Raw genomic sequence first — 55,844 nt, forward strand, 5'->3', positions numbered from 1 at the left:
GGCCCGCGTCGCCGTCGAGACGATGGTGACCACCGGCCTGGTCCACGTGGCGGGCGAGGTGACGACGGAGGCCTACGTCGAGATCCCGGCCGTGGTCCGCGAGGTCGTCAACTCCATCGGGTACACCTCGTCGGACATCGGCTTCGACGGCGACTCCTGCGGGGTCTCCGTGTCGATCGGGCAGCAGTCGCCCGACATCGCGCAGGGCGTCGACAAGGCGATCGAGATCCGCCAGGATGCCGGCGACCTCGACCCCCTGGACCACCAGGGCGCCGGCGACCAGGGCCTGATGTTCGGCTACGCCTGCGACGACACGCCGACGCTGATGCCGCTGCCGATCTGGGTGGCGCACCGGCTGGCCGAGCGGCTGGCGCAGGTGCGCAAGGAGGGGATCGTCGCGGGCCTGCGCCCGGACGGGAAGACCCAGGTGACGATCCGCTACGAGGGGGACCGGGCGGTCGGCCTCGAGACCGTCGTCGTCTCCACGCAGCACGAGCCGTGGTTGCAGCTGGAGACCCAGCTGGCGCCGGAGATCGCGGAGCACGTCGTCGCACCCGTGCTGGCGCAGCTCGAGCTCGACACCGAGGGGCACCAGCTCCTCGTCAACCCCACCGGCCAGTTCGTCGTCGGCGGCCCCAAGGGCGATGCCGGGCTGACCGGCCGCAAGATCATCGTCGACACCTACGGCGGGTTCGCCCGCCACGGCGGTGGCGCCTTCTCCGGCAAGGACCCGTCGAAGGTCGACCGCTCCGCCGCGTACGCGATGCGGTGGGTGGCGAAGAACGTCGTCGCCGCGGGGCTGGCGTCGCGCTGCGAGGTGCAGGTCGCCTACGCGATCGGCCGCGCGCACCCCGTCGGCCTGTACGTCGAGACGTTCGGCACCGGCACGGTGCCGGTGGACCGCCTGACAGCCGCGATCCGGGACGTGTTCGACCTGCGCCCCGCGGCGCTGATCCGCGACCTCGACCTGCTGCGGCCCGTGTACCGCAAGACCGCCGCCTACGGGCACTTCGGCCGCGAGCTGCCGCAGTTCACGTGGGAGCGCACCGACCGCGTCGGCGACCTGCAGGCCGCGCTGTCCTGAGGACGACGCCCGCGCCGCATGGGCGCGGGATGGTGGGATGGGGCCCGTGGAGGTCACCCAGCCGACGCTCGCCGGCATGCCGCGCGTTCGCGCGCCGCGCCCGGTGAAGGAGCGCGCGGTCGCCGCGACGCTCCCGGTGGCCCGGGTGTGCGTCGACGTCCAGCCCGCGCACCTCGACCGGCTCTTCGACTACCTGGTGCCCGCGGACCTCGACGACGCGGCACGGCCCGGCGTGCGCGTCAAGGTGCGCTTCGGCGGCCAGGACGCGGACGGCTACCTGCTCTCGCGGCACGAGTCGACCGAGCACGACGGCCGGCTGGCGCCGCTGCGCCGCGTCGTCACCGGGGAACCGGTGCTGACGCCCGAGGTGGCACGCCTGGCCAGGGTGGTCGCCGACCGCTACGCGGGGACGCTGGCGGACGTGCTGCGGCTGGCGGTGCCGCCGCGGCACGCGCGCGTCGAGGCCGAGCCGCACGACGAGGCGGTGGCACCCCCTCCCGCCTCCGTCGCGACGGCGTGGGCGCCGTACCGGGGTGGCCCCGCCCTCCTGCAGCACCTCCTGGCGGGCGGCCGCCCACGGGCCGTCTGGACGGCCCTGCCGGGGCCGGCGGGGGAGCGCTGGCCGGACGCGATCGCCCAGGCCGTCGCCGCGTGCGTGCTGGGCGGGCGGGGCGCGCTCGTCGTCGCGCCCGACGCCCGCGACGTCGACCGCGTCCTGCGGGCGCTCACCCGTGTCGGCCTGGGCGCCGGATCGCCCGGCGGAGCGGTGCGGCTGACGGCCGACGAGGGGCCTGCGGCGCGCTACCGGGCTTTCCTCGCCGCACGACGAGGCGCCGCACGGGTCGTCGTGGGCACCCGCGCCTCGGTGTTCGCGCCGGTGGCCGATCTCGGGCTCGTCGTGCTCTGGGAGGACGGCGACCCGCTGCACGCCGAACCGCGCTCGCCCTACCCGCACGCGCGGGAGGTGCTGGCGCTGCGCGCCGACCTGGCGGGGTGCGCCGCGCTCATCGGCGGGTTCGGGCGCACCGTCGAGGCGCAGCGGCTCCTCGAGACGGGGTGGGCACGCGAGGTGGCGGCCGACCGCGCGGTGGTGCGCGAGCGCACCGCCCGCGTGCGCGCCCTGACGTCGACCGAGCTCGCCAAGGAGGGCCCCGCGGCCGCGGCGCGGCTGCCGGCGCCGGTCTTCGCGGCGATGCGGTCCGCCCTCGAGTCCGGGCCGGTGCTGGTGCAGGTGCCGCGCGCCGGGTACGTCCCCGTGACGGCCTGCGCCCGCTGCCACGCGCCCGCCCGGTGCGCCGTGTGCACGGGGCCGCTCGGCGTCGATGCGGCCGGCGCGGTGCCGTCGTGCCGGTGGTGCGGCCGGCTGGCGACCGACTGGGCGTGCCGGGAGTGCGGCGGCCGCGCGATGCGGTCGGTGCGCGTCGGGTCGGGGCGCACCGCCGAGGAGGTCGGGCGGGCGTTCCCGGGTGTCCCCGTCCGCACCAGCGGCGCACGCACCAGCGGTGGCGTGCTCGACACGGTGCCCGACCGGCCGGCGGTCGTGGTGGCGACGCCGGGGGCGGAGCCGGTCACCGACGGCGGCTATGCCGCGGCGGTGCTCCTCGACGCCGCCGTCGCCACGGCCGGTGAGGGGCTGGCGGTCGAGCCCGACGCGCTGCGGCGCTGGCTGGCCGCCGCGGCCCTGGTGCGCCCCGCGGCGGCCGGGGGCCAGGTGCTGCTCGTCGGCGACGGCGCCGCGCGACCCACCCAGGCGCTCGTCCGCTGGGACCCCGCCGGGCTGGCCGAGCGCGAGCTCGCCGAGCGCGCGACCCTTCGGCTGCCGCCGGCCGTCGCCATGGCGGCGGTCACCGGGCCCCGGCAGGCGGTGGACCTCGTGGTCGGCCGCGTGGCCGCGCCCGGCCTGGTCGTGCTCGGCCCGGTCCCGGCGCCGGGCGCCGCCGCGGCCCTCGATCCCGACGTCCGGACGCTGCTCCGCGTCGCGCCGGACGCCGCGTCCGCGCTGGCGCGGTCCCTGGCCCAGTCGCTCGCGGTCCGCAGCGCCCGGCGCGAGGGCGGTGCCCTGCGCGCACAGGTCGACCCACCGGAGGTGCTGTGAGGCTCGACGCCCTGCTGCTGGACCTGGGCAACGTGCTGGTGCGGTGGGAGTGGCGGGCCGCCTTTGCCGGCCTGCTCACCGACGAGGAGGCCGCCCGGTTCCACGCCGAGGCGGACTTCGGCGAGCTCAACCGGCGCCTCGACGCCGGCCTGGGGTGGGACGACGCGGTCGCGGAGCTGTCCGCCCGGGACCCCTGGCTCGGCCGGATGCTGGCCGTCTACCGGGAGCGCTACCCGTTGACGCTGCCGGGCCCGGTGCCGGGGATGGCCGACCTGGTCGCGGAGCTGCGTGGGCTCGGCCTGCGCCTGGTCGGGCTGACGAACTGGTCGGCCGAGATGTGGCCGCTCGCGATCCCGACGGCCCCCGTCATCGGCACGCTCGACGGCGTCGTCGTCTCCGGGGTGGAGGGCGTGGGCAAGCCGGACCCACGGATCTTCCGGCTGGCGTCGCAGCGGTACGCGCTCCGGCCGGACCGGACGCTGTTCGTCGACGACAGCCCTCCCAACGTCGAGGCCGCCGCGGCCCTCGGCTTCCAGGCGGTGACGTTCACGGGGGCCGACGACCTGCGCCGCGACCTGCTCGCCCGCGGCGTGCCCGTCGTCGCGCCCTAGGATCGCCGACGTGCGTGTGCTGTTCGCCGGGACCCCTGCCGCCGCCGTGCCGTCGCTGCGAGCCCTGGCGGCCTCGGCGCACGAGGTGGTCGCCGTCCTCACGCGGCCCGACGCGCCGGCGGGCCGCGGTCGCGCCCTGCTGCCCAGCGCCGTCCGCACCGTGGCCGACGAGCTCGGCATCGAGGTGCTGACGCCTCCCCGGCTGCGCGACGAGGCGTTCCGGGAGCGCCTCGCGGCGCTCGACGTCGAGGCGGCGGCGGTCGTCGCCTACGGTGCCCTCGTGCCGCCCGACCTGCTGGCCGCCGTGCCGCACGGCTGGGTGAACCTGCACTTCTCGCTGCTGCCCGCGTGGCGCGGCGCCGCGCCGGTGCAGCACGCCGTCATCGCCGGCGACGAGGTGACGGGCGCGACGACCTTCCTACTGGAGCAGGGCCTCGACACCGGTCCGGTGTACGGGCTGCTGACCGAGACGATCCGGCCGCGGGACACCGCGGGCGACCTGCTGGGCCGGCTCGCCGAGGCCGGCGCCGGGCTGCTCGTGCGCACCTTGGACGGCATCGAGGACGGCACGCTCGTCGCGGTGCCGCAGGAGCGGCACGGCGTCAGCCTCGCGCCGAAGCTGACGCCCGACGACGCCCGGGTGCGCTGGACCCACCCGGCCGTGGCCGTCGACCGGCGCATCCGCGGCTGCACGCCGGAGCCGGGGGCGTGGACCACGCTGCCGGACGGCGCGCGCCTGGGCCTGGGACCGGTGACGCTCACCGACCAGGTGCTCGCGCCGGGTCTGGTCGTCGCCGGCAAGCACGACGTCGTCGTCGGGACCGCGACGCAGGCGGTGCGCCTCGGCGAGGTGACGCCGACCGGGAAGCGGACCATGCCCGCGGCCGACTGGGCCCGCGGGGCCCGGCTCGCGGCGGGCACCGTGCTGGGGCAGGCGTCATGACCGACGAACGGCGCGACGAGCGGGGCCGCCAGCGCGGCGCGGCCCGCGCCGAGGGTCAGGGTCACCGCTCGGCCGCCGCGCCGTCGCAGCGCGCCCGCCGAGGCGATCCTGCCCGCACCGCGGCGTTCGACGTGCTGTGCCAGGTCGCGGACTCCGACGCCTACGCGAACCTCGTCCTGCCGCCGCTGCTGCGGGACCGACGCATCGCCGGCCGCGACGCGGCCTTCGCCACCGAGCTCGCCTACGGCACGCTGCGGATGCGCGGGCGGTACGACGCGGTGCTCGCGCTCGTCGTCGACCGCGGGCTGGAGAACGTCGACCCGCCGGTGCTGGACCTGCTGCGCCTCGGCGCCCATCAGCTTCTCGGCATGCGCGTGCCGCCGCACGCCGCCGTGTCGGAGACGGTCGCGCTCGCGCGGGCGCGCACCGGCGCCGGCTCCGCGCAGTTCGTCAACGCGATCCTCCGGCAGGTCGCCGAGCAGCCGGTCGAGGCGTGGCTGGGCAGACTCGCTGACGGGGCGCCCGACGAGGACGGCCGCCTGGCGGCCGTGTGGAGCCACCCCGGCTGGATCGTGCGCGCCCTGCGCGAGGCGCTCGTTGGGAACGGCCGGGCGGCCGGCGAGATCGACGCGCTGCTCGCCGCGGACGACCAGGCGCCGCACGTGACGCTCGTCGCGCGGCCCGGCCTGGCCACGCTCGACGAGCTGGCGTCGCAGGCGCGCGACGCGACGCCCGGGACCCTGGCGCCGACGGCGCTCAGCCTGGCCGGCGGCGACCCGGCGGCGCTGGCCGCCGTGCGCGAGGGACGGGCCGGCGTGCAGGACGAGGGCAGCCAGCTCGTCGCCCTCGCCCTGGCGCACGCGCCGCTCGACGGCCCCGACGAGCGTTGGCTCGACCTGGCCGCCGGCCCCGGTGGCAAGGCCGCGCTCCTGGCGGCCGAGGCCGGCCGGCGTGGCGCACGCCTCGTCGCCAACGAGCTCCAGCCCCACCGCGCGCGGCTCGTGCGGGACTCCCTGCGGGCAGCGCCGCCCGGGTCGGTCGAGGAGGTCCGGACCGGCGACGGCCGCCTCGTCGGCACCGCCGAGCCCGGCTCGTACGACCGGGTGCTGCTCGACGCACCCTGCACCGGGCTCGGCGCCCTGCGCCGCCGTCCCGAGGCACGCTGGCGCCGGACGCCGGCGGACTTGGCGCCGCTGACGCAGCTGCAGCGCGAGCTGCTGGCCTCCGCGCTGGCCGCCGTGCGGCCCGGCGGCCTGGTCGCCTACGTCACGTGCTCGCCCCATCTGGCCGAGACCCGGCTCGTGGTGACCGACGCCCTGCGGGCGGCCGCCCGGGCGGGGACGCCGGCGACGCTCGTCGACGCCCGCCCGGCCGTGGCGGGCCTGGCCCCGGGCGACGCGCCGGACCTCGGGGACGGCCCCCACGTGCAGCTCTGGCCGCACGTGCACGGCACCGACGCGATGCACCTGTCGCTGCTGCGCCGCGACGCCTCCTAGGCTGGCCGCGTGGCGGTCCGCATCAACCCCAGCATCCTCTCGGCCGACTTCGCGAACCTCGAGCGTGACCTGGCGGCGATCGCGACGGCCGACTACGCCCACGTCGACGTCATGGACCAGCACTTCGTGCCGAACCTGACGATCGGCCTGCCGGTCGTGGCCCGGCTCGCGCAGGTGTCGCCGGTGCCCCTCGACGTGCACCTCATGGTCGACGACGCGGACCGGTGGGCGCCGGAGTACGCCGCCGCGGGCGCCGCGTCCGTCACCTTCCACGCCGAGGCGACGCAGGCGCCCGTGCGGCTGGCGCGCGAGCTGCGGTCGCACGGCGTGCGTGCCGGCGTCGCGGTGCGCCCGGCCACGCCCGTCGAGCCGCTCCTCGACCTGCTCGACGAGTTCGACATGATCCTCGTCATGACGGTGGAGCCCGGGTTCGGCGGGCAGCCGTTCATCGACGGCACCCTGCCGAAGCTGCGCCGCGCCCGGCAGGCGATCCGCGCGGCGAACGCCGCCACGTGGATCCAGGTCGACGGCGGCGTGAGCCGCGAGACGATCGGCCGCATCGCGGCCGCGGGAGCGGACACGTTCGTCGCCGGCTCCGCGGTCTACGCCGCGCCCGACGTCGCGGCCGAGATCGCCGCGCTGCGCGCCCTCGCCCTGCCGACGGTCTCGGCCTGAGCGCGCGCCGGGCGCGTCGTTCGCCGCCGGGCGCATCGTTCGGCGCCGACCTCCATGGTTCCGGCGCCCGCAACCCCTGCGCTCGCTCACGAACCATGCGCTGGGCGGGGTGACGAACCGACCGTGGCGGTGTGGTAGAACAGACGGCGCAAGCACACGTGCTCCGGGGTCGGTGAAAGTCCGAGCCGGCGGTGACAGTCCGCGACCCGCGAGGTTCCGCAAGGGACCGGACGGTGGACCTGGTGGAACTCCGGGACCGACGGTGAAAGTCCGGATGGGAGGAGTCGTGGCGGTGCGCGGACGTCCGCGCACCGCGACTGCAGGGCACCGTCCCTGCCGTCCCACCCCGGTGCCGATCGACGGCGCGGAGGTGGGGACATGGCGACCAGCACGCAGCACCGCGGGTCCGTTCTGCCCGCCGGCGCCAGCGGCGCCGAGCTGACCACGCTGCGCCGGGCCTTCGAGCTGGCGCGCCGTGGCCCGGCGCACGGGCCGAACCCGCGCGTCGGGGCGGTCCTGCTCGGACGGGACGGCGCGACGATCGGGGAGGGCTGGCACCGCGGCGCCGGCACGCCGCACGCCGAGGTCGCCGCCCTGGCCGACGCCGCCGCCCACGGCCACGACACGCGCGGCGCCACCGCGGTGGTCACCCTGGAGCCGTGCGACCACACCGGCCGGACCGGACCGTGCAGCGTCGCGCTCCTGGAGGCGGGAGTCTCCCGGGTCGTCGCCTCGGTGCAGGACCCGAACCCGGTCGCCGCCGGCGGGGCCGACCGCCTGCGCAGGGGCGGCGTCGAGGTCGTCATGGGCGTCCTCGAGGAGGAGGGCCGCACCGTGCTCGGGCCGTGGTTCCACGCCGTGCGGCACGGGCGACCGTTCGTCACGCTCAAGCTGGCGGTCAGCCTCGACGGTCGCGTCGCCGCGGCCGACGGCACCAGCCGCTGGATCACCTCCGACGTCGCCCGCCGCCACGGCCACGAGCTGCGCTCCCAGGTGGACGCCATCGTCGTCGGCACCGGCACCGCGCTGGCCGACGACCCGGAGCTGACCGCCCGCACCGCGGACGGCGCGCTCGTCGAGCACCAGCCGCTGCGCGTCGTCGTCGGCCTGCGCGACCTGCCCGCGGGCGCCCGGCTGCACGGCCCCGGCGGCCCGCTGGTCCAGCTCCGCACCCACGAGCCCGCCGACGTGCTCGAGGCCCTCGCCGGCCGCGAGGTCCGCCACGCGCTCGTCGAGGGCGGGCCGACCCTCGCCGCCGCCTTCCTGCGGGCCGGCCTGGTCGACGAGGTGCACGCCTACCTCGCGCCCGTGCTGCTCGGCGCCGGCCGGCTCGCCGTCGGCGACCTCGGCGTCACCACCATCGACGAGGCGCTGCGCCTCGACCCCGTCCACGTGCAACCGCTGGGGCCCGACGTGCTCGTCGTCGCGACGCCCCGCCCGAGGGAGGCCTGATGTTCACCGGCATCGTCGAGGAGGTCGGCGCCGTCGTCGACCTCGACCTGCGCCACGGCGAGGGCGACGCGCGGCTCGTCGTGCGCGGCCCGCTCGTCGTGCAGGACGCCCGCATCGGCGACTCGATCGCGGTCTCGGGGGTCTGCCTGACGGTGACCGACCTGCCGGGCGACGGCAGCTTCGCCGCCGACGTCATGCCCGAGACCCTCCACCGGTCGACCCTGGGCGGCCTGGCCGCCGGCGACCCCGTCAACCTGGAGCGCGCGCTGCCGGTCGGCGGCCGCTACGGCGGCCACGTCGTCCAGGGGCACGTGGACGGCATCGGCGAGGTCCGCGAGCGCGTCGCGGGCCCCCGCTGGGAGGACCTGACGATCGCGCTGCACCCGGACCTCGCACGCTACGTCGCGGAGAAGGGCTCGATCGCGATCTCCGGCGTCTCGCTGACGGTCACCTGGGTCTCCGACGCCGCGTTCGGCGTCTCCCTCATCCCGACGACCCTCGCCGCCACGACGCTCGGCGACGCCGGGCCCGGCACCACCGTCAACCTGGAGGTCGACGTGCTCGCCAAGTACACGGAACGGCTGCTCGCCACGGGCGGGGTGCTGCGATGAGCGAGATCACGCTCGGGACCGTCGAGCAGGCGCTCGACGCGCTGCGGGCCGGCAAGCCGGTGCTCGTCGCCGACTCCCCGGACCGGGAGAACGAGGCGGACGTCATCTTCGCGGCGCAGCACGCGACGGCGCGGTGGGTGGCGTGGACCATCCGGCACTCGTCCGGGTACCTGTGCGCGCCGATGCCCGCCGCCCGCGCCGACGCCCTGGACCTGCCGCTCATGGTGCCGCAGAGCCAGGACCCGCGCCGGACCGCGTACACCGTGACCGTCGACGCCGCCGCCGGCGTCACCACGGGCATCTCGGCCGCGGACCGCACGCGGACGCTGCGCGTGCTCGCCGACCCCGCCTCGGGGCGCGGCGACCTCATCCGGCCGGGCCACGTGCTGCCGCTGCGCGCCGTCCCCGGCGGCGTGCTGCACCGCGGCGGGCACACGGAGGCCGCGGTCGACCTGTGCCGGCTCGCCGGGCTCGAGCCGGTGGCGGGCATCGCCGAGCTCATCAACGACGACGGCACGATGGCCCGCCTCCCGGAGGCCTGCGCGCTGGCCCGCGAGGATGGCCTCGTCGTGCTGACCATCGAGGAGATCGCCGAGTGGCGCCTGGCGCACGGCGACCTCGTGCCGGAGGCGCCCGGGGACGGCCCGCTGCAGCCCCGGGTCCAGCACACCTCCTCGGCGCAGCTGCCGACCCGCTACGGCGACTTCCGCGTGCGCGGCTACCGCGACCTGCGCACGGGCGACGAGCACATCGCGCTCGTCCCGGTGGCGGGCCTGGCGGAACGGCCGACGGTCCGGGTCCACTCCGAGTGCCTCACGGGCGACGCCTTCGGCTCCGAGCGCTGCGACTGCGGGCCCCAGCTGCAGGAGGCGATGCGGCTGGCCGCGACGAGCGGTGGCGCCGTCGTCTACCTGCGTGGCCACGAGGGCCGTGGCATCGGCCTGCTCGCCAAGATCGCCGCCTACGCGCTGCAGGACGAGGGCCGCGACACCGTCGAGGCGAACATCGACCTGGGCTGGCCGGCGGACCGGCGGGAGTACGGCGCGGCGGCGGCGATCCTCGAGGACCTCGGCATCACGCACGTGACGCTCCTCACCAACAACCCGGCCAAGGTGGCCGGGCTGCGGGCGCACGGCATCGACGTCGCGGAGGTGCGCGGCCTGGAGGTCGGGCGCACGCCGCACAACGCGGCGTACCTGGAGACCAAGGCCCGCCAGATGGGCCACCTGCTGAAGAACCTGGGGGAGACGGCGTGAGCGGGGTCGGCGCACCGAGCATGAACCTGGACGGGACGGGCCTGCGGGTCGTCGTCGTCGCGGCCTCGTGGCACCAGGTGGTGATGGACGGCCTGGTGGCCGGCGCGCAGCGGGCGCTGGCCGACGCCCACGCCGAGGTGACGCTGGTCCGCGTCCCCGGCTCGTTCGAGCTGCCCGTGGGCGCGCTGCACGCGGCGCGCTCGGGTGCGGACGCGGTCGTGGCGCTCGGCGTCGTCATCCGTGGCGGCACGCCGCACTTCGACTACGTGTGCCAGGCGGCCACGGAAGGCCTGACCCGCGTCGCGCTCGACACGGGCGTGCCGGTCGGCTTCGGCCTGCTGACGTGCGACGACGAGGCGCAGGCGCTCGACCGCGCCGGGCTGCCCGGTTCGCACGAGGACAAGGGCTACGAGGCCGCCCAGGCCGCCGTGGCGACCCTGCTGGCGCTCCGCCCGCTGGACGCGCCGTCGCCGGCCGGGGCCCGACGTCTAGGCTCCCGGTCGTGAGCCACGACGTGAACCCCGACGTGAAGACCTTCGAGGGCCTGTTCGCGGAGCTGGAGCGCAAGGCGGTCGAGCGCCCCGCCGGGTCGCGCACCGTTGACGAGCTCGACGCCGGCGTCCACGCCATCGGCAAGAAGGTCGTCGAGGAGGCCGCCGAGGTGTGGATGGCGGCCGAGCACGAGGGCGACGAGCGCACGGCGGAGGAGATCAGCCAGTTGCTCTACCACCTGCAGGTGCTCATGATCGCGCGCGGCCTGTCGCTGCAGGACGTGTACCGCTACCTCTGAGTCGAGGACCCAGTGCTGAGGATCGCCGTCCCCAACAAGGGCTCCCTGTCCGAGCCCGCCGTCGACCTGCTGCGCGAGGCGGGCTACCGCCAGCGGCGCGACCCGCGGGAGCTGGTGCTCCCGGACCCCGACAACGACGCCGAGTTCTTCTTCCTGCGGCCGCGCGACGTCGCGGTCTACGTGGGCCAGGGCACCGTCGACGTCGGCATCACGGGCCGCGACCTGCTCATCGACTCGGGCTCGTCGGCCACCGAGCACCTGCCGCTGGGGTTCGCGCGCTCGACGTTCCGGTTCGCCTCCGCCGCCGGGCGCCTGCACGACGTGCTGGAGGTCGCCGGCCTGCGCGTGGCGACGAGCTACCCCGTCCTCGTCGAGCGCTACCTGGTGGAGCGGGGCGTGGCGGCGAGCGCGATCGTGCGGCTCGACGGGGCGGTCGAGTCGGCCATCCGGCTGGGGGTCGCCGACGTCATCGCCGACGTCGTCGAGACCGGCTCGACCCTGCGCGCCGCCGGCCTCGAGGTGTTCGGCGACCCGATCCTGCGGTCCGAGGCCGTGCTGGTCCGCCGCGCCGACGCCGACGCCCCGGCCGGGCTGGACGTGCTGACGCGCCGCATCCAGGGCGTCATCACGGCCCACGAGTACGTGCTGATGGACTACGACGTGCCGATCTCGGCCGTGGATCGCGCGGTCCGCATCACGCCCGGCCTGGAGTCCCCGACGGTCTCGCCGCTGCACGACAAGCAGTGGTGCGCCGTGCGGGCGATGGTCCCGCGGGCGCAGACCAACCGGGTGATGGACGAGCTCTACGAGGCCGGCGCGCGGGCGATCATCGTCACCTCCATCCACGCCTGCCGCCTGTGACCCCACCGCCGGGGGCCGACGACCGGCCGTTCCGGCCGCGGTTCGCCCGCGTGGTGAACCTCGTCATCGGCGGGGCGGTGCTCGTCCTGACCGCGCTGCTCGTCGGCGCTCTCACCGACGTGCCGTGGGGCGACCGGGTCGGCATCGGCCTCGTCGGGCTCGCAGTGGCCTGGTTCTGCTGGCGGGAGGCCGCGGTCGTCGCGCGGCCCGACGAGGCCGGGCTGACGGTGCGCAACCTCGTCGTGCGCCGGCGCCTGGCCTGGGCGCAGATCGTCGACGTGCGGTTCGGCGAGGGACGGCCGTGGGTGCAGCTGGACCTGGCGGATGGCGACACCCTCGCGGTCATGGCGATCCAGCGGGCCGACGGCGCCGCCGCCCGGCAGGAGGCACGTCGCCTGGCGACCCTCGTCGCACGCCACACCGCCACCGGCCACGACGACTAGGGCGTGCGGACCCCTACGCTGGGCGCGATGGCCCCCTCGATCGATCCCGCCGAGCGCCTGCTCGACCTCGTCATCGCCCTGGTCAACACCTCGGGCCGCATGACGAAGCAGCAGGTGCGCTCGTCCGTGGCCGGATACCAGGACGCGGTGTCCGACGAGGCCTTCGAACGAATGTTCGAGCGTGACAAGGACACGCTGCGCGAGCTCGGCGTGCCGGTGCTGACGGTCACCGATGCCCGCCACGGCGACGACGTCGGCTACCGGATCGACGTCGACGCCTACGCGCTGCCTCCCGTCCAGCTGACCCCAGCGGAGCTGGGCGTGCTGTCGGTGGCGGTCCAGGTGTGGCAGGACGCGACGCTGCGCGCCGACACGACGCGGGCGCTGACGAAGCTGCGCGCCGTGGGGGAGGGGCCGTCCGCGACCGACCTGCTCGCCGGCCTGGCACCGCGGGTGCGCGCCGACGGCTCCGCGTTCGGGCCGCTCGTCGAGGCCGTCCAGGAGCGGCGCGCGGTGCGGTTCACCTACCGGGCGGCCTCGTCGGGCGAGGTCCGTGAGCGCACCGTGGAACCGTGGCGGCTGCTCGCGCGCCGGGGCGGCTGGGTGCTCGTCGGCCTGGACCGCGACCGTGGCGCGTCGCGGTCCTTCCGGCTGGGCCGCATCCAGGGCCGGGTTCGGCCGGTGGGCGCTCCGGGGGCCTTCGAGCCGCCCACGGACGCGCAGCTGGCGGACGCCCTCGCGGCCTGGACGCAGGGCCCCGAGCGCACCGCCGCCCTGGCCGTGCTGCCGGACCGAGCCGCCGCCCTGCGTGCCAGGGCGGTGGACGACGAGGCCTTCGACCCCGACGCGGTGCCGGGTGCGCGCGAGGTGCTCGCCGACCGCGACCTGGTGCACGTCCGGTACCGCTCCACGTGGGAGCTGGCCGAGGAGGTCGTCGGCTACGGCTCCGCCGTCGTCGTGCTGGCGCCCGCCGGCGTGCGCGACGCCGCGCTCGACCTCCTGCGCACCGCCTCCAGGCTCGACATCCCTGCGGAGGTGCCCCGTGCCTGAGCGCGCCCCGGACCGGCTGCTGCGGATGCTCGGCATGGTCGCCTACCTCGACGCGCACGACGACGTGGCCGTCGACGACCTCGCCGCGCAGTTCGGGGTCACGCCGGACCAGGCAATCGCCGACATCGACACCCTCTGGGTGACCGGGACGCCCGGCTACCTGCCGTACGACCTCATCGACTTCGACGCCACCGCGTACGAGCGCGGCGTCGTCACCCTCGTCGAGGCCCGCGGCCTGACCCGCCCGCTGCGGCTCGGCGGCCGCGAGGCGGTCGCGCTGGTCGCCGCGCTGCGGTCGATGGCCTCGTCCCTGGGACCGGCACTGGACGACGAGCGCGCCGCCGCGCTGCGCTCGGCCCTGGAGAAGGTGACGGCCGCGGCCGGCGACGCCGCCGCCGCGGTCGACGTGCAGCTGCCCGCCGCCGCCACGCCCCAGGTGGCGGCCGCGATCGGCGACGCCCTCGCGCGCGGCCGCCGGCTGCGCATCCGGTACGTCGACGCCGGCGACCGCACGAGCGAGCGCGAGGTCGACCCGGTGCGGCTCGTCACCGACGACGAGCGCCGCTACCTGCTCGCCTGGTGCCGCGCCTCCCAGGGCGAGCGGCTGTTCCGGGTGGACCGCGTGGTCGCCGCCGAGGTGCTCGACGCCCCGGCCGAGGAGCACCCGCTGCCGGAGCGCGCCGAGGTGTTCACCCCGGACGGCGGGGAGCCCGTCACCCTGCACCTGGCCAGCCAGGGGCGCTGGATCGTCGAGACGACGCCGGCCGAGGCGGTGCGCGACCTGCCGGACGGCTCCTTCGAGGTCGACCTGCGGGTGGTCCAGCCGGCCTGGCTGCGGCACCTGCTGCTGCAGGCCGCCCACACGGTCATCGACGTCCGGCCCGCCCAGGTGGCGCACGACGCCGCCGCCTTCGCCCGCCGCGCGCTGGCCGCCTACGCGCCGCTGCTCCCGCCCGGAGAGGGGGGCTGAGGCCGTGCCGTGGGTGATCGTCTGGCCGGTGCTCGTCGCCGCCGCGCTCGTCGGCGGGTTCCTCCTGGGTCGCGACCTGTGGCGGCGGGGCAAGGCCCTGGCACGTGCGGCGGCACGGGCGGCCGAGGCCTCGGCGCGGATCACGCAGGACGCCGACACGCTGGCCGACGAGGCGGCGGCGCGCCACCCGGTCCCGCCCGTGGCCCTGCTCCGCGACCGGGCGGAGCTGCGCGCGGACCTCGAGTCGGCGCGCCAGGCGCGGGACCGGGTGCTCGACGAGCGGCACGCACGCCTGCGGCGGGTCATGGCCCGCTGGCCGGAGCATTGGTGCTGAGGGCTTCGTCCGGCCTGGCCATAGACTCGAGACACCCGAGCGAAGGCGGAGTGCGTGATGTTCAGAGACCTGGGCGCGCCGGAGATCATCCTGATCCTCGTCGTCGTCGTGCTCGTCTTCGGGGCGAGCCGGCTCCCCGGCGTCGCGAAGGCCCTCGGCCAGTCGCTGAAGATCTTCAGGAACGAGGTCAAGGGCCTGTCCGACGACTCCAAGCCCGCCGACAAGGACACCCCGAAGGACGAGCCGGGCGACGGCTCCGCTCCCAAGGCCTGAGCCCGTGGCGGGCCACCACCCGCCGGCCCCGGATGCCGCGCGGATGCCCCTGGTCGCTCACCTGCGGGAGCTCCGCAAGCGGCTCTTCCGCATCGCCATCGGCCTCGTCGTCGGCATGGTGGCCGGCTGGCTGGTCTACACGCCGGTGTTCGAGGCGCTCATCAAGCCGCTGCACGCCGCCGCCGCGGCGCGCGGTGACCTGGTCGCCATCAACTTCAGCGGGCTCGCGGCGTCGCTCGACATGCAGGTGCAGGTCTCGATCTTCCTCGCGGTGCTGCTGACCAGCCCGTGGTGGATCTACCAGGTGTGGGCCTTCGTGACGCCCGGGCTGACGCGGCGTGAGCGACGCTACGTGGTGGGCTTCCTCGGCACGGCCGTGCCGCTGTTCGCCGTCGGCGCGTGGTTCGCGTGGTGGATGCTGCCGCACGCGGTGGCGATCCTCACGTCGTTCACGCCCGCCGGGGCGATGAACCTCATCGACGCCCCGACCTACCTGTCGTTCGTCATGCGGCTGGTGCTCGCCTTCGGCGTCGCCTTCCTGCTGCCGGTGATCATGGTGGCGCTCGACCTGGTCGGGGTGGCGCGCTCCCGGGTGTGGATCCGCAGCTGGCGCTGGGCGGTGGTCGTCATCTTCGTGTTCGCCGCCGTGGCGACGCCGACGCCCGACGCCATCACGATGCTCTTTGTGGCGATCCCCATGTGCGGGCTCTACTTCGGCGCGCTGTGGATCTGCGTCGTCCACGATCGCCGCGTCGAGCGGCGCCGCGCCGAGGAGGTCGCCGCGTGAGCGCCGTCGGGGTGATCGTCAACGGCGCCGCCGGCGCGCGCGACGTGCTGGCCACCGGGAGGCGGGTCCACGAGCTGCTGCAGGCCGCCGGGCACACCGTCGTGGACTACTCCGCGCCGACGCTGGCGCAGGCGACCGACCGGGCGCGCGCCGTGGCCACGGCGGGGCTCGCCGGGCTCGTCGTCGTCGGCGGCGACGGCGCGGTGCACCTCGGGGTCAACGTCGTCGCCGGCACGCACCTGCCGCTGGGGATCGTGCCGGCGGGCACCGGCAACGACATCGCCCGCGCGCTGCGCGTCCCGAGCCACGTCGACCGCGCCGTGGCGGACATCGTCGCCGCGCTGGCGACCCGTCCGCGGTCGCTGGACGCCGTGCGCGTCGGACGACCCGACGCCGCCGCCTACGAGTGGTTCCTCGGGGTGCTCTCGTGCGGCATCGACGCGGCGGTCAACGCCACGGCGAACGCCTACCGCTGGCCGTCCGGCCACCTCAAGTACCTGCGCGGGGTGGCCGCCGAGCTGCCGCGCTTCCGTCCCTACGGGTACCGCGTCCGGATGGACGACGACGTCTGGGAGTCCGCCGGCTCGCTCGTCGCGATCGCGAACATCCCCTGGTTCGGGGGTGGGCTGAAGATCGCGCCCGACGCCGATCCCGAGGACGGGCTGCTCGACGTCGTCGTGGCCGGGCCGTTGACCAGGCACGGCATCCTGGCGATCTTCCCCAAGGTCTACTCGGGGGCGCACGTCGGGCATCCGGCCGTCCAGGTCTTCCGCAGCCGCGCGGTGACGATCGAGCCGGTCGCGGCGCTCGGGGCGCACCCGCCCGTCGCGTTCGCCGACGGGGAGCGGATCGGCCCGCTGCCGCTGCGCCTCGAGGTGGTCCCCGGCGCGCTCGACGTGCTGCACTGACGCCCTGCCTAGGGTGGGACCGTGGCCCGTCCCTCCCCGCGCCGTCGACCGCTGCCCGACGAGCCGACGCCCGCGGAGCGGTACGCCGCGTTCCGCCGCGGCACGGCGGGCCCCGGCACGCAGCTCGCCCGGTTCGCGGGCACCCTCGGCTTCCAGCTCGACCCGTTCCAGGTCGACGCCTGCGAGGCGGTCGAGCGCGGCCAGGGCGTCCTCGTCGCGGCGCCCACCGGCGCCGGCAAGACGGTGGTCGGTGAGTTCGCCGTCCACCTGGCCCTGGCGACCGGCCGGAAGGCCTTCTACACGACGCCCATCAAGGCCCTCTCGAACCAGAAGTACGGCGACCTCGTGCGCCGCTACGGCCCCGAGCGCGTCGGCCTGCTGACCGGCGACGTCACGGTCAACGGGGAGGCCGACGTCGTCGTCATGACGACCGAGGTGCTGCGCAACATGCTGTACGCCGGCTCGGCGACGCTGGCCGGCCTCGGGTTCGTCGTCATGGACGAGGTCCACTACCTGGCCGACCGGTTCCGCGGCCCGGTGTGGGAGGAGGTGATCATCCACCTGCCGGCCTCCGTCCAGCTGGTCTCGCTGTCCGCGACGGTGAGCAACGCCGAGGAGTTCGGCGAGTGGCTGACCACCGTGCGCGGCGACACGGCGGTGGTGGTCGACGAGGTCCGGCCGGTGCCACTCGGCCAGCACGTGCTGGCCGACGGCGAGCTGCTCGACCTGTACGCCGGCACGGTCGACCCGACCGCCCCGGGGATCGACCCGCCGCTCAACCCGCTCCTCGCGCGGCGACGGCACCGCGTCGAGCCGGCCGGTCACGGGCCGGGGGACCGGGGGTTCCGGGGTCCGGGCGGGCGGCGTCCGTCCGGCCCGCACCGGCCGGGCAGGCCGACACCCCGGTTCGCCGTGGTCGACCTGCTGGCCGACGAGGGGCTGCTGCCCGCGATCGTCTTCATCTTCTCCCGCGCCGGGTGCGACGCCGCGGTGCAGCAGTGCCTGGCCGCCGGCGTGCGCCTGACCACGCCCGCGGAGTCGGCCGAGATCCGGCGCGTCGCCGAGGAGAGGATCGCTCCCGTCCCGCCCGAGGACCTCGACGTCCTCGGCTACTGGGGGTTCGTCGACGCCCTGCAACGCGGCCTGGCCGCGCACCACGCGGGCCTCCTCCCGCTGTTCAAGGAGACGGTGGAGGAGCTGTTCAGCCGCGGCCTGGTCAAGGTCGTCTTCGCCACGGAGACGCTCGCCCTGGGCATCAACATGCCGGCGCGCTCGGTCGTGCTGGAGCGGCTCGTCAAGTGGGACGGCAGCCAGCACGTCGACATCACGCCGGGGGAGTACACGCAGCTCACGGGCCGCGCCGGGCGGCGCGGCATCGACACGGAGGGCCACGCGGTCGTCGTCGACCACCCGGCGCTCGACCCGCACCACCTGGTCGGGCTCGCCTCCCGCCGGCTGTACCCGCTGCGCTCGAGCTTCCGGCCCACCTACAACATGGCCGTCAACCTCGTCGAGCAGCTGGGCCGGGAATCGGCTCGCGAGGTGCTCGAGACCTCGTTCGCCCAGTTCCAGGCCGACCGCGGCGTCGTCGGCCTGGCCCGCCAGGCCCAGTCGCAGGCCGAGGCGCTGGCCGGGTACGCCCAGTCGATGACGTGCGAGCGCGGCGACTTCGCGGAGTACTTCCGGCTCCGCCGTGAGATCGGCGACCTCGAGAAGGCCGACGCGCGCGGCCGGGCGAGCGACCGGCGCGCGGAGGCGGTCCGCTCGCTGGAGAAGCTCGCACCTGGCGACGTCGTCCGCGTGCCCACCGGCCGGCGCAGCGGCTACGCCGTCGTCGTCGACGCGGGCCAGCCAGGTGGCTTCGACGGGCCGAGGCCCGCCGTGCTGGGGGCCGACCGTACGGTCCGGCGGCTGACGGCCGCCGACGTCGGCGCGGGCGTCACGACCGTGGCGCACGTGCGCCTGGCCCGCGGCTTCAACGCCCGGGTCCCGGCCGACCGTCGCGACCTGGCCGCCCGGTTGCGCGCCGCTGTCGACGCCCTGGCGCCCGACGAGCGCGGCGAGCGGCGCCGCCGGTCGGCGACCACCGCTACCCACGACGACGAGATCGCCGCGCTGCGGCGCAGGATGCGCGCCCACCCCTGCCACGCGTGCCCGGACCGGGAGGAGCACGCCCGGTGGGCCGAGCGGTGGTGGCGCCTGGAGAACGAGCACGACGCCCTGGTGCAGCGCATCGCGGGACGGACGGGCTCGATCGCCGTCGTCTTCGACCGGATCTGCGACGTCCTGGTCCGGCTCGGGTACGCCAGACGTTCCGGTGACGGCCTGCAGGTCACTGCGGACGGTCACTGGCTGCGCCGCCTGTACGCCGAGAACGACCTGCTGCTGGCCGAGTGCCTGCGCCGCGGCGTCTGGGACGAGCTCGACGCCGCCCAGCTGGCCGCCGCGGTCTCCGTGCTCGTCTACCGCTCGCGGGCCGACGGCTCCGAGCCCCGCATCCCCGGCGGACCCGGCGGACGGCTGGGGCGCGCGCTGGAGGCGACGGCACGCACCTGGGGCGAGCTCGACGACCTCGAGAAGACCAACGAGCTGGCGACCGTCCAGCCCCTCGACGCCGGCATCGCCGAGGCGATCCACCGGTGGGCGTCGGGGCGGGGGCTCGACACCGTCCTGCGCGGCGGGGAGCTCGCCGCGGGGGACTTCGTCCGGTGGTGCAAGCAGGTGATCGACGTGCTGGACCAGGTGGCGCAGGCGGCGCCCCGGCCCGCGCTGCGGGCGACGGCGGCCCGAGCGGTCGAGGCCCTGCGCCGCGGGGTGGTGGCGTACTCGTCGGTCTAGCGGCCGAGCAGGGCCTACCGGCGGCGCCGCGCGCGACGGCCGGTGCCCTAGTGTGCAGCCGTGACCAGCACCCTGTACCGCAACGGCGTGGTCCACACGCCCGCCGACCCGTTCGCCGAGGCGATCCTCGTCGACGACGGCACGGTGGCCTGGGTCGGCTCCGAGGACTCGGCGTCCGGCTTCGCCGCCCGGGCCGACGTGGTGGTCGACCTCGACGGCGCCCTGGTCACGCCGGCCTTCGTCGACGCGCACGTGCACGTCCTGGAGACGGCGCTCGCCCTCGACGGCCTCGATCTCTCGGCCGCCGGCGGGGTGCACAGCCTGGCCGACGCGCTCGACGCGATCCACCGCGCGGCCGAGGCGCGAGCCGCCGGCGATGCGCCTCTGCTCGGCTTCGGCTGGGATGAGCACGCGTGGCCCGAGGGCCGCCGCCCCTCGCTGGCGGAGCTCGACGCCGCCGCCGGCGGCGCCCCGGCCTACCTCGCCCGGGTCGACGTCCACTCCGCCCTGGTGACGGGCACGTTCGCGGAGCGGGCGGGGCTGCGGCGCCTCACCGGCTGGCACGACGACGGCTGGGTGACCGGAGACGCTCACCACGTCGCGCGCGACGAGGCCCTCCGCCTCGCGCCCGATCGGCGCACCGCCCTGTACCGCTCCGCCCTCGCCCACGCGGCCGCACGGGGCATCGTGTCCGTCCACGAGATGTCGGCGCCGTTCGTCGACACCCGGGCGGGCCTGATCGAGCTGCTCGAGACGACGGCCACGGCGCAGTCGGGGCTGCCGCTCGTCGTGGGCTACCGGGCCGAGAGGTGCGTGACGGTCGACGACGCCCACGCACTGCTCGCGGCGATCCCCGGGCTGACCGGCATCGGCGGGGACCTCAACGTCGACGGCTCCCTCGGGTCCCGCACCGCGGCCCTGCGGGCGCCCTACGCCGACGCCGCCGGGGAGTCCGGCGTGCTGTACCTGACGGCGGAGCAGATCGCGAACCACGTCGCCGCCGTGACCCGTGCCGGCGTGCACGCCGGGTTCCACGTCATCGGCGACCGGGCGATGGACGAGCTGCTCCTCGGCCTCAAGGCTGCCGCGGACGTGGAGGGCATGGCGCGCGTGGCGGGCGCCGGCCACCGCGTCGAGCACGCCGAGATGATCGACGCCATGACGCTGGCCCAGCTCGTGCTCCTCGGCGCCCGGGTCAGCGCCCAGCCGGCCTTCGACGCGACCTGGGGCGGCCCGGACCAGCTCTACGCCGCCCGGCTCGGCGCCGGCCGGGCGGTCCTCCTCAACCCGCTGGCCGACCTCACCGCCGCCGGCGTGCCGCTCGCCTTCGGGAGCGACGCTCCGGTCACGCCCGTCGACCCGTGGGCGGGCGTCCGCGCGGCCGTGCGCCACACGGCCGCCGACCAGCGGATCTCGGGGCGGGCGGCGTTCCGCGCCGCGACGCGCGGCGGCTGGCGGCTGGCCGGCCTCGACGGCTCCGGGGCCGGGGAGCTGCGCATCGGCGCACCGGCCCACCTCGCGGTGTGGCGGGCGCCCGTGCTGACGGTCGAGCCGGGTCAGGGGCGCCTGTCGACGTGGAGCCCCGAGGCGCGGGCCGGCACGCCACTGCTGCCCGACCTCGCGCCCGACGCGGAGCCGCCGGTGTGCCTGCGCACGGTGCGTGACGGCGTGACGATCTTCGACGCGCTGGACTGACCCGGAACGGGCCCGAGTCGGGGCCCGATCCGGCCGGCGGGCGCGACACGCCGGGCGACACGCCGACGATCCCGGCTCAGCCGAGCCACAGGTTCCGGCCTCTGACCTGCGCAGATACGAGCAGGGCCCCGGTCCCGGCCGCTTGTTGCCGCGCCGCCGGACGGGTACGTTCTGACACGGCGCGTCGACCCGGTCACGTCCGCGACCGAGACAGGGGAGCGGACCGAGACACCCAGGGGGCGAGCCCGACCGGGCCCGTGTGTCCAACAGAGAACAGCCGCACCAGCGGCCGGTACGAAGGGCATACGGGCCGGTCGGTCGGGCATGAGCGCACATGCCGCTGCCGTACGCTTTCGCGGTGCCGCGCCCCGAACCGAACCGCCTGATCACGCTCGTCCTGGCGGTCACCGGGGGAGTGGCGACGCGGTTCGCGTTCCCGGATGCGGGCTGGTGGCCGCTCGCCTACGTCGGCACCGCCCTGCTGTTCCTCGCGCTGCGCCGCGACCGCGCGCGGTGGAACGCCCTCGTCGGGCTGGTCTGGGGCGTGGCGTTCTTCGCGCCCCTCATCACATGGGCGGACTCGGCGGTCGGCTGGATCCCGTGGCTCGCGCTGAGCGTGGTCGAGGCCGGCTTCGTCGCCCTGTTCGCCGCCGCCTGGACGTGGGCCCGGCGCGGCGAGGCCGTGTGGCGCAGCGCCGCGCTCCAGGTCGTCGTCTTCGCCGTCCTCTGGGTCGGCACGGAGGAGCTGCGCCAGGTGTGGCCGTTCGGCGGCTTCCCCTGGGGCCGGCTGGCGTTCTCCCAGGCCGACGCGCCAATGGCGGCCCTCATGTCGATCGCGGGCACGCCGCTGGTGTCGGCGGCGGTCGCCGGCGTCGGCGCGATGCTCGCCCGTTCGGTGCTCGCCGTGCGGCGCGGCACCATCGTCGGCACGTTCGGGTGGCTCGCGGGCGGCGTCGCGCTGCTCGCCGTCGGGCTCGTCGTGCCCCTGCCCACGCAGGCCCAGGACGGGGAGCTGAAGGTCGGTGCGGTCCAGGGGAACGTGCCCGGCCAGGGGGTCGACGCCTTCGGGAACGTGCCGCGCCAGGTGCTCGACAACCACGCCCAGGGCACGAAGGACCTGCTCAAGCAGGTGGCGCCCGGTGCGCTCGACCTCGTCCTGTGGCCGGAGAACGGCACCGACATCGACCCGCAGGTCGACCAGCAGGCGGCCGCGACGATCGACGACGCCGCCCGAGCCGTCGGCGCGCCGATGCTCGTCGGCACCGTGCAGTACCCGGACAGCGGTGGCCGGTACAACACCTCGGTGCTGTGGGAGTCCGGCAAGGGCGTCGTCGCCAGCTACACCAAGCAGCGGCCGGCGGCCTTCGGCGAGTACATCCCGATGCGCGGCTTCGTCCGGCTCTTCTCGTCGGACGTCGACAAGGTGACGCGTGACATGCTGCCCGGGCACAAGCCCGGCTACGTGCCGCTCGCCTCGCCGCGGCTCGGCCGCACCGTCGGGATCGGCGACGTCATCTGCTTCGAGGTCGCCTACGACGACCTGGTGCGCACCGCCGTGACGAGCGGCGGGGAGGTGCTCGTCGTCCAGACCAACAACGCGAGCTTCGGGTACACCGCGGAGTCCACGCAGCAGCTGGCGATGAGCCGGCTGCGCGCCATCGAGCACGGCCGCGCCACGGTCCAGATCTCGACCGTCGGCGTCAGCGCCGTCATCGCGCCCAACGGCGCCGTGCTGCAGCACACCGCGCTTTTCACCCCGGCGCAGATGGTCGCTACGCTGCCTCTGCGCGAGTCGTGGACCCTGTCGGACCGGCTGGGGCGGTGGCCCGCGTGGATCATCGACGCACTCGCGGTGTCCGTGGTCGTCACCGGCGCCGCCGGCGCGGCCCGCGTCCGCCGCTCCGACCGGAACGAGATTGCCGCATGAGCTCCGCCGCCCGACGAGTCCTCGTCGTCGTGCCCACCTACAACGAGCGCGAGAGCCTCCCGGGGGCGCTGGAGCGCCTTGCCGAGCACGTGCCCGACGCGGACGTCCTCGTCGTCGACGACGGCTCGCCGGACGGCACCGCGGACCTCGCCGAGAAGCTGTCCGAGGCAGACGTGCCCGCTCGCGGCCGGACCGCGATCCACGTGCTGCGCCGCACCAAGAAGGAGGGCCTCGGCCCGGCGTACCTCGCCGGCTTCGCCTGGGCGCTCGAGCGGGACTACGACGTCATCGTCGAGATGGACGCGGACGGCTCGCACCGCGCCCAGGACCTGCCGCGGCTGCTGGCCCGGTCCGACGAGGCCGGCCTGGTCATCGGCTCGCGCTGGGTCAAGGGCGGCACCGTCGTCAACTGGCCGCTGAACCGCGAGATCCTCTCCCGGGGCGCCAACCTCTACATCCGGATCGCGATCGGCACGTCCATCAAGGACGCGACCGCGGGGTTCCGGGCCTACCGCGCCGACCTGCTGCGTGTGATGCCCCTCGGCGACGTCTCGTCGCAGGGCTACGGGTTCCAGGTGGACATGACGTTGCGGGCCCGCAAGGCGGGCGCGCGCATCGTCGAGGTGCCCATCACGTTCGTCGAGCGTGAGCACGGCGTCTCGAAGATGAGCGGCGGCATCATCGGCGAGGCGCTCGTGTCCGTCGCCCGGTGGGGCGCAGCAGAACGCGCCCGCCAGGTGGCGGGCGCGTTCCGTCGGGTGTTGCCGAAGGCCTGAGCCTCAGGCGCTGCGGCGCAGCTTGCCCGCGCGCAGCAGGTCGAGCCGCTCGTCGAGCAGCTCCTCGAGCTCGCCGATCGTGCGGCGCTCGAGCAGCATGTCCCAGTGCGTGCGCGGCGGCTTGCCCGCCTTCGCCTCGGGCTTCGACGCGTCACGGAGGATCGCCTCGGCGCCGCAGCGGCACTCCCAGACCACCGGGACGTCGGCCTCGACCGAGAACGGCAGGATGATCGTGTGCCCGTTGGGGCAGTCGTAGTACGCCTGGAGCCGAGGGGCGAAGTCGACGCCGTCCTCGGTCTCCATGCTGTGGGACCCGATGCGCATGCCACGCAGGGATCGATTCGCCATGGGGGAGCCTCCGTGCCGTTCCGGGCGTTGGGACCTAAGACCTTCCGCACCCCTCAACGGGGCAGGGCCCCGCAGTGTTCCGTGCGCGCGGTGAATGTCTCGTGAAGTCAGCCGGCGAGGAGCTCGCGCAGCGCCTCGACGACGAGCGCGTGGTCCTCGAACCCCTTGAGGCCCGAGACGGCCGCGACGCCGACGATCCCGACGCCGGCGACCCGGATCGGGAAGGCCCCGCCGTGCGCCGCGAACTCCTGCAGGGGGAGCTGGGTCGCGGCCTCGAAAGTCGTCCCACGACCTTCGTGCCGCAGCCCGACGAGGTACGACGAGGCGCCGAACCGGCGCACCACGCGGCCCTTGCGCTCGAGCCACGAGTCGTTGTCCGGCGCGCTGCCGGGCCGGGCCGCGTGGAACACCTCCTGGTCGCCGAGCCGGATGTCGATGGCGATGCCGAGGCCGCGCTCGACGGCCTTGGCGTAGAGCAGCGTGCCGAGGCGCCAGGCCTCGTCGTACGAGAACGCGGGAAGGACGAGGTCCCGTTCCTCCTGCTCGACGCGGGCGATGGTGGCGGTCAGGTCATCGGTCACGGGCCGATCCTGCCACCGCTCGGGCCGGACGCGGTCCCGGCAGGATCGGAGAAGCGACGCGTCACCGGCCGCGGCTAGCCTGGCGCGCATGCCCGCCGCCGACAGCCACGACCGGATCCGCGTCCACGGCGCCCGCGAGAACAACCTGCGCGACGTCTCGATCGAGATCCCCAAGCGCCGCCTCACCGTGTTCACCGGCGTCTCCGGCTCGGGCAAGAGCTCGTTGGTGTTCGACACCATCGCGGCCGAGTCGCAGCGGCTCATCAACGAGACCTACAGCGCCTTCGTCCAGGGCTTCATGCCGAGCCTCGCCCGCCCCGACGTCGACGTCCTCGACGGGCTGACTACGGCGATCATCGTCGACCAGCAGCGGCTGGGTGGGGACGTCCGCTCGACCGTCGGCACCGCGACCGACGCCAACGCGCTGCTCCGCATCCTCTTCAGCCGGCTGGGGCAGCCGCACGTGGGCCCGCCGAACGCCTTCTCGTTCAACATCGCCTCCGTCCGCGGCGGAGGGTCGATCACGGTCGAGCGCGGTGCGGCGAGGACCGAGTCGCGCTCGTTCACGCGGCTCGGCGGCATGTGCCCGCGCTGCGAGGGCCGCGGCACCGTCACCGACATCGACCTGGCCCAGCTGGTCGACGAGTCGAGGTCGCTGGCCGACGGCGCGCTCACCGTCCCGGGCTACACGACCGGCGGCTGGAACTACCGGCTGTACGCCGAGTCGGGGTTCGTCGACCCGACGGTGCCGATCCGCGACTACACGCCGCAGCAACGGCAGGACCTCCTGTTCCACGAGCCGACGCGGATGAAGATCGCCGGCATCAACATGACGTACGAGGGCCTGGTGCTGCGCGTCCGGCAGTCCTACCTGTCGAAGGACGTCGACTCCCTGCAGCCGCACATCCGGGCGTTCGTCGACCGGGTGGCGACCTTCTCCGCGTGCCCCGACTGCGGCGGCACGCGGCTGAGCGAGTCGGCGCGGTCGTCGCTGATCCGGGGGAAGAGCATCGCCGACGTCTGCGCGATGCAGGTCAGCGACCTGGCCACCTGGCTGCGGGAGGTCGACGAGCCCGGCGTCGCGCCGCTCCTGGCGGGGTTGCAGCAGATCCTCGACTCGTTCGTCGACGTCGGCCTGGGCTACCTCTCGCTGGACAGGGCCTCCGGGACGCTGTCGGGCGGCGAGGCGCAGCGCGTCAAGATGGTCGGCCACCTGGGCTCGTCGCTGACGGACGTCACCTACGTGTTCGACGAGCCGACGGCCGGCCTCCACCCGCACGACGTGCGCCGCATGAACGACCTGCTGCTGCGGCTGCGCGACAAGGGGAACACCGTGCTCGTGGTCGAGCACGAGCCGGAGACCATCGCCGTCGCCGACCACGTGGTCGACCTCGGTCCGGGGGCCGGCGCGGCCGGGGGCACCATCTGCTTCGAGGGCAGCGTGGCGGGCCTGCGCGCCAGCGGCACGACGACCGGGCGCCACCTGGACGACCGCGCGGCCCTGCGGCCGACGGTCCGCCGGGCCAGGGGAGTGCTGCCCGTCCGCGGCGCCTCGGCGCACAACCTGCGCGACGTCGACGTCGACATCCCGCTCGGCGTGCTCGTGGTCGTCACCGGAGTCGCGGGGTCCGGCAAGAGCTCGCTCGTGCACGGCTCCCTCCCGTCCGCCGCGGGCGTCGTCTCGGTCGACCAGGGCGCCATCAAGGGCTCGCGGCGCAGCAATCCCGCCACCTACACGGGCCTGCTCGACCCGATCCGCACCGCGTTCGCCAAGGCCAACGGCGTGAAGCCCGCGCTCTTCAGCGCCAACTCCGAGGGCGCGTGCCCGGCGTGCAACGGCGCGGGCGTCATCTACACCGAGCTCGCCGTCATGGCCACCGTCGCCACCACGTGCGACGAGTGCGAGGGCAAGCGGTACCAGGCCGAGGTGCTGCAGTACCGCCTGGGCGGCCGGGACATCGCCGAGGTGCTCGCGATGCCGGTGTCCGAGGCGGAGGCATTCTTCGCCACCGGCGACGCCCGCGTGCCGGCGGCGCACACGATCCTCACGCGCCTCTCCGACGTCGGCCTGGGCTACCTGACGATCGGCCAGCCGCTGACCACCCTCTCCGGCGGCGAGCGGCAGCGGCTGAAGCTGGCGACGCACCTGGGGGAGAAGGGCGGCACCTACGTCCTCGACGAGCCCACGACGGGACTCCACCTGGCGGACGTCGACCAGCTCCTCGGCCTCCTGGACCGGCTCGTCGACGCGGGCAAGTCGGTGATCGTCGTCGAGCACAACCTCGCGGTCATGGCCCACGCCGACTGGATCATCGACCTCGGCCCTGGCGCCGGCCACGACGGCGGGCGGGTCGTCTTCGAGGGCACGCCCGCGGACCTCGTCGCCGCCCGATCCACCCTGACGGGGGAGCACCTCGCGGCCTACGTCTCCTGAGCGCGGCCGCGCGGCGTGCAGGTGTCAGGCGGGGGCCTCCGGGCCGCGGAGTCGGCCCATGATGTCGCGCAGGCGCAGGTACTGCTGCCATGAGCTCGGCAGCATCGACGCCGCCCAGGCGAAGTCGAAGACGTAGAGGACCACCGCGAGGACGACCCTATGGTCCAGGCCGCCGCGGACGGCGCTGACGATCGCGAAGACCTGCAGCGCCGCCGTCAGGCTGAGCGAGACCGCGACGTTGACGCTGTCGACGTCCGAGAGCCTGATGTTCCACCGGTTGAGAAGTCCGATGTGGCTCGTCGCGAGCGCCAGGTCCCGGCGTCGCAGCACGTCGACCTGCCGCTCGTACTCGTCGTTGTACTCCCGGTTGAACCGCAGGGTGCGCCCCGTCGACGCGGCGTACACCACGACGGTGACGGCGGCCATGACCAGGGCCGCGGCGAAGACCGGGAGGCTGAGTCGCGCCAGGAACACCAAGGTCCCGAGGAAGGCGATGAGCCCGGCGACGAGGTCCGGCACCGAGTACTCAAGGAAGTCGACGACCTCTCGCAGCAGGTTCAGCCGCGCCGTGCTCGCAGACAGCCCAGCGTCCTGGGCGAGCGCCGCGGACCCGACACGTTCGTAGATCCGCGAGTACAGCCGCACGTCGTGCACGCGACGCGTCGTCCCGATCAGCATGGTCGACAGCCCGATCGCGGCGAGCACGACCAGCCAGCGCGAGGAGCCCGCGAGGAAGCCGTCAAGCGCACGCCCGATGACGAAGGGCAGGGCGACCTCGCCCGCGGTGACCGCCGCCACCATGAGGACGGAGAGCGCGATCCGTCCCCGATCGCGCGAGAGCACCGCTCCCACGGGGTCGGGCTAGGGGAGCGGCGCCACGGTGGCAGCCTCTGCCGCCACCTCCTGCACGGACCGGGACAGCAGGCAGAACTCGTTGCCCTCCGGGTCGGACAGCACGACCCACGACACGTCCGGGCCCTGGCCGACGTCGGTGCGCCGGGCACCGAGCGCCAGGAGCCGCGCGAGCTCGTGCGCCGTCGTCGTGCCGTCGGCGCGCAGGTCCAGGTGCAGCCGGTTCTTCCCGGCCTTCGGCTCCGGCACGGCGACGATGTCGATCGTCGGCCACGAGGCGTCCGACGGGGCGATGCTGACGATCTCCGGCTCGGCGTCGAGGATGCGCCAGCCGAGGACGTCGCACCAGAACTGTGCGACGACGTCCGGCCGGTGGGCGTCGATGACGATCGTGGCGATGCGGCTTGTCATGGGGCCCATCCTGCCCAGGTGTCGACGGCGCCGCCTGGCGCCGGCCGGTGGCGCGACGGTGGCGGTGTCGAACGGATGGGACGTGGCCTCGGCCGGTTAGTGTCCGGGCATGAGCCGAGGGAGCATCCGCGCAGTCCACGTCGCGACGTTCACCGTCGCGGCCTTCGCTGTGGTGTTCCAGCTCGTGCTCGTCGTCCAGGGTCACTCGCCGCTCGTTCCCGAGCTGAGACCGAGCACCGCTGAGGCCGTGCGGCGCTTCTTCTCCTTCTTCACCATCCAGTCGAACCTGCTCGTGGCCGCCACGACACTTCCTCTCGTGGCGGGACGCGGCGCACAGGGCCGCGTGTGGGCAGTCGCACGCCTCGACGCCGTCGTCGGGATCACCGTGACGGGAGTCGTCCACCTGGTGCTCCTGCGCCCGATCCTGCACCTGGCGGGGGTCGACTGGTGGGCGGACCTGCTGCTGCACGCCGTCGTGCCGGTGCTGGCGGTGGCAAGCTGGCTCGTCGTCGGGCCGCGCGGCCGCGCGCGTCCCCGGGACGTGTGGCCCGCCCTGGCGTGGCCGGTGCTCTGGCTCGTCGCGACCCTCGCACTCGGTCCGGCGGTGCGCTGGTATCCCTATCCCTTCCTCGACGTCGCCACGCACGGGCTGGCGCAGGTGCTGCTGGTGTGCCTGGTCGTGGCTGTGCTCTTCGTCGGCCTCGCGCGCGGCGCCGTCGCGCTCGACCGCCGACTCCCGCAGCGGGCCGCGGCCGAGAGCTAGCAGCCCTCGTCCTGGCGGGTCGAGACGAGTCCGCTGATCGCATCGAGCCCGTCGTGATCAACCGCCGATAATGCCGATTATGTCATTTCGACCGTGACACGAGCGGGTGGACCGCTCCCCTCCGGCTCAAGGCCCCGGGGCCGCGCGCCGATCATGGCCGCATGCCCGACATCGATCCCCAGGTGCGCGACCGCAACGCGAACTACGGCGCCGCGCCGGCGAGTGCGCAGCCCGAGGTCCGTCCGGAGCGGGGCCGCTCCGGACGAGGTGCGGAGATCGCGGTGCGCGCCCTGTGGCTGGCACTCGGCTTCGCGCTCGGCGTCTCCGCCGGCCTGCTGTGGGCCGGGTCCGTCATGGCGGGCGGCTGACGCACCCACCCGGTCCGCGCCGACCCTCAGGCGCCGACCGCCAGCAGCAGCTCGTACCGCTCCTCGACGAGCGCCGTGTCGCGCGGGAGGTGCTGGCGCACCCCGGTGCGCCGGAACCCGGCACGCACGTACAGGTCCCCCGCCGCCGTGTTGCCGTCGAGCACCCACAGCGACATCGTCCGTGCCCCGTCGAGGCACGCCTGGTCCCGCGCTGCGTCGACCAGCGCCCAGCCGATGCCGCGCCGACGCGCCTCCGGCGCGACCCACAGCGACACCAGGTGCCGGTCGTCCACCGGTGAGCCGGGCTCCTGGATGAGGCTGACCATCCCCCGCGGCACGCCGGCGTCGTCGAGCGCGAGCCACGTCGGGGTCGCCCGCAGCCGCATCCGCCAGTGCGCCTCCGTGAATCGCTCCTCGCGCCCGGCGGTCGAGCCGAAGCTGTCCGGTGCGTCGTGCAGCGCGCGCAGCCTGACCTCACGGACGGCGCGCCACGCATCCTCGCCGACACGGACAATCCTCACCGTCACAGCATGCCGCACCCGCAGCGTGTTCGCGTCGACCGAACCGCCCGGTGTTGGTGCAGGTCAACCGCTACATGGCCGCGCCGGTAGGACCAACGGCCGCCCCTCCCCTCCCCCGTCGGGGAATTCCGCGACGGTGGGACGCGGCTTTCCGCGAGGCCGTGGGGCCACTACGGTGCAGGGGTGCTCGTGCTCGGTGTGTGCAGCCTCAAGGGCGGTGTGGGCAAGACCTCGGTGACCTTGGGACTCGCCTCCGCGGCGCTCGAGCGGGGTGTGCGCACCCTCGTCGTCGACCTCGACCCCCAGGGCGACAGCACCATGGCGCTCGGCGTCGAGCGCCCCGACGGCGACGTCTCCTACGTGCTCGACGAGCCCAGCGGCGACACCGTCAAGGCCGCCACGGCGGTCGCCGGGTGGGCGGACGACGGCCTCGACGTGCTCGTCGGCTCGGAGCGCACCGTGCTGCACGACCGCCTCGACGACAGCGACCTCGACCGCCTGGGCTCGGCCCTCGCATGGCTGAGCGACTACGGGCTCGTCATCGTCGACTGCCCGCCGTCGCTCGGCGGCCTCACCCGCACCGGCCTGGCGGCCTGCGACCGCGCCGTCGTCGTCACCGAGCCCGGGCTGTTCTCCGTCATGGCCGTCGGGCGCGCGCTGCGGACGGTCGACGAGCTGCGCCGCGGCCCGGCGCCGGCGCTCCAGCCCCTCGGCATCGTCGTCAACCGGGTCCGCGCCCGCTCCATCGAGCAGGCCTACCGGCTCGAGGAGCTCCAGTCGCTCTACGGACCCCTGCTGCTGACGCCCCCCATCCCGGAGCGCGCCGCGCTGCAGCAGTCGCAGGGGGCCGCGCGCCCCATCCACAGCTGGCCCGGCCCGGCCGCCGACGAGCTGGCGGGCGCCTTCGACCTGCTGCTGGACCGCGCGCTGCGCGCGCCCAAGACGCGCTGACCGCCTCGGCGGCGGCGGCGAGCCTCAGCCGGCGGTGCGCGCCTGGCGGCGGGCGGCGAGCTCGTCCACTCCCGTGAACGCCGGCACCTCGTCCTCCGCCCGCTCCTGCGGCATCTGGGCGAGCGTGCCCTCGACCTCGCGCCACACACGACCGACCGCGATGCCAAAGACGCCCTGGCCCCCCTGGACCAGGTCGATCACCTCGTCGGCGGACATGCACTCGTACACCGACGCGCCGTCCGACATCAGCGTGATCTTCGAGAGGTCCTCGACGCCGCGCTCGCGCAGGTGCGTCACGGCGGCGCGGATCTGCTGCAGCGACACACCCGTGTCCAGCAGCCGCTTGACGACCTTGAGCACGAGGATGTCGCGGAAGCTGTACAGCCGCTGCGTGCCCGACCCGGTGGCGGGTCGCACGGACGGCTCGACCAGCCCGGTGCGAGCCCAGTAGTCGAGCTGCCGGTACGTGATGCCGGCGGCGTGGCAGGCGGTGGTGCCGCGGTAGCCGGCCGCGGTGTCGTCGAGGTCGACCAGGTCGTCGTCGAAGAGCAGGCCCTGTGCCCCCTCCGGCAGGACGGGCGCCTGGTCGGCGGTGTCCTTGGTGGTCACGGGGCCCTCCTGCGGTCCTCGGTGGGGTTCGTCGGCAACGGTAGGCCGCCGCCCGGGCGGGTGCAACGACGCTGCCTGGCGTGTCGCGCTCGGCGAGTCTCAGGTTCCACCTGAAGGTGAACCTGGAGTGGCGCCGGGCGTCTCCCCGGGGTCCTCGCCCGTCTCGAAGTCCTCCGCCGAGACCCGGTCCAGGAACTCGCGGAACTCCTCGATGTCCTCCTCCGCGGTGACGGTGCGGACCTCGACGCCAGCGACCGCCAGCACCTGCTCGGCACACAGCACGGGGCACTCGAACCGGAGCGCCAGGGCGATCGCGTCGCTGGCGCGCGAGTCCACCCGGCGCCCCGTGCCGAGGACCAGCGCGGCGTGGAACACGCCGTCGAGCAGCTGCGTGATCTCGACGCGCCGGACCGTGGTCCCGGCGGCCAGCAGAGCGTCCTTGAGGAGGTCGTGGGTCATGGGGCGGGGCGGCACGATGCCGGCCTGTGCCGTGGCGATCGCGCTCGCCTCCGCCTGGCCGATGAGGATCGGGACGAGCAGGCCGGACTCCGGGTCGAGGAGCAGCACCACGGTCTCGTCGTCACCGACGTGGGTGCGTACCCCGACGACCTCGACCTGGACCAGCCCGGTGCCGTCCGCCACGACTCCACCGTACGACGTGGCCGCCCATCCGCCACAGCGGCGAGCGGGCCGCGCGTCAGCCCTCGAGATCGGCGATCGCCGCGCGCACCAGGGCCGTGTGCATCTGGGTGCAGAGCTCGCCGAGCTCCGCCGCCAGGGTCGTGGCGCGCGCGCGGGCGGACGGGCTGCGCTGGCCCCGGACGGGTGCGACGACCTGCTCGACGAGGTCGATCTGGCGGTCCGCGGCGCTGCGGAACGCGCGCAGGTGCCGCGCGTCCAGGCCGTGCTCCGCCAGGCGGGCCGCGGCGCGCACGACGTCCCGGGCGTACAGGTCGAAGGCGCCGCGGCCGTTGGAGTGCAGCACGCCGTTCGCCACGAGGTCGGCCACGAGGTCGACCGGCACACCGGCCTCCTCCGCCAGCGCCTGGGTCGTCCAGCGTCGCGTCCCGGTGGCCGGGACGCCGTCGGTCGTCGCGAGGCGGGCCCGCGGCTGCTCGTCCTCCTCCCCCGCGTCCAGGGCGGCGAGCTGCTCGCCGATCACCTTGAGGGGCAGGTACCGGTCGCGCTGGCAGCGCAGCACGTAGCGCAGCCGCTCGACGTCGGCCGGCGAGTACTGCCGGTAGCCGGCCGGCGTGCGCAGCGGCGTGACGAGCCCCTGCTCCTCCCAGAACCGCAGCTTCGACGTCGTCACCGCGGGGAACTCGATCTGCAGGGCCGCCAGCACGTCGGAGATGCGCATGGTGGCGCGCCGCGAGATGCCGCGCGGCCACGGCTCGGCGGTCGGGCGCTCCTCGCGCGCGCGAGGGCGGGTGTCGGTCGGTTCCGGCGCCCAGCCCTGCGGGGCGGCGCCGCCGGTGGCAGCACGGCTCACGCCGGTGCGCCCTCGCGATGCGGGCTCGGGTGGAACGTCATCCGGAACTTGCCGATCTGCACCTCGTCACCGGAGTGCAGCACGGCCTGGTCGATCCGCTGCCGGTTGACGTACGTCCCGTTGAGCGAGCCGACGTCCCTCACCCAGAACACCGTGCCCTCGCGGACGAACTCCGCGTGCTTGCGCGACACCGTCACGTCGTCGAGGAAGATGTCCGCCGCGGTGCTGCGACCGGCCGTCGTCCGCTCGGCGTCGAGGAGGAACCGCGCCCCCGCGCTCGGACCACGCTGCATGACGAGCAGTGCGCTCGTCGGCGGCAGGGCATGGACCGCGGCGACCTCGTCGGCGCTGAGGCCGAGCGCCGGCTCGACCTCGGGAAGCCCGGTCCCCGGGAAGGAGATGGTCGTCTCGGGCCCACGGTTCGGGTCCGGCGTCGGCTCGACCCGCGGCCGGTCGTCGCTCATCGAACCCCTCCCGTCACTCTCGTCCCACGTCACGGACCCCAGGGCCGGACCCCAGACACCCTATGCGGCCCCGGGCCTTGGGCGCAGCATCCGAGCGCGCTTTCGTCCGCCCGCCCGCCGGGACGTGGCCGGGAGGTCGTCAGGACGTCGTCAGGACGTGGTCAGGACGTGGTCAGGACGTGGGCACGGGTGCGGGCGTCGCGTACTTCGGCTCGGGCAGGTCGCGCAGCGCGGTGATCTCGACGTCCTGCACCTTCGTCACGTCGCCCGTCCCGCCGTCGTTGCGCACGTAGGCCAGGGCGCCGCCCGGGATCTCGAGCGCGGTCTGGATCGTGTCGGGATCGCCGATGACCAGCCACACGTACGGCGCCTTGAGCGTCTCGCCGTCGAGCTGGATCGCACCCGGCGCGCCGGTGAAGGCGCTGCTCGCCGTCACGCGTCGGTCGCCCACCTGGATCGCCTCGGCGCCCGCGTTCCGCAGCTCCTCGAGCATGTTGAGCATCGTCACGGGGCGGATCGACCCGTTCGGGTCCTGCAGCGAGACCCGCACGCCGGGGCCGACCGCCGGCAGCCGCCCCGAGAGGATGCCCTGCATGGCGGCGTTGCGCCGCGCGGCGTCGAGGGCGGCCTGGCGCGAGGTCGACCCGGACTCCAGCTGGTCCCGCTCGGCCTGCAGGTCCGTCGCCTCTCGCGAGAGCTGGTCGGCCCGGGCGCTCGTCTCGTCGAGGAGCCGCACCAGCTCGTCCGTCCGCAGGTCGGACAGGCTGGAGTCGCCCGCCTGGCGCATCTGCACGACGACGGCGAACCCGAGGACCGCGCACAGCACGCCGGCGAGGAGCTGGGCCCGGGTGGCGCGGGGGTGCAGCGCGGAGGCGAGCGCCGACCACCCGGTGAGCCGGGCCCGCGGCGTCGCGGCCTCGTCGCGCGCCGGGGCGCCGGCGTCGTCGGGCGTCCCTCCCGGCTGCGCCACCACCGGGTCCCGCCGCTCGTCGTCCGCCATGGTCACGCCCGGAACAGGTGCCGGCGGATCGAGGCCGCGTTGGAGAAGATCCGGATGCCGAGGACGACGACGACCGCCGTGGAGAGCTGCGTCCCGACGCCGAGCTGGTCGCCCAGGAACACGATGAACGCGGCGACGACGACGTTGGACAAGAAGGACGTGAGGAACACGCGGTCGTTGAAGATGCCGTCGAGCAGGGCCCGCAGGCCGCCGAACAGGGCGTCCAGCGCGGCGACGACTGCGATCGGCAGGTAGGGCTGCAGCTCCACCGGCACGGTCGGCTGCACCAGCAGGCCGACGACCACGCCGATGGCCAGCCCGAGGATCGCGATCACGGGACCTCCTTGTTGTCCGGCCCAGACTCTGGCACACGGGCGGTCGGCGTCGCATCAGCCAGACCCGCGGCGACGAGCGCGGCGTCCGGCACCGACGCCGAGCGCAGGCTCGTCCCGCCCGAGCCGGGCATGGACAGCGTGCGCTGCGACGAGATGCTCACGCCGATGCCGTAGGTGGCCTTGAGGGTGGCGATGTGCTGGCCCGCCGACGAGAGGGCGAGCCTGGTCTGCAGGTCCGCCGCGTTCCCGATGGCGTCCACCGTGTAGGGCCCGACGAGGGGCACCAGGTCGACCAGCACCGCGCTGCCCGCGCTGCGGATCGCCGTCGTGCCCGCGATCCGCTGGCCGTTGATCGAGATCGCCTCGGCGCCGGCCGCCCACAGGGCGTTGACCAGCACCTGCAGGTCCACGTCCTGCACCCGCAGGTCGAGGTTCTCGGGGTCGGCGGCGGCCGCCTGCGCGTCGGCGAGCACGACGCGCAGCCCCGGCCCGGTCACCGGCGCGACGCCGGCGGCGATCGACCAGCCCTGCGTGGTGGCGCGCAGCGCCGGGTTCTGCGCGCTCAGGGCCGCCTGCTGCAGCTGGGACACCTGCGCCGCGAGCTGCGCGTTCGAGGCCGTCAGCTGCTGCACCTGGTCCTTGCGCTCGCGCACCTGCGACTCGAGCAGCTGGCGCGCCTGCCGGTCGTCCGCCGTGGGCTGGCGGAGCGCGACGGCCGCGGCCGCGACGCCGACGCCGAGCACCGCCGCGACCACGACGACGCCGACCCACGCCACCCCCGCCCGGGCGCGCGGCCGAACCCCCGCGGCGCTCCGGCGGGCGGCCGCCTCGGCGTAGCCAGGGTCGAGCGGGCGGCGCTGCAGCTCGGTGAGCAGCGTCATCGACTCGTCGACCGGGCGCGGTGCCACCCCGGCGGGGGCGTGGCGCTGGGCCATCACGCGCCCCGCGCCGCCAGGACACGGCGGGCCTGGCCCGCGTACAGCGCCCCTGAGAACCAGTAGAGGCCGACGCCCCAGAGGGCGAACGCCCAGCCCAGGACGGTCGCCGCGGCCGCGAGCGGCCCGTGGAAGTGGCCCAGCAGCAGCAGCGGGAAGGCGTAGAGCAGCGCGAACGTACCGGCCTTGCCGGCCAGGTGGACCGGCAGGGGTCGGCGACCGGCGCGCGCGAGGACGAGCTGCACCGCCCCGAGGAGGACGTCGCGGAGCACGAGCACGATCACCAGCCACCACGGCACGACCCCGCGCCACGCGAGCGTCACGATCGTCACGAGGATGAACAGCCGGTCCGCCGCCGGGTCCAGCAGCTGGCCCAGCCGGCTGACCTGGTTCCACCGGCGGGCGACGACGCCGTCGAGCCAGTCGCTCGCCCCGGAGACCGCCAGCACCACCAGCGCCCACCCGTCACGGTGCTGCACCAGGAGGACCGCGAACACGGGCACGAGCAGCAGCCGCACGAGCGAGATGAGGTTCGGGACCGTGAGCACGCGCGTGCTCGCCCCCGCCTGCTCCGACACCCGCCGCCTCCCGCCCTCGTGACCCGCGCCCATGCTAGGGCGCCCGGACCCGTCGATCCGGTGACCCGTGCGAGGCTGGACGCATGGCGACGCTCAACGACCCCGACACCATCCGCAGGCTCGTCACCACCCGCGCCCGGTGGGCGGTCGTCGGGCTCTCGGGGAACGAGGCGCGCCCCGCGTACGGCGTCGCCGCGACGCTCCAGCAGCTCGGCCACGACATCGTCGCCGTCCACCCGCGCGTCGAGCCCGTGCACGGCGCCCCCGCCTACGCGACCGTCTCCGACGTGCCCGGGCACATCGACGTCGTCGACCTCTTCGTCAACGCCGACCGGGCCGGCGCCGTGGTCGACGAGGCCATCGCCGTCGGCGCCTCCGCGGTGTGGCTGCAGCTCGGCGTCGTCGACCACGCGGCCGCCGCCCGCGCGCTCGAGGCGGGCCTCGACGTCGTCATGGACCGGTGCCCCGCGATCGAGGCCGGTCGGCTCGGCCTGCTCCGGTAGCTCCCTACCACACGTGGGATGACCTGGGGTAGACTCCCCCGGTCGCAGTCCCCTGTGGGTCGAGGTCCTCGGGCCTGGAGTTCGTCAGGTCGTGGCCGCCGTCGGCGGCCGATGTGTCGGGGTTGTGCGACCGGCTGGGCGACTCCTTCGCCCGGGTGCGCTCCCCTCTCACCGAACGGTTCCCATGACCACCCTGCTGGACCCTGCCCTGCCCACGTCCTCGTTCGACGACCTCCCGCTGCCCGAGCCGGTGCGCCGCGCCGTCGCGGACCTCGGCTTCGCCGAGCCCACCACCATCCAGGCGGACGCGATCCCGGCGCTGCTCGCCGGGCGCGACCTCGTCGGCGTCGCGCAGACCGGCACCGGCAAGACGGCCGCCTTCGGCCTGCCGCTGCTCGCGCACATCGACCCCACGGTCGCGGCCGTGCAGGCCATCGTCCTGACGCCGACCCGGGAGCTCGCCCTGCAGGTGTCCGAGGCGCTGACCTCGTTCGCCCGGCACCTGGACGGCGTGTCCGTCGTCCCCGTCTACGGTGGCGCCCCCTACCTGCCCCAGCAGCGGGCGCTCGCCCGCGGCGCCCAGGTCGTCGTCGGCACGCCCGGGCGCGTCATCGACCACCTCGAGCGCCGCACGCTGGTCCTCGACCGGGTGGGCATGCTGGTGCTCGACGAGGCCGACGAGATGCTCCAGATGGGCTTCGCCGAGGACGTCGACAAGGTCCTCGAGTCCATCCCCGCCGGCCGCCAGGTGGCGCTGTTCTCCGCGACGATGCCGCCCGGCATCCGCCGCGTCGCCGACCAGCACCTCGTCGACCCGGTCCGCGTCTCGGTCTCGCGGCCCACGGCGACCGTCGACACCGTGCGCCAGACGTACGCCGTCGTGCCGCAGCGCCACAAGACCGGCGCGCTCGTCCGCGTGCTGGCGACGAGCGACGCCGACGGCGCCATCGTCTTCGTCCGCACCCGTCAGGACGCCGAGCGCGTCGGCAGCGAGCTCGTCGCGCGCGGCCTGCAGGCGGCCTACCTGTCCGGCGACGTCGCGCAGGGCGAGCGCGAGAAGATCGTCGACCGGCTGCGCAGCGGCGCGCTGCGCGTGCTCGTCGCCACCGACGTCGCGGCCCGCGGCCTCGACGTCGAGCGCATCGGGCTCGTCGTCAACCTCGACCTGCCGCGCGGCGCCGAGCCGTACGTGCACCGCATCGGCCGCACCGGGCGCGCCGGACGCAGCGGCGAGGCGATCACGTTCATCACCCCCGCGGAGCAGTCGAAGCTGACGCAGATCGAACGCACCACGCGGCAGCCGATCGAGCGCGTCGACGTGCCCACGCCCGCGCAGGTGTCGGCTCACCGAGTCACCGCGCTGCTGGCGCGCGCCGACGAGCGCGCGGCCGCCGGGCGGCTCGAGGTCGAGCGCACCGCGGTCGCCGAGTACCTCGGCGCCCACCCCGGCGTGGACGTCGCCGAGCTGCTCGCCGTGGTGACCGCCCTCGCCATCGGGGACGAGGGCCCGGCCGCGCGGCCCGAGCAGGGCGACGACCTCGACGACGCGCTCGCACGGATCGGTGAGGCGCCGGAACGGGCGCACCGGAGCGACTCCCCCGCCCGTCGGCGTCCCGAGGCATCCGGTCCCCGTTACCGCGTCTCGGTCGGCCACCGCGACGGCGTGCAGCCCGGCGGGCTCGTCGGCGCGCTCACGGGCGAGGGCGGTCTGACGGGCAAGGACATCGGCAAGATCGACATCTTCGGCAGCTTCTCGCTCGTCGACATCCCCGGCGGGCTCACACCCGAGGCGTTCGAGCGCCTGTCGCGCACGCGCGTCGCGGGCCGCCCGCTGCACATCCGGCTCGACACCGGACCCCGCGCGCCGCGCGAGGGTGTGGCCCGCCCGCCGCGCGAGGCCGGCCCTCACCGTCCGCACGACGCGGACCGGCCCCGCCACCTCCGCTCGCCCCGCCCGTAGCGGGCCGCGCCGCGGCGCCCTCCCTCAGTCGCGCGCCGCGGCCCCCGCGAACGCCTGCGCCGCCGCGACGAACGCATCGACGTCCGCCTCCGCGGTGTCCCAGGCGCACATGAGACGCACCTCGCCGCCATCCGCCCAGTCGTAGAAGTGCCAGCGCTCGCGCAGGTGGGCGGCCAGGTCGGCGGGCAACCGGACGAACACGGCGTTCGCCTGCGTCGCCTGCGTCACCGCAACCCCGGGCAGGGGCTCCAGGCCCGCGCGCAGCCGCGCGGCCATCGCGTTGGCCTGCCTCGCGTTCCGCAGCCACAGGTCGCCCTCGTAGAGGGCCAGCATCTGCGCCGAGGTGAACCGCATCTTCGAGGCCAGCTGCAGGTCGACCTTGCGCAGGAACTTCAGGCCCTCGGCCGCCGTGGGCTCCAGCACGACGACGGCCTCGCCGAAGACGGTCCCCACCTTGGTGCCACCGAGCGACAGCACGTCGACGCCGGCCTCGCCGGTCAGGGCCGCGAGCGGGACGCCCAGCGACGCGGCCGCGTTGGCCAGCCGCGTTCCGTCCATGTGCACCCGGAGCCCGATGCGGTGGGCGGCGTCGACCACCGCGCGCAGCTCGTCGACCGTGTACGCCGTGCCGAGCTCGGTCGACTGCGTGATCGACACGACCCCGGGCTCGGCCCGGTGCTCGTCGTGGGTGCCGACGCCGTAGCGCTCGACGAGCTCCGGCGTCAGCTTGCCGTCGGGCGTCGGCACGGCGACGAGCTTGAGGCCGCCGACGCGCTCCGGCGCACCGTTCTCGTCGGTGTTGATGTGCGCGGTCTCGGCGCAGAGCACCGCGCCCCAGCGCGGCAGCATCGACTGCAGAGCCACGACGTTCGCGCCGGTGCCGTTGAGCACCGGGAACACCTGCGCCGGCCGGCCGAGCCGGTCGGACAGCACGTCCTGCAGCCGCGCGGTGTACGGGTCCGCGCCGTACGCGGTGACGTGCCCCCCGTTCGCCTCGACGAGCGCGGCGAGCACCTCGGGGTGCGCGCCGGCGTAGTTGTCCGAGCCGAAGTCGATGCGTGCCGGGTCGTGGAGGAGGGTCACGACGACAGTCTTCCGCAGCGGGCGGCGTGCTCCGGACGGCGGCCGCCACCGCGGGTGCGATCCCGCGGCGGCACGACGAAGATCGAGGCGTACGCCACGGGCACCCCGGGAGGACGCGTGAGGCAGCAGGTCGACGCCGACGACGGACGCCACGAGACGCTCACCGAGAAGATGGACCGCAACTGGACCGAGCTGGTCCAGGAGCTGCGGGTCACCCAGACGGGTTCCCAGATCCTCGTCGGCTTCCTCTTGACGGTGCCCTTCCAGCAGCGGTTCACCACGCTCGACGCCTACCAGCGGACCCTGTACCTCGTGCTGGTGGCCCTGGCCGTGCTGGCCACGGCGCTCATCGTCACGCCGGTCAGCCTGCACCGGCTGCTGTTCCGGCACCGCCTCAAGCGGGAGCTGGTCGCCGCGGCCGACGGCTTCGCGCGCGCGGGGCTCGTCACGCTCGCGCTGGCGATGGTCGGCGTGGCCGCGCTGCTGTTCGACGTCGTCGTGTCGCGGGCCGCGGGGCTCGTCGCGCTCGGCGTGGTCGCCCTCGTCATCGTGGCGTGCTGGTGGGTGACCCCGCACCTCGTCGAACGCCGTGCCCGCGCCGCAGGCGTACCGCCACCCGGCGCCGGCCCGCACCGCCCGGAGGTGCCGCCGACGGCCTGACCGCGGACCCGTTCTCCGCACCACGACCAGGACCGGAGATCATGGACGACGACGATGAAGGAGAGGACATGACCGATCTTCCGAAGTTCACCATCCCCACGCTGACGCCCGACGAGGGCGCGCAGACCGCAGCCGTGCTCCAGGAGCGGCTGCACTCGCTCAACGACCTGCACCTGACCCTCAAGCACGTGCACTGGAACGTGGTCGGCCCGAGCTTCATCGCCGTGCACGAGATGCTCGACCCGCAGGTCGACGCCGTGCGCCTCATGGTCGACGCCCTCGCGGAGCGGATCGCCACGCTCGGCGTCTCCCCCGTCGGCACCCCGGGCGCGCTCGTCGCGAGCCGCACCTGGGACGACTACCCGATCGGCCGCGGCACCACCACCGACCACCTCGCCGAGCTCGACAAGGTGTACGCCGGGGTCATCGCCTCCCACCGATCGGCCGCGGCCGCCACGGAGAAGCTCGACGTCGTGACGAACGACCTGCTCATCGGCCAGCTGCACGACCTCGAGAAGTTCCACTGGTTCGTGCGGGCCCACCTGGAGAGCGCAGCCGGAGCCCTGGGCACCGCATGACGGACGTCGACGCCGACGCGGACCTGCGGACCGCCAGGCCGCAGGCCCGCGCCGACACCTCCAACCCCCTGGGTGCGGCGACGGCGCACCTGCACTACGCCGCCCGGCTCGAGGACGCCCTCGACAAGCGGGTCGCCGGCGCGCTGCGCGGCAGGGGCTGGACGGTGCGTGTCGAGCCCTACCCGGGCTACGGCACGCCCCGCTGGATCCGCGTGCTCGCCCGGACGGTGCTCGCCGCGCCGGAGGTGCCCGACGAGGAGCTGCCGGGCACCGGCGCGGCGCAGGCCGGTGGCGACTGGCACGGGCCGGAGGCCCCGGCCGTCCGCCCGTGGCGCGGCTTCCTCGTCGCCCCCGTGGCGGGTGCGCACGTCGAGGTCCGCGTCGGCTCGACCGTGCACCGCCTCGTCACGGACCGCGGCGGCTATCTCGACCAGGTCGTCGCGACGGACCTCGCCCCCGGGTGGCACGTCATCGAGCTCCGGTCGCAGGACGGCTCGACGGCCCTGGCCCCGGTGCAGGTGGTGGACCCCGCGGTGCGGACGGGCATCGTCAGCGACGTCGACGACACGGTCGTCATCACCCGCCTCCCCCGGCCGATGATCGCGGCGTGGAACGCGTTCGTGCGGCACGAGAACGCGCGCGAGGCCGTCCCCGGCATGCCCGAGCTCTTCGCGCGCCTGCTCGCGGACTCACCGAGCCTTCCGGTGCTGTACCTCTCGACCGGCGCCTGGAACGCCGCGCCGGCCGTCGGGCGGTTCCTGCACCGGCACCGCTACCCGCCGGGCACCCTCCTGATGACGGACTGGGGCCCGACGAACACCGGCTGGTTCCGTTCCGGGCGTCGCCACAAGGTCGCCCAGCTGCACCGGCTGTTCACCGAGTTCCCCGACATCCGCTGGGTGCTGGTCGGCGACGACGGCCAGCACGACCCGGAGATCTACGCGGGCGCCGCCCGGCGCTTCCCGTCGCACGTGCGGGCGATCCTCCTGCGCCAGCTGACGTTCGCCGAGCACGTGCTGTCCACCGGCACGCCCGGTCCCACGGTCGGCGGCGTGCAGGCAGAGCGCGCGGCCGCCGCCGAGCACGTGCTGGTGCTGCAGGGGCCGGACGGTCACGCGCTGGTGCGCCAGGTCGAGACCGCCGACCTGCACCTGCGCTGACGTCGTCGCGCTACAGGCGCGCCTCGTCGTCCCACTCGTCGGCCGCCGAGTCCTCGTCGTCGGGCTCGAGCTCCGCCTGGCGCAGGGAACGCGGCGCCCGGCCCACGTCACCCCCGGAGCGCGCGTCGGCGGCCTGGAGCTCGGCCTCCGACGGCACGGGGTCGGCGAGGTGCTCGGCCGCCGGGTCGGAGTGCAGGTCGCGCGTGCGATCCGTCATGACACGGTTGTACCCGGTCGGCGCCGCGCCCGCACCTGCCCTGGTGACGGCGCTGCGGGTACCGTGACGACATGCCCCAGGCCCCGTCGTCCCTCCCGGTCGTGCCGGTGGTGCCGGTCAGCGCGGCGATGCGCCGTGCCAAGGTCCGCGCCGCCACCGAGCACACCACGGTCGGCCTGGCGCAGCCGGGCCCCGGCGGCACGGTGACCATCGCGTGCGCGTGCGGCATGACGCTGACCAACGGCCCCACGTGGTCGCTCGACGAGCACATCCGGCTGCACCGCGCCGAGGCGCGCTTCCTGGCGCTCGCGCAGGCCGCTCCCCCGGGGATCCCGCGGCTGGTCGACTGGCCGTCGAGCCCCACCGCCTGAGGAGTGGTGACGGTGGAGCTGTGGCCGGGGCAGGCCTACCCGCTGGGGGCCACGTACGACGGCGCGGGCACCAACTTCGCGCTGTTCTCGGAGGTCGCCGAGCGCGTCGTGCTCTGCCTCATCGACGACGACGGCACCGAGACCCGGGTCGACCTCACCGAGGTGGACGCCTTCGTCTGGCACGGCTACCTGCCCGGCATCGCCCCCGGCCAGCGCTACGGCTACCGGGTCCACGGCCCGTTCGACCCCGCCCGCGGCCACCGCTGCGACCCCAGCAAGCTGCTCCTCGACCCCTACGCCAAGGCGATCGACGGCCAGGTCGACGGGCACGAGTCGCTGTACTCCTACCGGTTCGCCGACCCCACGGCCCGCAACGTGCTCGACTCCGCGGCCCACACGATGGTCGGCGTGGTGACCAACCCGTTCTTCGACTGGGGCCACGACCGCCCGCCGAGGCACGAGTACGCGGACTCGGTGATCTACGAGGCGCACGTCAAGGGGCTCACCAAGCGGCACCCGAAGGTGCCGGGCGAGCTGCGCGGCACCTATGCCGCGCTCGCCCACCCCGTGGTCATCGACCACCTGAGCACCCTGGGCGTCACCGCCGTCGAACTCATGCCCGTCCACCAGTTCGTCCAGGACCCGGCGCTGCGCGCCCGCGGCCTGGCGAACTACTGGGGCTACAACACGATCGGCTTCTTCGCCCCGCACAACGGCTACGCCGCCTACACCCGCGCCGGCCAGCAGGTGCAGGAGTTCAAGGCGATGGTCAAGGCGCTGCACGCCGCCAACATCGAGGTGATCCTCGACGTCGTCTACAACCACACCGCCGAGGGCAACCATCTCGGCCCCACGCTGAGCTTCCGCGGGATCGACAACGCCAACTACTACCGCCTGGTGGACGACGACCAGGCGCACTACTTCGACACGACCGGCACCGGCAACTCGCTGCTCATGCGGTCGCCGCACGTGCTGCAGCTCATCATGGACTCGCTGCGGTACTGGGCCAGCGAGATGCACGTCGACGGCTTCCGCTTCGACCTCGCGGCGACCCTCGCCCGGCAGTTCCACGAGGTCGACCGCCTGTCGGCGTTCTTCGACATCGTCCAGCAGGACCCGGTGGTCTCCCAGGTCAAGCTCATCGCCGAGCCGTGGGACCTCGGCGACGGCGGGTACCAGGTGGGCGGGTTCCCGCCGCTGTGGACCGAGTGGAACGGCAAGTTCCGCGACACGGTGCGGGACTTCTGGCGCTCCGAGCCCTCGACGCTCGGCGAGTTCGCCAGCCGGATCACGGGCTCCTCCGACCTCTACGAGCACACCGGGCGCCGGCCGCTGGCCTCCATCAACTTCGTCGTCGCGCACGACGGCTTCACGCTGGCCGACCTCGTCTCGTACAACGACAAGCACAACGAGGCCAACGGCGAGGACAACCGCGACGGCGAGAGCTTCAACCGCTCGTGGAACTGCGGCGTGGAGGGCCCGACCACCGACCCGGCCGTGCTCGCGCTGCGCGCCCGCCAGCGGCGCAACTTCCTCACCACGCTGCTGCTGAGCGAGGGCGTGCCGATGCTCGCCCACGGCGACGAGATCGGCCGCAGCCAGCAGGGCAACAACAACGCGTACTGCCAGGACAACCCGCTCGCGTGGCTGGACTGGGAGCTGGACGACGAGCGGGCGCGCCTGCTCGAGTTCACGCGGCACCTCGTGCGCCTGCGCCGCATGCACCCGGTGTTCCGGCGCCGCCGGTTCTTCGCCGGCCGGCCGGACCATGGCGGCGAGTCCGAGCTGCTGGACATCGCGTGGTTCACGCCCGCGGGCGGCCACATGGACGACTCGGCGTGGGCGAACGACGAGGCACGCGCCGTCATGGTGTTCCTCAACGGGTCCGCGATCGTCGAGTCGGACGTGCGGGGCGACCCCATCGTCGACGACTCGTTCCTGCTGCTGTTCAACGGGCACTACGAGGAGACGGTGTTCCAGCTCCCGCCGCGCGACTTCGGGGCGCGCTGGACCGCGGAGCTGGACACGGACGGCCAGGTCCCGCCTGGCCGCGCGCTGCGCGCCAGGGCGAAGGTCACCCTCGCGCCTCGCTCCTGCGTCCTGCTCACCCGGCCGCCCGAGCCCGCACCGCAGCCCGCCCCTCAGCCCGCGGCGGCGTCCACGAGCGCGCCGAGCCTCGACAGCGCGCGGTAGTACTTCTTGCGGTAGCCGCCGGCAAGCATGTCGTCGCCGAACAGGCCGCGCTCCCCCGCGCCGCCGAGCAGCACGGGCACGTCGCGGTCGTACAGCCGGTCGACGAGCACGACGAGCCGCAGCGCGATGTCCTGGTCGGGCACCGGCTCCACCCCGGTGAGCGCGACGAGCCGCACCCCGTCGAGCAGGGCGCCGTACCGGCTCGGGTGCACGTGGGCCAGGTGGTCGAGCAGGTCGCCGAAGTCGTCGAGCGTGGCCCCGGCCCGCCCTGCCACCGCGGCCCGCACGTCGTCGTCCGCCAGGCCGGGCCGGTCGGTCACCGCGTGCCGGTGCCGGTAGTCCGGGCCGTCGATGCGCACCACCTCGAACCTGGCGGCCATCGCCTGGATCTCCCGGAGGAAGTCCTCGGCCGCGAACCGGCCCTGGCCGAGCGACTCCGGCAGCGTGTTGGACGTCGCGGCGAGCGCGACACCGCGGTCCGCCAGCTCGCGGACCAGGCGGGTCATGAGCATGGTGTCGCCGGGGTCGTCCAGCTCGAACTCGTCGATGCAGACCACCGCGTGGCGGGACAGCGCCTCGACGGTCGCACCGAAGCCGAGCGCGCCCACGAGCTGCGTGAACTCGACGAACGTGCCGTACGCGGCGCGCTCGGTGCCCACCGCGCCCGCCAGGGACGCCAGCAGGTGCGTCTTGCCGACGCCGAAGCCGCCGTCGAGGTAGACCGCCGGACGGGCGGCCATCCGGCGCCGGAAGCGCGGCATCGCCGGCGGGCGCACGATGGCGTCGGCGGCCTGCCGCAGCCGGTCGAGCGCGGCCGCCTGGGACGGGTGCGCCGGGTCGGGGCGGTAGGTGTCGAAGCTCTCGCGCGCGAAGTGCCGCGGCGGCACCAGGTCGGCGAGCAGCCGCTGCGTGCTCGGCGCGGGTCGCCGCCCGACGAGCGTCCCGGGCACGCCGACCGGGTCGGTCATCGGCTCGGCCTGGGTCACGGTGGCCCACTGTACGTCGGGCGCGCGGCCGGGTCGGGCGGGCCGTAGCGTGAGCGCCGTGACCGACGCCGCCGCCCTCGAGGTCCTGGTGCCGGGCCCGCCCGGCACCGTGCTCGCCGCCGACGACGACGAGGCGCTGCTCGCCCTGTTCGACGACCCGCCGGTGCGCCCGGCGACCGGTGCACACGTGCGCGGCATCATGGTCGCCTCGCTCGACGGCGCCGCGACCGGGCCGGACGGCCGTTCCGGGTCCCTCGGCGACGCCGCGGACCACCGCGTCTTCGGCGCCCTGCGGGCGCTCGCCGACGTCGTGCTCGTCGGCGCGGGCACGGTGCGGGCCGAGGGGTACGCCGACGTGCAGGTGCCGGAGCGGCTGCGGGCGGTGCGCGCCCGGCGGGAGCGGGCCGAGCGCGTCGAGCTGGCGGTCGTCACGGGCAGCGGCATCCTGCCCGACGAGGTCCTCGACGGCGACGCGCTCGTCGTCACCGCCTCGGGCGCCCAGGGGCTGGCGGCGCTGCGGGACCGGGTGGGCGGCGACCGCCTCGTCCTCGCCGACCCGGTGGGACCGGAGCGTGACGACGCCGACGGACCGCCGCGGGTGGACGCCGCGGCGGCGGTGCGCGCCCTCGCCGAGCGCGGGCTCAGGCGGATCCATGCGGAGGGCGGTCCCGGGCTGCTGGCGGAGCTGCTCGCCGCCGACGCGGTCGACGAGCTCTGCCTCACGCTCGCGCCCCTGCTCGTCGGCGGCCTCGCCCGGCGCCCGCTCGTCGGCGGCATGCCGACCTGGCCCGGCCGGACCGGCGCCCTGCTCACCGAGCCGACCCGGCTGGAGCTGCTCCACCTCCTCCGCGCGGGCGACACCCTGCTCGGGCGGTGGCGGGTCCCCTAGGCTCCAGCCATGGCCGACACGATCGTGGTCCTCGTCGAGGACGCCCTCTCCGCCGACGACGTCACCCACGTCCTCGCCCTCCACCCCGACGAGGACCTCGCGTACCGCGTGCTGGTGCCGGCCGACACCGAGCGTCCGCTGCTGCCGTGGGTGCTCGACTCCCTCAGCCTCGGCGGCCTGCGCACGGCCTGGGAGCGGGCCACCGGCCACGAGCCGACCGCGCCGCAGGCGAAGGCGACCGCCGAGCAGCAGCTCGAGCGGACGCTCACGGAGTTGCAGGCGGCCGGACGGAAGGCGACGGGGGCGGTGGTCGAGGACGACCCGCTGCCCGCGCTGCGCGCCGCGGTGGCCGACGAGGGCGCCCGCGAGGTCGTCGTGGCGACCTACCCGCACCTCGTCGAGGACACGTTCCACCGCGACTGGGCGTCCCGCGCCCGCGACGTGCTCCAGGTCCCGGTGCTCCACCTCTACCTCGGGACCAGCGAGCTGGGCTGACCCCGCGGCGCCGGGGCGACGCAGGGCGGGCCGTACGATGCCTGGCGACCCTGCCAGGCGCACCGGAGGACTGCCGCACATGCTCTACGGGAACGACGACTTCGTCCCGGTCATCCTCGGCACCGGCCTGGGCGCCTACGCCACCGCCCGCGCGCTGCACGAGGCGTTCGGCGTCCGGTCGCTGGCGCTCGGGCGCGCGCCGCTGCGCGAGACCGCCCACTCGGCGATCGTCGACGTGCGCACCTCCCCGTCGTTCGGCGACCCCGAGGCCGTGGTCGCGGCGCTGCGCGACCTCGCCGCCGAGCTCCCCGGCCGCACCCGCGTCCTGTTCGCCACGGTGGAGTACTACACGAACGTCGTCATCGACCACCGCGACCGGCTCGAGCCCGACTACGTGATCCCCCTGGTCGACGAGGCGATCAAGCGGCGCATCATCGACAAGACCGACTTCTACCGCACGTGCGCCGAGCTGGGTGTGCCGCACCCGGAGACCGTCGTCGTGGGCCCCGGCGGCCAGGACCCGACCCTCGGCGACGCCCTCCCGTTCGGCTACCCGGTGATCCTCAAGCCGTCGGACACCGACACGTACCCGCGCATCGCCTTCGAGGGCAAGCAGAAGGTCTACCGGGTCCCCGACGCCCAGCGGCTGCGCGAGCTCGTCGCGCGGATCCACGGCGCCGGCTACACGGGCGACCTCATCGTCCAGGAGCTGCTGGCGGGCGACGAGTCCGTGATGCGGGTGGCGAACACCTACTCCGACCGGAGCGGGACCATGCGGATCGCCTCCGTGGGCCAGGTCGCGCTCACCGAGTGGAACCCGGAGCTCGTCGGGAACAACAACGCGATCTTCTCCGTGGCCGACGACGCCCTGGTCGCCTCGCTCCGCCGGCTCCTCGACGGGATCGGCTACGTGGGCGCGGCGAACGTCGACCTCATGCGCGACGCCCACGGTGTCGACAAGCTGCTCGAGGTGAACCTGCGCACGGGGGCGACGGCGTACTACGCGACGGCGGCCGGCGCGAACATCCCGCGCCGCACCGTCGAGGAGCACGTCTACGGGCGGGCGCTCGACGAGACCGTCACCACCGACGAACGCCTCTGGCTCAACGCCCCGTACCCGGTGGTGCTGGGCTTCGTCCCCGGAGCCCTGCGCGCGCGGGTGCGCTCCGTCGGCCGGCGCGGGCGGGTCCACACGCTGCGCTACCGCGCCGACCGGTCGCTGCGCCGGCGCATCGAGGTCGCGCGTCTCGACCTGCGGCGCTCGCTCGACTACGTCAGGTTCGCGGCGCTCCGGCCACTACCCTGAGCACGACCTCGGCCGCCCGCCGCGCCTCCGCGACGTCGCCCCCGGTCGGCAGGTTCACCACGCGCTCCACGAGGTCCTCCGACGTCGCCAGGGCCGGGTCGCCCGGCCGGTAGCCGTAGCGCTGCGGGTCCTCGACCCCGGGGAACAGAGCCGGCCGGTACCAGCTGCCCGCGTAGATCCCCGCGGCGTCCAGGGCGTGCAGCACGCGCCGGGCGGTCGGCCCGTCCGGCGCGAAGAACGGCCAGCGCACGAGCGGGTCACCCGGCCTGGCGCCCGCCGGGACCTGGACGGCGTCGCCGAGCAGCCGCTGGTACTCGGCCACCAGCGCCCCCCGCCCTTGCTCCACCTCGTCGAGCCGCGGCAGCGCGGCGGCCATCGTCTGCGCCATCCACGGCGACGGGCGCATCGCCCGGTACGGCAGCCGGCCGCGCCCCTCCGCCGGCGCGACGGCGGGCTCGAACGCGCGCAGCGCCGTCAACGCCCGCCGCGCGGGCCCGGAGACGGCGCCGGGCAGCCTGTTGAGCACGCCGACCTCGGCGCGGTACGCCCGCGCGAGCAGGTCCAGCCTCGCGCCGACCACCGGCAGGCCCGCCAGCTCGTCGGCCATCCGCCCGCGCAGCCCGGCATCGGCCGCCGGGTTGAGCCACACCGCGCCGCCGAAGTGGGTCGGCAGCACCTTCTCGACGCCGAAGGAGTGGATCGAGACGTCGGCCACCGGGCCCGACGCGTCGCGCGCCAGGCGCCCCACGCAGTGCGCCGAGTCCTCCACGACGAGGGCGCCGACACCCCGGGCCGCGGCCGCCACGCGCGCCGCCCGCTCGTCGTCCACGATCCCGAAGGTGTGCTGGACGACGACGGCCCGGGCCGCGTCGGTCAGCACCAGCCGGTCCGGGTCGATCGAGACGGTGTCGGGCGACACGTCCGCGTGCCGCGGCGTCAGCCCCGCCGCGAGGATCGGGTCCACCGCGGTCGAGCACGTGAAGATCTGGGTGACGACCTCCCCCGGACCACGGCCCTCGCGCACCGCGCGGAACACGACCGCCATGCCGTACCGCGCCTTGAAGACGAGGAACCAGTCGCCCGGGTCGGTGCCGGTGCGGGCGGCGAGTGCCTGCGTGACGGCGCGGGTGGCGGGGTCGGCAGCCATCAGCGGGCACCCCGCAGCCGCTTGAGCAGGGGCGCGAGCGCCGACTCGAGCTCCTGCACCCGGAGCACCTTCATGACGACGACGTAGACGGCGACCATGGTCGCGCCGACGGCGGCGCAGACGAGCACGGCGTGGCCCCAGCGCAGCGACGCCGCCGGCACGCCCGACGTCATCGCGGCCAGCACCGCCCACCCGACGCCGGCGGCGATCGCGGCCGAGAGGCCGGCCTTGAGGTGCAGCGCCAGCACGCGCCGCCCGTCGATGCCCGAGAGCTTCCGGCGCATCCCGCGCACGCGGGCGAGGACCGAGATCCACGTGGAGATGGTGGTCGCGGCGGCGGCGGCGACGGTCCACCACGGCGCGGCGAGCCACAGCGTGCCGAGCCACATCACGAGAAGCAGCGACGCGGTCGCCAGCACCTGGATGACGAAGATGCCGCGCCCGTCGCCGAAGGCGTAGTACATCCGCTTGGCGATGACGGTCGCGCCCATGGCGACCAGGCCCGGGGCCATCGCCTGGAGCACCGGTGCGCTGACGTCGAGGTCGTGCGGCGTGATCGAGGGCAGCAGCGCCTTGAGGAGCGGTGCGGCGAGCACGACGAGGACCGCGACCGAGATGACGGAGAACACGCCGGCCAGCCGCAGCGCGGTCGACATGTCCGCGCGCACCCGGTCCAGGTTGCCCATGGTCGCCGCGGCGCTCATGCGCGGGAAGAGCGCGGTGACGATCGAGACGACGACGAGCGAGTGCGGCAGGAGGTAGATGGTCAGCGCGTTGGTGAGCGCCGCGTTCCCGGCCGCCAGCCCGGTGGCCGTCATCACGGCGCCCGCGGCGGAGGTGACGTTCTTGAGGTAGGCGACGCCGACCTGCTCGAGCGCCACGGCGCCGAGGGTCCACCCGACGACCTTGCCGGCGGTGCGCAGCCCCAGGCCGTGCAGCCCGAGCCGGAACCGCCAGTGGAACCCGCCGCGGCGCAGCGCGACGACGAGCAGCAGGCCCTGCACGACGATCCCGAGCGTCGCCGTCCCCGCCAGCAGCACCGTCTGCCCGGCGGTCCAGGCCTCCAGGCTCGGACCGTTGTCCCCCGCCCTGCCCCAGATCGCGACGAAGGCGCCGAAGCCCGCGATCGAGATGACGTTGTTCGCCACGGGCGCCCAGCCGATGGCGCCGAACTGCCCGCGCGCGCTCAGCGCGTCGCCGAGCACGCCGAACAGGCCGTAGAAGAACATCTGCGGCACGCACCAGTACCCGAAGGCGATGGCCAGCGCGATCTGCGCCGGGTCCCAGCCGCCGGCGAGCGTGAACAGCCGGATCAGCACCGGCGTCGCCGCCACCAGCACCACCGTGAAGGCGGCGAGGATCACCGTCGTCAGGGTGAGGAGCTTGTCGAGCCGCTCCTTCGCGTCGTCCGCCGCGATCGCCGCGATGATCTGCGGCATCAGCACCGCCTGGATCGCGCCCGCCGACAGCAGCGCGAACAGCTGGTTGGGCAACGTGTTGGCGACGTCGAAGGCGTTCGCGACCGGGCCGATGAGGCCGACCGCGGCGACGAGCAGCATCGTGCGCACCAGGCCGGTCCCGCGGGACGCGAACGTCCCCGCGGTCATGGCCAGGGAGCCGCGCCGGAGCCGGTCGTCGCTGAGCCGGTCCTCCGCCACGGGGCTGCCGTCCGTCACGAGGCCTCCGCCTTGTCGCGGCGCAGGCCCCGCAGGGCCCGCAGCGTGCGCTTCGCGAGCGGCAGGGCGCGGTTCCACACGTCGTACATCGGCGAGAAGGGCACGTCGAGCGTGCCGACCATCGCGTCCTCGTGCTTGGCCAGGCTGCGCTTGAAGTCGCTGATGCCGTCGTTGAGCAGGCCGTTGAAGTCGAACCGCGCCAGCCCGTCCTGCTGGGCGATCTCGACCGACCGCCAGTACACCGGGGTGGTGGCGCGCATCTTGCGCCCGGCGGCGTTGCCGCCGCCGTACAGCTGGAAGGAGGTGCGTGTCGAGTTGATGCACCACGAGAAGCACACCGGCGCGCCGGCCTCGTCGTACGCCGCGACCAGCACCGACCGCGGCCCGAGCTCGTGGTGCACCGACAGGTAGTACTCGTCCGAGTGGAGCGCGAAGTCGGCGCGGCGCGCGGTCTCGCGGTACACGCCGAGCACCGCGCGCACGTCGTCGTCGGTCTCGACGCGCCGGATGTCCATGCCGTCGCGCGCCGCCTTGCGGATGTCGTGGCGCGGGGAACGGTCCATGTCGGCGAGCAGATCGTCGGGCGTCCTGGTCAGGTCCAGCACCACGGTGGACGAGACGAGCACCGTGGCGGTCCCCTGCCGCGCACCGGGGACGGCCGCGCTGCCGGCGGGCCAGTCGGGTTCCAGCGAGACGCCGAGGCCGCCGACGTGCTCTCGGCACCACGCGACGACGGCCGCGGTGACGGCCGCCCGCCGCTCGTCGAGCTCGGGTCCCTCGGGTCCCGCGTCGCCGACGACGACCGGCCCGCGCGGCACGTAGGACAGCCGCCCGAACGGAGCGGGGAGCCGCCTGACGAGCACCTGCGCGAGCCCGACGAGCGAGCCGCCGTCGCTCACGCGGAGCCGGTAGGGCGTCCACGCCCCGGCCGCCTTGACCTGACCCCAGCCCCACAGCTGCAGCGGATGGCCACCCTGGGCCAGGACGTCGGCGTCCCACGCGTCGCGGGACGTGACGAGGTCGGCCGTCGGAGCGGTCGGCGCCACGTCAGACCTCGCTCTCCTGACGGTTGCCCGACCAGTCGGTGTGGAACGTGCCCGCCTTGTCGGTGCGCTGGTAGGTGTGCGCACCGAAGTAGTCGCGCTGCGCCTGGGTCAGGGCGGCCGGGAGCCGGTCGGCACGCACGGCGTCGTAGTAGGCCAGCGACGAGGCGAACGCCGGCGCGGGGACGCCGTGGCTGGCGGCCGCGGCAACGATCCGCCGCCAGGCGGCCAGCCCGTCGCCGACGACGCCGGTGAAGTACGGGTCCGCGAGCAGCAGCGGCAGCTGCGGGTCGCGCGCGTACGCCTCGGTGATCCGGTCGAGGAACTTGGCGCGGATGATGCAGCCGCCTCGCCAGATCCGCGCCATCGCGCCCCGGTCGATGCCCCAGCCGTACTGCGCCGACGCCGCGGCGATCTGGTCGAAGCCCTGCGAGTAGGCGACGACCTTCGACGCGTAGAGCGCGGCCCGCACGTCATCGACGAAGCCGGCCTCGTCGGACACGGCCCAGGGCTCGGCGTGCGCGGGCAGCACGCCGTGCGCCGCGTCGCGCTGCGCGACGCCTCCCGACAGGCCGCGGGCGAACGTCGCCTCGGCGATGCCGGTGACCGGCACGCCGAGGTCGAGGGCGTTCTGCACGGTCCAGCGGCCGGTGCCCTTCTGCTCGGCCCGGTCGGCCACGACGTCGACGAACGCCTTGCCCGTCGCGGCATCGGTGTGCGCCAGCACGTCGGCGGTGATCTCGATGAGGTAGGACTCCAGGTCGCCAGCGTTCCACGAGGCGAACACCTCGGCCAGGCGGGCCGCGGACCAGCCGAGGCCCTGGCGCAGCAGGTCGTACGCCTCGCCGATCAGCTGCATGTCGGCGTACTCGATGCCGTTGTGCACCATCTTGACGAAGTGGCCGGCCCCATCCGGGCCCACGTGCGTGCAGCACGGCACCCCGTCGACGTGCGCCGAGATCGACTCGAGGATCGGGCCGAGCGTCGCGTAGGCCTCGACGGTGCCGCCGGGCATGATCGACGGACCGTTGAGGGCGCCCTCCTCGCCGCCCGACACCCCGGTGCCCACGAAGTGGAACCCCTGCGCGCGCAGCGCCGCCTCACGGCGCACGGTGTCCGGGAAGTGCGCGTTGCCGGCGTCGACCACGATGTCGCCGGGCTCCAGGAGCCCGGTCAACTCGTCGATCACCGCGTCCGTCGCCGCGCCCGCGTTCACCATGACGACCACCGTCCGCGGCCGCGCCAGGCTCGCGACGAAGTCGGCCATCGACGACGACGGCACGAACGTGCCCTCGTGCCCGAACTCGGCCATCAGCGCGTCGGTGCGCGCCTGCGACCGGTTGTGCACCGCCACGACATAGCCGTGGCGCGCCAGGTTCCGGGCGAGGTTCCGGCCCATCGTCCCCAGACCCGTCACACCGATCTGTGCCAGGGCGTCCGCCATCCGAGGGCTCCTTCGTGTCGTCCGGGGCGCGTCGAGCCGCCTCCTGCGACCCCGCCCGCCGTCAGCGCGGGTGCGCCCTGGCCAGCCTAGTGCCGGGACGGGCGGCGCCCCGGCGCGCCGGATGCCGACGCGCGCGGCGCACGCCTACCCTCGCCTCGTGCCTGTCCCCGAGGACGTGCCCGAGCAGTTCATCCGGGCCCTGCGCTCCCTGCGCGCGGTGACCGTCCGTCCCGAGATCGTGCTCGACGAGGTCTCCGGACCCGCGCGGATCGCCCCGTACTCCGCCGCGCTGACGGCCGAGGTCCGCAGCGCGCGCCGGTCGCTGGCCGCCGACGAGCTGGCGTCCGGCCGCTTCGTCGTGCTCCACGACCCCGCCGGCCAGGAGGCGTGGGACGGGACCTTCCGGCTCGTGACGCTGGTCCGCACCGCCGTGGAGCCCGAGGTCGGCACCGACCCGCTGCTCGCGGAGGTCGCGTGGAGCTGGGTGACCGACGCGCTGGCCGCCGTGGGGCCAGGCGCCCACGCCCCGGCGGGCACGGTGACGCGGGTGCTGTCGCACAGCTTCGGGTCGATCGAGCGGGCCGACGAGACGAGCGAGCTCGAGATCCGGGCCTCCTGGACCGCGGACGACGAGAACCTCGGCCCCCACCTGCTCGCCTGGACGGGTCTGCTCTGCACGGCGGCCGGCCTGGAGCCCCTGCCGGACGGCGTGACGCCGCTGCCGCCGCGCCGTTGATCATCCGCTAGGCGGTATCAAGGCTGGCCGGGGTCGTGCCGATGAGCCGGTGTGACCATCGACCCGGCGCGCCACGACCTTGTCGGCGTCCGCCCGGTCGTACCACGTCAGGCCCCCGCCGAGGTCCGCCAGCCCATGTGCATCGTGGTCGCCGAGATCGGCGACGGCGAGGGCGACAACCTCGTGCGTGCGCTCCACCGCCGGGGGCTGCCGCGCGTCGTCGTGCTCGCGCGCCGTGCCCACGACGCGGAGATCCTGTCCCTCCTCGCCGGCGGCGTCCGGGGTGCCGTGGTCGGCGAGACCGACGCGATGCCGGCGTTGCTGCCGCCCGCGCGGGAGCCCGTCGCCCAGCGCCCCGAGGTGTCCGAGCGCGAGATTGAGGTGCTCCGCCGGGTCGCCGACGGCCACTCGAACCGGCAGATCGGGGCCGAGCTGGGCCTCTCGGCCCTCACCGTGAAGAGCCACCTGGCGCGCATCTCGCGCAAGCTCGGCACCGGCGACCGGGCGCAGCTCGTCGCCATCGCGATCCGCGCCGGCCTGCTCGACTGATCCCGCCCGGCGCGGGTGCGCGGGACGAGGTCCCGCCTCGCCTACGGTGAAGGTTGTGAGTTCCCAGGGCACCGGCGCGCGACCCGACGACCACGCGGGTCGCGGGTCGTCGGCGGGCGCGCCCCGGGACGAGGCGGACGACCCGGTCGTGCCCGACGAGGACGCCCCCCGCGAGGAGACGGCCGACGAGGCCGACGCCGCCGAACGGGTCGTCGTCCCCCTGCTCGAGCCGGCCGACGGCGTGCCGGACGTCATCGACACCCCCGCCGCCCTCGCCGCGGCGATCGCCGCCTTCGAGGCGGGCACGGGCCCGGTGGCGGTCGACGCCGAG

Annotated in this window: 60 protein-coding genes and 1 riboswitch (2 of these 61 only partly in view); of the genes, 40 read left to right on the forward strand and 20 right to left on the reverse strand. The window is 75.1% G+C overall.

What is annotated here, in order from left to right; all coding sequences use genetic code 11:
• The 23 genes from metK to BGO37_RS11460 all read left to right on the forward strand — a co-directional run.
• Positions 1–1,084, forward strand: partial view of a methionine adenosyltransferase gene (metK, locus tag BGO37_RS11350; protein ID WP_291755206.1) — the 3' portion only. The gene continues 116 nt to the left of window position 1, outside the view; the window shows 1,084 of its 1,200 coding nt (coding positions 117–1,200); its start codon lies off the left edge, out of view; the stop codon is at positions 1,082–1,084.
• A 37-nt stretch (positions 1,085–1,121) separates the two neighbouring features.
• Positions 1,122–3,179, forward strand: a complete 2,058-nt coding sequence (locus BGO37_RS11355; protein WP_291754941.1) for a primosomal protein N' — start codon at positions 1,122–1,124, stop codon at positions 3,177–3,179.
• Positions 3,176–3,790: an HAD-IA family hydrolase gene (locus BGO37_RS11360; RefSeq protein WP_291754942.1), complete on the forward strand. Its 615-nt coding sequence runs from the start codon at positions 3,176–3,178 to the stop codon at positions 3,788–3,790. Before BGO37_RS11355 ends, BGO37_RS11360 begins: the two co-directional genes overlap by 4 nt.
• 10 nt (positions 3,791–3,800) lie before the next feature.
• Entirely contained in the window at positions 3,801–4,733 is a 933-nt protein-coding gene (locus BGO37_RS11365; RefSeq protein WP_291754944.1) for a methionyl-tRNA formyltransferase, read from the forward strand.
• Positions 4,730–6,229, forward strand: a complete 1,500-nt coding sequence (locus BGO37_RS11370) for a transcription antitermination factor NusB (protein ID WP_291754945.1) — start codon at positions 4,730–4,732, stop codon at positions 6,227–6,229. The genes BGO37_RS11365 and BGO37_RS11370 overlap by 4 nt, the downstream gene beginning before the upstream one ends.
• A gap of 9 nt (positions 6,230–6,238) precedes the next feature.
• Entirely contained in the window at positions 6,239–6,904 is a 666-nt protein-coding gene (gene rpe, locus BGO37_RS11375) for a ribulose-phosphate 3-epimerase (RefSeq protein ID WP_291754947.1), read from the forward strand.
• A 154-nt stretch (positions 6,905–7,058) separates the two neighbouring features.
• A riboswitch (FMN riboswitch) is annotated at positions 7,059–7,194 on the forward strand.
• A gap of 88 nt (positions 7,195–7,282) precedes the next feature.
• The gene (gene ribD / locus BGO37_RS11380; RefSeq protein ID WP_291754948.1) at positions 7,283–8,356 is read left to right on the forward strand and encodes a bifunctional diaminohydroxyphosphoribosylaminopyrimidine deaminase/5-amino-6-(5-phosphoribosylamino)uracil reductase RibD; all 1,074 of its coding nucleotides are present in this window, start codon (positions 7,283–7,285) and stop codon (positions 8,354–8,356) included.
• Positions 8,356–8,967: a riboflavin synthase gene (locus BGO37_RS11385; RefSeq protein WP_291754951.1), complete on the forward strand. Its 612-nt coding sequence runs from the start codon at positions 8,356–8,358 to the stop codon at positions 8,965–8,967. The genes ribD and BGO37_RS11385 overlap by 1 nt, the downstream gene beginning before the upstream one ends.
• Positions 8,964–10,223: a GTP cyclohydrolase II gene (gene ribA / locus BGO37_RS11390; RefSeq protein ID WP_291754952.1), complete on the forward strand. Its 1,260-nt coding sequence runs from the start codon at positions 8,964–8,966 to the stop codon at positions 10,221–10,223. The genes BGO37_RS11385 and ribA overlap by 4 nt, the downstream gene beginning before the upstream one ends.
• The gene (ribH, locus tag BGO37_RS11395) at positions 10,220–10,729 is read left to right on the forward strand and encodes a 6,7-dimethyl-8-ribityllumazine synthase (protein ID WP_291754953.1); all 510 of its coding nucleotides are present in this window, start codon (positions 10,220–10,222) and stop codon (positions 10,727–10,729) included. Before ribA ends, ribH begins: the two co-directional genes overlap by 4 nt.
• A 20-nt stretch (positions 10,730–10,749) precedes the next feature.
• The gene (locus tag BGO37_RS11400; protein ID WP_291755207.1) at positions 10,750–11,013 is read left to right on the forward strand and encodes a phosphoribosyl-ATP diphosphatase; all 264 of its coding nucleotides are present in this window, start codon (positions 10,750–10,752) and stop codon (positions 11,011–11,013) included.
• A gap of 12 nt (positions 11,014–11,025) precedes the next feature.
• Positions 11,026–11,874 carry an ATP phosphoribosyltransferase gene (gene hisG, locus BGO37_RS11405; RefSeq protein WP_291754954.1) on the forward strand — a complete coding sequence of 283 codons (849 nt, stop codon included), beginning with the start codon at positions 11,026–11,028 and terminating at the stop codon, positions 11,872–11,874.
• On the forward strand, positions 11,871–12,317 hold the full coding sequence (locus tag BGO37_RS11410; protein ID WP_291754956.1) for a PH domain-containing protein: 447 nt from the start codon (positions 11,871–11,873) through the stop codon (positions 12,315–12,317). The genes hisG and BGO37_RS11410 overlap by 4 nt, the downstream gene beginning before the upstream one ends.
• A 27-nt stretch (positions 12,318–12,344) precedes the next feature.
• On the forward strand, positions 12,345–13,367 hold the full coding sequence (locus BGO37_RS11415) for a YafY family protein (protein WP_291754958.1): 1,023 nt from the start codon (positions 12,345–12,347) through the stop codon (positions 13,365–13,367).
• On the forward strand, positions 13,360–14,337 hold the full coding sequence (locus tag BGO37_RS11420) for a YafY family protein (RefSeq protein ID WP_291754960.1): 978 nt from the start codon (positions 13,360–13,362) through the stop codon (positions 14,335–14,337). Before BGO37_RS11415 ends, BGO37_RS11420 begins: the two co-directional genes overlap by 8 nt.
• A 4-nt stretch (positions 14,338–14,341) precedes the next feature.
• Positions 14,342–14,671 (forward strand): hypothetical protein, encoded by a 330-nt coding sequence (locus BGO37_RS11425; protein ID WP_291754961.1) that lies wholly within the window; start codon positions 14,342–14,344, stop codon positions 14,669–14,671.
• A gap of 57 nt (positions 14,672–14,728) precedes the next feature.
• Positions 14,729–14,944 carry a twin-arginine translocase TatA/TatE family subunit gene (tatA, locus tag BGO37_RS11430; RefSeq protein WP_291754963.1) on the forward strand — a complete coding sequence of 72 codons (216 nt, stop codon included), beginning with the start codon at positions 14,729–14,731 and terminating at the stop codon, positions 14,942–14,944.
• 43 nt (positions 14,945–14,987) lie between these two features.
• Positions 14,988–15,731 (forward strand): twin-arginine translocase subunit TatC, encoded by a 744-nt coding sequence (gene tatC / locus BGO37_RS11435; RefSeq protein WP_291754966.1) that lies wholly within the window; start codon positions 14,988–14,990, stop codon positions 15,729–15,731.
• Entirely contained in the window at positions 15,728–16,639 is a 912-nt protein-coding gene (locus BGO37_RS11440; RefSeq protein WP_291754969.1) for a diacylglycerol kinase family protein, read from the forward strand. The genes tatC and BGO37_RS11440 overlap by 4 nt, the downstream gene beginning before the upstream one ends.
• Positions 16,640–16,660: 21 nt before the next feature.
• A complete protein-coding gene (locus BGO37_RS11445) occupies positions 16,661–19,477 on the forward strand; it encodes a DEAD/DEAH box helicase (protein WP_291754971.1) in 2,817 nt (938 codons plus the stop codon).
• 60 nt (positions 19,478–19,537) lie between these two features.
• Positions 19,538–21,172 carry an amidohydrolase gene (locus tag BGO37_RS11450; RefSeq protein WP_291754973.1) on the forward strand — a complete coding sequence of 545 codons (1,635 nt, stop codon included), beginning with the start codon at positions 19,538–19,540 and terminating at the stop codon, positions 21,170–21,172.
• 358 nt (positions 21,173–21,530) lie between these two features.
• Positions 21,531–23,099, forward strand: a complete 1,569-nt coding sequence (lnt, locus tag BGO37_RS11455) for an apolipoprotein N-acyltransferase (RefSeq protein WP_291754975.1) — start codon at positions 21,531–21,533, stop codon at positions 23,097–23,099.
• Complete coding sequence (locus BGO37_RS11460) at positions 23,096–23,875, forward strand: polyprenol monophosphomannose synthase (protein ID WP_291754976.1); 780 nt, start codon at positions 23,096–23,098, stop codon at positions 23,873–23,875. Before lnt ends, BGO37_RS11460 begins: the two co-directional genes overlap by 4 nt.
• A gap of 3 nt (positions 23,876–23,878) precedes the next feature.
• Here BGO37_RS11460 and BGO37_RS11465 read toward each other — a convergent pair whose 3' ends face one another.
• Positions 23,879–24,223, reverse strand: a complete 345-nt coding sequence (locus BGO37_RS11465; RefSeq protein WP_291754978.1) for an RNA polymerase-binding protein RbpA — start codon at positions 24,221–24,223, stop codon at positions 23,879–23,881.
• Between the two features lie 107 nt (positions 24,224–24,330).
• Positions 24,331–24,804 (reverse strand): heme-degrading domain-containing protein, encoded by a 474-nt coding sequence (locus tag BGO37_RS11470; protein WP_291754980.1) that lies wholly within the window; start codon positions 24,802–24,804, stop codon positions 24,331–24,333.
• An 88-nt stretch (positions 24,805–24,892) separates the two neighbouring features.
• Here BGO37_RS11470 and BGO37_RS11475 point away from each other — a divergent pair, with 88 nt between their 5' ends.
• Entirely contained in the window at positions 24,893–27,238 is a 2,346-nt protein-coding gene (locus BGO37_RS11475) for an excinuclease ABC subunit UvrA (protein ID WP_291754982.1), read from the forward strand.
• A 24-nt stretch (positions 27,239–27,262) separates the two neighbouring features.
• Here the strand turns inward: BGO37_RS11475 and BGO37_RS11480 are convergent, their stop codons facing one another.
• Both BGO37_RS11480 and BGO37_RS11485 read right to left on the reverse strand, forming a co-directional pair.
• A complete protein-coding gene (locus BGO37_RS11480) occupies positions 27,263–28,090 on the reverse strand; it encodes an ABC transporter six-transmembrane domain-containing protein (protein ID WP_291754983.1) in 828 nt (275 codons plus the stop codon).
• A 9-nt stretch (positions 28,091–28,099) separates the two neighbouring features.
• On the reverse strand, positions 28,100–28,501 hold the full coding sequence (locus BGO37_RS11485) for a VOC family protein (protein WP_291754984.1): 402 nt from the start codon (positions 28,499–28,501) through the stop codon (positions 28,100–28,102).
• A gap of 109 nt (positions 28,502–28,610) precedes the next feature.
• Between BGO37_RS11485 and BGO37_RS11490 the strand changes: the two genes are divergently transcribed.
• Together BGO37_RS11490 and BGO37_RS11495 are read left to right on the forward strand one after the other, a co-directional pair.
• On the forward strand, positions 28,611–29,264 hold the full coding sequence (locus tag BGO37_RS11490) for a Pr6Pr family membrane protein (protein WP_291754986.1): 654 nt from the start codon (positions 28,611–28,613) through the stop codon (positions 29,262–29,264).
• A gap of 161 nt (positions 29,265–29,425) precedes the next feature.
• Entirely contained in the window at positions 29,426–29,632 is a 207-nt protein-coding gene (locus BGO37_RS11495) for a hypothetical protein (protein ID WP_291754988.1), read from the forward strand.
• A 26-nt stretch (positions 29,633–29,658) separates the two neighbouring features.
• Here BGO37_RS11495 and BGO37_RS11500 read toward each other — a convergent pair whose 3' ends face one another.
• Positions 29,659–30,153, reverse strand: a complete 495-nt coding sequence (locus tag BGO37_RS11500; RefSeq protein ID WP_291754989.1) for an N-acetyltransferase — start codon at positions 30,151–30,153, stop codon at positions 29,659–29,661.
• A gap of 183 nt (positions 30,154–30,336) precedes the next feature.
• On the opposite strand from BGO37_RS11500, the gene BGO37_RS11505 reads away from it, so the two are divergent.
• On the forward strand, positions 30,337–31,104 hold the full coding sequence (locus BGO37_RS11505; RefSeq protein ID WP_291754991.1) for a ParA family protein: 768 nt from the start codon (positions 30,337–30,339) through the stop codon (positions 31,102–31,104).
• A gap of 24 nt (positions 31,105–31,128) precedes the next feature.
• On the opposite strand, the gene BGO37_RS11510 is transcribed toward BGO37_RS11505, so the two are convergent.
• The 8 genes from BGO37_RS11510 to BGO37_RS11545 all read right to left on the reverse strand — a co-directional run bounded on the left by BGO37_RS11510 (position 31,129) and on the right by BGO37_RS11545 (position 36,517).
• Positions 31,129–31,713, reverse strand: a complete 585-nt coding sequence (locus BGO37_RS11510; protein WP_291754993.1) for a MerR family transcriptional regulator — start codon at positions 31,711–31,713, stop codon at positions 31,129–31,131.
• Between the two features lie 99 nt (positions 31,714–31,812).
• Positions 31,813–32,355, reverse strand: coding sequence for a bifunctional nuclease family protein (locus BGO37_RS11515; RefSeq protein WP_291754995.1), 543 nt, complete (start codon positions 32,353–32,355; stop codon positions 31,813–31,815).
• A gap of 55 nt (positions 32,356–32,410) precedes the next feature.
• Positions 32,411–33,205, reverse strand: coding sequence for a MerR family transcriptional regulator (locus BGO37_RS11520; protein WP_291754997.1), 795 nt, complete (start codon positions 33,203–33,205; stop codon positions 32,411–32,413).
• Positions 33,202–33,669, reverse strand: coding sequence for an FHA domain-containing protein (locus BGO37_RS11525; RefSeq protein ID WP_291754999.1), 468 nt, complete (start codon positions 33,667–33,669; stop codon positions 33,202–33,204). Before BGO37_RS11525 ends, BGO37_RS11520 begins: the two co-directional genes overlap by 4 nt.
• Before the next feature lie 172 nt (positions 33,670–33,841).
• Positions 33,842–34,669, reverse strand: a complete 828-nt coding sequence (locus BGO37_RS11530) for a DUF881 domain-containing protein (RefSeq protein ID WP_291755001.1) — start codon at positions 34,667–34,669, stop codon at positions 33,842–33,844.
• A gap of 2 nt (positions 34,670–34,671) precedes the next feature.
• Positions 34,672–35,004: a small basic family protein gene (locus BGO37_RS11535; protein ID WP_291755003.1), complete on the reverse strand. Its 333-nt coding sequence runs from the start codon at positions 35,002–35,004 to the stop codon at positions 34,672–34,674.
• Positions 35,001–35,939 (reverse strand): DUF881 domain-containing protein, encoded by a 939-nt coding sequence (locus tag BGO37_RS11540; protein ID WP_291755004.1) that lies wholly within the window; start codon positions 35,937–35,939, stop codon positions 35,001–35,003. Before BGO37_RS11540 ends, BGO37_RS11535 begins: the two co-directional genes overlap by 4 nt.
• On the reverse strand, positions 35,939–36,517 hold the full coding sequence (locus tag BGO37_RS11545) for a CDP-alcohol phosphatidyltransferase family protein (RefSeq protein ID WP_291755006.1): 579 nt from the start codon (positions 36,515–36,517) through the stop codon (positions 35,939–35,941). Before BGO37_RS11545 ends, BGO37_RS11540 begins: the two co-directional genes overlap by 1 nt.
• 83 nt (positions 36,518–36,600) lie before the next feature.
• Between BGO37_RS11545 and BGO37_RS11550 the strand changes: the two genes are divergently transcribed.
• Complete coding sequence (locus tag BGO37_RS11550) at positions 36,601–37,020, forward strand: CoA-binding protein (RefSeq protein WP_291755009.1); 420 nt, start codon at positions 36,601–36,603, stop codon at positions 37,018–37,020.
• A gap of 184 nt (positions 37,021–37,204) precedes the next feature.
• Positions 37,205–38,980 carry a DEAD/DEAH box helicase gene (locus tag BGO37_RS11555; RefSeq protein WP_291755012.1) on the forward strand — a complete coding sequence of 592 codons (1,776 nt, stop codon included), beginning with the start codon at positions 37,205–37,207 and terminating at the stop codon, positions 38,978–38,980.
• Positions 38,981–39,004: 24 nt separating this feature from the next.
• Here the strand turns inward: BGO37_RS11555 and BGO37_RS11560 are convergent, their stop codons facing one another.
• Positions 39,005–40,063, reverse strand: a complete 1,059-nt coding sequence (locus tag BGO37_RS11560) for a low specificity L-threonine aldolase (RefSeq protein WP_291755015.1) — start codon at positions 40,061–40,063, stop codon at positions 39,005–39,007.
• 117 nt (positions 40,064–40,180) lie between these two features.
• Here BGO37_RS11560 and BGO37_RS11565 point away from each other — a divergent pair, with 117 nt between their 5' ends.
• From BGO37_RS11565 to BGO37_RS11575, 3 genes are all read left to right on the forward strand, one after another.
• Entirely contained in the window at positions 40,181–40,723 is a 543-nt protein-coding gene (locus BGO37_RS11565) for a DUF6328 family protein (RefSeq protein WP_291755017.1), read from the forward strand.
• A 68-nt stretch (positions 40,724–40,791) separates the two neighbouring features.
• A complete protein-coding gene (locus tag BGO37_RS11570) occupies positions 40,792–41,301 on the forward strand; it encodes a DNA starvation/stationary phase protection protein (RefSeq protein ID WP_291755019.1) in 510 nt (169 codons plus the stop codon).
• Positions 41,298–42,461 (forward strand): App1 family protein, encoded by a 1,164-nt coding sequence (locus BGO37_RS11575; RefSeq protein ID WP_291755020.1) that lies wholly within the window; start codon positions 41,298–41,300, stop codon positions 42,459–42,461. The genes BGO37_RS11570 and BGO37_RS11575 overlap by 4 nt, the downstream gene beginning before the upstream one ends.
• 10 nt (positions 42,462–42,471) lie before the next feature.
• On the opposite strand, the gene BGO37_RS11580 is transcribed toward BGO37_RS11575, so the two are convergent.
• The gene (locus BGO37_RS11580) at positions 42,472–42,678 is read right to left on the reverse strand and encodes a hypothetical protein (RefSeq protein ID WP_291755021.1); all 207 of its coding nucleotides are present in this window, start codon (positions 42,676–42,678) and stop codon (positions 42,472–42,474) included.
• A 71-nt stretch (positions 42,679–42,749) separates the two neighbouring features.
• On the opposite strand from BGO37_RS11580, the gene BGO37_RS11585 reads away from it, so the two are divergent.
• A complete protein-coding gene (locus BGO37_RS11585; protein ID WP_291755022.1) occupies positions 42,750–43,049 on the forward strand; it encodes a hypothetical protein in 300 nt (99 codons plus the stop codon).
• 12 nt (positions 43,050–43,061) lie between these two features.
• The gene (gene glgX, locus BGO37_RS11590) at positions 43,062–45,242 is read left to right on the forward strand and encodes a glycogen debranching protein GlgX (RefSeq protein ID WP_291755024.1); all 2,181 of its coding nucleotides are present in this window, start codon (positions 43,062–43,064) and stop codon (positions 45,240–45,242) included.
• Here glgX and zapE read toward each other — a convergent pair.
• Positions 45,191–46,210, reverse strand: a complete 1,020-nt coding sequence (gene zapE, locus BGO37_RS11595; protein ID WP_291755208.1) for a cell division protein ZapE — start codon at positions 46,208–46,210, stop codon at positions 45,191–45,193. The two genes, glgX and zapE, sit on opposite strands and share 52 nt — an antisense overlap.
• Positions 46,211–46,286: 76 nt before the next feature.
• On the opposite strand from zapE, the gene BGO37_RS11600 reads away from it, so the two are divergent.
• From BGO37_RS11600 to BGO37_RS11610, 3 genes are all read left to right on the forward strand, one after another.
• Positions 46,287–47,117: a dihydrofolate reductase family protein gene (locus BGO37_RS11600; protein WP_291755026.1), complete on the forward strand. Its 831-nt coding sequence runs from the start codon at positions 46,287–46,289 to the stop codon at positions 47,115–47,117.
• A 9-nt stretch (positions 47,118–47,126) separates the two neighbouring features.
• Entirely contained in the window at positions 47,127–47,612 is a 486-nt protein-coding gene (locus BGO37_RS11605; protein WP_291755027.1) for a hypothetical protein, read from the forward strand.
• Positions 47,613–47,691: 79 nt separating this feature from the next.
• Positions 47,692–48,918, forward strand: coding sequence for an ATP-grasp domain-containing protein (locus tag BGO37_RS11610; protein ID WP_291755029.1), 1,227 nt, complete (start codon positions 47,692–47,694; stop codon positions 48,916–48,918).
• Here the strand turns inward: BGO37_RS11610 and BGO37_RS11615 are convergent.
• The 4 genes from BGO37_RS11615 to gndA are packed head-to-tail and all read right to left on the reverse strand — an operon-like array spanning position 48,887 to position 54,228.
• Positions 48,887–50,065 (reverse strand): DegT/DnrJ/EryC1/StrS family aminotransferase, encoded by a 1,179-nt coding sequence (locus BGO37_RS11615; RefSeq protein ID WP_291755030.1) that lies wholly within the window; start codon positions 50,063–50,065, stop codon positions 48,887–48,889. The genes BGO37_RS11610 and BGO37_RS11615 overlap by 32 nt on opposite strands.
• On the reverse strand, positions 50,065–51,741 hold the full coding sequence (gene murJ / locus BGO37_RS11620; RefSeq protein ID WP_291755031.1) for a murein biosynthesis integral membrane protein MurJ: 1,677 nt from the start codon (positions 51,739–51,741) through the stop codon (positions 50,065–50,067). The genes BGO37_RS11615 and murJ overlap by 1 nt, the downstream gene beginning before the upstream one ends.
• Positions 51,738–52,787 carry a GNAT family N-acetyltransferase gene (locus tag BGO37_RS11625; protein WP_291755032.1) on the reverse strand — a complete coding sequence of 350 codons (1,050 nt, stop codon included), beginning with the start codon at positions 52,785–52,787 and terminating at the stop codon, positions 51,738–51,740. Before BGO37_RS11625 ends, murJ begins: the two co-directional genes overlap by 4 nt.
• A gap of 1 nt (position 52,788) precedes the next feature.
• Positions 52,789–54,228, reverse strand: coding sequence for an NADP-dependent phosphogluconate dehydrogenase (gene gndA, locus BGO37_RS11630; RefSeq protein WP_291755033.1), 1,440 nt, complete (start codon positions 54,226–54,228; stop codon positions 52,789–52,791).
• Positions 54,229–54,385: 157 nt separating this feature from the next.
• On the opposite strand from gndA, the gene BGO37_RS11635 reads away from it, so the two are divergent.
• The 3 genes from BGO37_RS11635 to BGO37_RS11645 all read left to right on the forward strand — a co-directional run.
• On the forward strand, positions 54,386–54,964 hold the full coding sequence (locus BGO37_RS11635) for a DUF3000 domain-containing protein (RefSeq protein ID WP_367188105.1): 579 nt from the start codon (positions 54,386–54,388) through the stop codon (positions 54,962–54,964).
• A gap of 135 nt (positions 54,965–55,099) precedes the next feature.
• Positions 55,100–55,513 carry a LuxR C-terminal-related transcriptional regulator gene (locus BGO37_RS11640; protein ID WP_291755037.1) on the forward strand — a complete coding sequence of 138 codons (414 nt, stop codon included), beginning with the start codon at positions 55,100–55,102 and terminating at the stop codon, positions 55,511–55,513.
• A 220-nt stretch (positions 55,514–55,733) separates the two neighbouring features.
• Positions 55,734–55,844: the beginning of an HRDC domain-containing protein gene (locus tag BGO37_RS11645; RefSeq protein ID WP_291755209.1), read on the forward strand. Its footprint extends 1,080 nt past the window's final position; only the first 111 of its 1,191 coding nucleotides appear in the window; it begins with the start codon at positions 55,734–55,736; the stop codon falls past the right edge of the window.

The sequence above is a fragment of the Cellulomonas sp. 73-92 genome (assembly GCF_001898175.1).
GTDB lineage: Bacteria > Actinomycetota > Actinomycetes > Actinomycetales > Cellulomonadaceae > Cellulomonas.

Excerpts from the sequence above, each read along its gene's own strand:
- BGO37_RS11355 (WP_291754941.1), top strand. The coding sequence starts at position 1,122 with ATGGGGCCCGTGGAGGTCACCCAGCCGACGCTCGCCGGCATGCCGCGC.
- BGO37_RS11370 (WP_291754945.1), top strand. The coding sequence starts at position 4,730 with ATGACCGACGAACGGCGCGACGAGCGGGGCCGCCAGCGCGGCGCGGCC.
- ribD (WP_291754948.1), top strand. The coding sequence starts at position 7,283 with ATGGCGACCAGCACGCAGCACCGCGGGTCCGTTCTGCCCGCCGGCGCC.
- BGO37_RS11385 (WP_291754951.1), top strand. The coding sequence starts at position 8,356 with ATGTTCACCGGCATCGTCGAGGAGGTCGGCGCCGTCGTCGACCTCGAC.
- ribA (WP_291754952.1), top strand. The coding sequence starts at position 8,964 with ATGAGCGAGATCACGCTCGGGACCGTCGAGCAGGCGCTCGACGCGCTG.
- BGO37_RS11415 (WP_291754958.1), top strand. The coding sequence starts at position 12,345 with ATGGCCCCCTCGATCGATCCCGCCGAGCGCCTGCTCGACCTCGTCATC.
- tatA (WP_291754963.1), top strand. The coding sequence starts at position 14,729 with ATGTTCAGAGACCTGGGCGCGCCGGAGATCATCCTGATCCTCGTCGTC.
- tatC (WP_291754966.1), top strand. The coding sequence starts at position 14,988 with ATGCCCCTGGTCGCTCACCTGCGGGAGCTCCGCAAGCGGCTCTTCCGC.
- BGO37_RS11460 (WP_291754976.1), top strand. The coding sequence starts at position 23,096 with ATGAGCTCCGCCGCCCGACGAGTCCTCGTCGTCGTGCCCACCTACAAC.
- BGO37_RS11465 (WP_291754978.1), bottom strand. The coding sequence starts at position 24,223 with ATGGCGAATCGATCCCTGCGTGGCATGCGCATCGGGTCCCACAGCATG.
- BGO37_RS11475 (WP_291754982.1), top strand. The coding sequence starts at position 24,893 with ATGCCCGCCGCCGACAGCCACGACCGGATCCGCGTCCACGGCGCCCGC.
- BGO37_RS11485 (WP_291754984.1), bottom strand. The coding sequence starts at position 28,501 with ATGACAAGCCGCATCGCCACGATCGTCATCGACGCCCACCGGCCGGAC.
- BGO37_RS11490 (WP_291754986.1), top strand. The coding sequence starts at position 28,611 with ATGAGCCGAGGGAGCATCCGCGCAGTCCACGTCGCGACGTTCACCGTC.
- BGO37_RS11495 (WP_291754988.1), top strand. The coding sequence starts at position 29,426 with ATGCCCGACATCGATCCCCAGGTGCGCGACCGCAACGCGAACTACGGC.
- BGO37_RS11525 (WP_291754999.1), bottom strand. The coding sequence starts at position 33,669 with ATGAGCGACGACCGGCCGCGGGTCGAGCCGACGCCGGACCCGAACCGT.
- BGO37_RS11530 (WP_291755001.1), bottom strand. The coding sequence starts at position 34,669 with ATGGCGGACGACGAGCGGCGGGACCCGGTGGTGGCGCAGCCGGGAGGG.
- BGO37_RS11540 (WP_291755004.1), bottom strand. The coding sequence starts at position 35,939 with ATGGCCCAGCGCCACGCCCCCGCCGGGGTGGCACCGCGCCCGGTCGAC.
- BGO37_RS11550 (WP_291755009.1), top strand. The coding sequence starts at position 36,601 with ATGGCGACGCTCAACGACCCCGACACCATCCGCAGGCTCGTCACCACC.
- BGO37_RS11555 (WP_291755012.1), top strand. The coding sequence starts at position 37,205 with ATGACCACCCTGCTGGACCCTGCCCTGCCCACGTCCTCGTTCGACGAC.
- BGO37_RS11570 (WP_291755019.1), top strand. The coding sequence starts at position 40,792 with ATGACCGATCTTCCGAAGTTCACCATCCCCACGCTGACGCCCGACGAG.
- BGO37_RS11575 (WP_291755020.1), top strand. The coding sequence starts at position 41,298 with ATGACGGACGTCGACGCCGACGCGGACCTGCGGACCGCCAGGCCGCAG.
- BGO37_RS11580 (WP_291755021.1), bottom strand. The coding sequence starts at position 42,678 with ATGACGGATCGCACGCGCGACCTGCACTCCGACCCGGCGGCCGAGCAC.
- BGO37_RS11585 (WP_291755022.1), top strand. The coding sequence starts at position 42,750 with ATGCCCCAGGCCCCGTCGTCCCTCCCGGTCGTGCCGGTGGTGCCGGTC.
- zapE (WP_291755208.1), bottom strand. The coding sequence starts at position 46,210 with ATGACCGACCCGGTCGGCGTGCCCGGGACGCTCGTCGGGCGGCGACCC.
- BGO37_RS11605 (WP_291755027.1), top strand. The coding sequence starts at position 47,127 with ATGGCCGACACGATCGTGGTCCTCGTCGAGGACGCCCTCTCCGCCGAC.
- BGO37_RS11610 (WP_291755029.1), top strand. The coding sequence starts at position 47,692 with ATGCTCTACGGGAACGACGACTTCGTCCCGGTCATCCTCGGCACCGGC.
- BGO37_RS11615 (WP_291755030.1), bottom strand. The coding sequence starts at position 50,065 with ATGGCTGCCGACCCCGCCACCCGCGCCGTCACGCAGGCACTCGCCGCC.
- gndA (WP_291755033.1), bottom strand. The coding sequence starts at position 54,228 with ATGGCGGACGCCCTGGCACAGATCGGTGTGACGGGTCTGGGGACGATG.
- BGO37_RS11640 (WP_291755037.1), top strand. The coding sequence starts at position 55,100 with ATGTGCATCGTGGTCGCCGAGATCGGCGACGGCGAGGGCGACAACCTC.